The following is a 57,671-nucleotide window of genomic DNA, read 5'->3' on the forward strand; positions in this document are numbered from 1 at the left end:
ATTCGGACCACGCGCCGTTCCAGGTGACGCCATGAATGCGGCATTCGGACCACGCGCCGTTCCAGGTGACGCCATGAATGCGGCATTCGGACCACACACCACCCAAGGCAACGCCATAACTACAGCACCCGAACCACACACCACCCCAGGCAACGCCGTGAATGCAGCATTCGGATGCGGGGTAGCTCGGTGACGGGCGCGCGACCCGGAGATTGGCTGCGCCCCAGGCGCGCCGATATTGCGGCAGAACAGATTCTCGACGCCGCCGCACAGCTGTTCGTCGAGCGTGGTGTGGCGAATACCGGCATGGGCGATGTCGCGAAGGCCGCGGGCTGTTCGCGCGCCACCCTGTATCGCTACTTTCCGAACCGCCAAGCTCTGCGAATCGCGTTCGTGCACCGCGAGGCTCGTCGGGTCGCGGCCGCGGTCGCCGAGCAGGCTCGCGATATCACCGACCCGAGCGAGCGCATTGTCACCGTCATGCTCGCCGCACTGCGCGAGGTCCGCGCCGATCCGGCACTCATCGCCTGGTTCACCGCGGGCGATGCGGGCATCGCCAATGAGATCGGGCAATCCTCCGAGGTCATCGAGGCGATTGCCGCGGGTCTGCTGCCGCCGACCACCGATCCCGAGCGTTCCCGCCTGGCGCGCTGGCTGGCCCGCATCATCATGTCGCTGCTCACCGCCCCCGGTCGCGACGACGCCGATGAGCGTGCGATGCTCGAACAGTTCGTCGCCCCGGTCGTCACCGGCTCCTTCGCCAACTGAATTGTCTTGACTTGGAGGGCACTCCAGGTCGTAGCGTCGAGAACGTACGTCACTCGATCGTCGACCAAGGAGGAGAGCCAGCATGATTGCGACCAGGAAGCTCGGACAGCTGACCGTCGGTGCGCAGGGACTGGGCTGCATGGGTATGAGCCAGGCCTATGGCGTGCGCGATAGCGATGACGAATCCATCGCCACCATCCACCGTGCGCTGGATCTGGGCGTGACCATGCTGGACACCGCGAATGTCTATGGCCCCGAGACCAACGAGCGGTTGGTGGGCAAGGCCATTGCCGACCGCCGCGAACAGGTAGTACTGGCAACCAAATTCGGCATCGTCTGGGGCGAGGACGGATCCATGGGCGCCCGCGGCGATGCGGCGTATGTGCAGCAGAGCTGCGATGCGTCGCTGGCCCGGCTCGGTGTCGATCACATCGACCTGTACTACCAGCACCGGGTCGACCCGAATGTCCCGATCGAGGAGACCTGGGGCGCGCTGTCGGAGTTGGTACAAGCGGGCAAGGTGCGCTACCTCGGCATTTCGGAGGCCGCGGCGGCGACCATCCGCCGCGCGCACGCGGTCCACCCCGTGACCGCCCTGCAGAGCGAATGGTCGCTGTGGACACGGGATATCGAGGCCGAGGTGCTGCCGACCTGCCGGGAACTCGGCATCGGCATCGTGCCCTTCTCACCGCTCGGCCGCGGCTTCCTGACCGGCGCGATCACCTCCACCGCCGATCTGCCCGCCGACGATATGCGCCGCCGCCTGCCGCGATTCGCCGAGGAGAACTTGGACCGCAACCTCGCCATTGTCGCGGCATTGCGCGAGCTGGCCGCCGAAAAGGGCATCACCGCAGGACAGTTGGCCCTCGCCTGGGTGCAGAGCCGCGGCGACGATGTGGTCCCCATCCCGGGCACCAAGCGCCGCACCTACCTCGAGGAAAATGTCGCCGCCGTCGAGATCACACTGACCGCAGACGATCTCGCCCGCATCGACGCCGCTGCCCCCGCAACCGCATTCGCCGGGGCCCGCTATCCCGAACACCTCGCCAGGGCCGCCGGGCACTGACGCTGGTCACGGCGCTTTTCGGTGGGCGCCGGTCCGGGCCTGCGGCGAACGGATTACGATCTTCCCGCTTTTGCTAGTCGTTAGCTGCTCCATCAGGTCACAGCCGATCAACAGGAGAAGGTAATTACATGGCAATTTCCCGGAAGATCGCGACAGCATCGGTTGCTGCCGCCGCACTCGCCACCACGGCCTTCGGTGCAGCGCAGGCCACGGCCGATCCGATCGCCGGAGGCTGCTCCGACGGCCAATTCGATTTCACCACCAGCCCATTGAGCATGACGAGTGCGCCGACCACCGCGACGTGGAGCGGTAACCTCAACGGCTGCTCGGGCACCCCCGCCCCCACCGCCACAGTCAGCGGCACCTTCAACGGCACCGGCAGCTGCTTCGGCGTCACCGGAAATATCGACGGTTCGATCAACTGGTCGAATGGTCAGGTCAGTCGGATCCGGGGCCCCTGGCGCGTCCAGGGCGGTCTGGTTGCCGCGAACACCAACACCGTGGTCATCGTCGATGGCCCCGGCTCCGGCACGCAGATGGCCATCGACGATGGCGGCATCATCAACCCGACCGCAATGACCGGACCGTGTCTGTCCGGCAATGTCCGCGCCGCGTCAATCGGAATCACCGAAGTCCGCTTCGCCTGAATCTCCCTCGACCGAATGGGTGCCACGCCTTGCCCGGCACCCATTCTCTCGAGCGACCATCCCCCCACGACCCAGCAAATCCAACCCCGGACAAGCGATCACCATGCGCTCGTGCAGGCAAACGTCGAGAGCCCCTGCACTAGCGCATTCTCGCCTTTTTTGGGGGGTTAGTGGACGGGGCCGCTGGCGGAGAAGGAGGTCAGAAAGCAGACGAGGTCGGGGATTTGGGCGGTGCAGACCTTCCAGATGGGGGTGGCCTGGTCGATGGGGGTGGACTGGTCGATGGGGGTGGACTGGTCGGCGGAGGCGGCCGGTTCGAGGGGGATGGCTGAGGCCGGGATGGTGGCGGCCATGGGGGCCAGGAGCAAGGTGGCGATGAAGAGTCCGGCACGTAGGCGGGTGCGCATCATGTCGATCCTTTCCGAATGGTGAGGGGTCCGTTCGTTGGCACGTTATCGAGACGATGATCTTGGTGGAGAAGACCTGCCCCTGGAACCGGGGCCAGCACGCTGGATACCTGAAACACCATGTGGCGGTTCGTATTTCCGGCTACCGCAGGGCCCTCGAAGTACGCGGGCCGCGCCGAAGCTCACGCAATGGCTCGGGGTGCTTTCGGAGCTCGGCCGAAGGCAGTGATCAAAAGGGCCGCACCGGCCAGTGCCCCGCCGAGCCACAGCACCGCGGTGATGCCGAGGCGATCGGCGAGCAGACCGCCGAGTAGTGCGCCGAAGGCGATGGCGGCGTTGAAGACGGTGGTGAGCAGGGCGGATGCCGCCTCGCGGTGGCTGGGGGCCGAAGCGACGAACCAGGTCAGCGAGCTCACCGAGACACCGCCATAGGCCAGGCCCCAGACGACCATCAGCAGTGCGGCGACGATCAGCGACCCGCTGATGGCCAGTAGCGCGAGGACGGAGGCGCTGAGCACCGCGCTGATGATCAGCAGGGTGCCGCGCGGTGCGCGGACCACGTAGTTGCCCGCGACGAAATTGCCCAGGATGCCTGCGATTCCGTAGATCAGCAGCAATGCGCCGATCATGGCGGGATGGGCGTGGGCCAGGTCCTCCAAGATCGGACGGATATAGGTGTAGGCGGCGAAATGACCGGTTACCAGGAAGGCCACGATGAATAGGCCGGTCCGCACTCGGGGGTTGCCGGATAGCCGCAGGACACCGTGCAGCGAGACGGCACGGTCTGCGGGCAGGTTCGGTAGCAGTGCCGCCAACATGAGCAACACCAGCAGGGCGAGCAACCCGGCGGCGACGAAGGCAATGCGCCAACCGGCGAGTGCACCGAGGAAGGTGCCCGCCGGAATGCCGAGCACCGAGGCAATGGCGACGCCGCTGAAGACCACCGAGGTGGCGGTCCCCGCGGACTCGGGCGGCACCAGCCGGACCGCGACCGCCGCCGCCATCGCCCAGACGCCGCCCATTCCGATGCCTACGAGCACCCGGCCCACGACCAGCACCGCGAAGACCGGCGACCATGCGGCGGCCAGATTGCCGAGCACCAGCACGGCGAGCAGCGCGCATACCACCCAACGCCGATCGAAGCGGCCGAAACCGGAGGTCAGCAGCGGCGCGGCGACGGCAGCCACCAGGCCGGTGACCGTGAGCGCGAGTCCGGCCGTGCCCTCGGTGACCCGCAGTGCGGCACTGATCGGGGTGAGCAGGCCGACCGGCAGCATCTCCGCGGTGACCACCGTAAAGGTGCCCGCCGCCACCGCGCAGACGCCGAGCCAGCCACGCAGCGTCGAAAGCTCCGGCATTGAACTCGCCTGGGGCGATACCGTTTTCGCGACATCGTGCACTTGTGTCATGTCATCCACTCAAGAGATCGCACGGTGCGGAAACAACGGCGAAGTTCTCATCGTTCCATGAGCTGGGCTCATCGACCGACGTCAGCGGCCGATCCGGGTTCGCGGCGAAGGCGAAGGGACAGATATGGGCACCCTGGAAGTGCGTGAGCTGGAGGCATTTCTCGCACTGGCCGAGGAACTGCATTTCGGGCGCGCGGGTGCCCGGCTGTACCTGTCGCAGAGCCGAGTCAGCCAGCTCTTGCGAGCGCTGGAACAGCGGGTCGGTGCCAGGCTCGTCGAGCGCAACAGCCGTCGGGTGCGGCTCACGCCGTTGGGCGAGGATTTCCTCGCCGATCTGCGTCCCGCATACCAGGCGCTGCGGGCAACGGTGGACGGCGTGCGGGCCGCGGCGCGCGACGTGAAAGGACTGCTGCGCGTCGGTTTCCAGGGGTCCTACAACGATGATCTGCGCAATGGCATCGATTTGTTCCACCGTAGGCATCCCGACTGCGCAACCGAATTGGTAGAGATCCCGCTATCGGACCCGTTCGGATCGGTGTATCGCGACGAGGTCGACGCCGCCCTCGTCCTGCTCCCGATGGGAGAGGCGGATCTCGTTCTCGGGCAGGTCTTTTCCGAGAACCCGCAGACACTCGCGGTCGCCAGCGACCACCCGTTCGCACAACACGACAGCCTCGATGTGGAAGACCTCGGGCAGTTCCCATTGATCGGCGTGCGCGGGCCAGCACCGCAGTACTGGCAGCGGGCGCAGGCACTGGAGGTCACCCCGAGCGGACGTGCGGTAGCGGCCGGGCCGATGGTCGCCACGCTGGCCGAGGGCCTGGCACAGGTGGCGGCGGGGCGCGGAGCCATGCTGTTGTGCGCGTCGACCGCCGCGGACCATCGGCGCGGGTCCGTCACCTTTGTGCCGATCACCGGACTCGCGGCCTCCCGTCTCGGCCTGGTCTGGCATCGCAATCGGGAAACCGCCCGTATCCGCGCGTTTTCCCAGGCTATTGCGGCGGCGCTGGCCGACGGTACCGTGGAATGAGGCCGACCCGGCAGGTCTGGGCCGGTAGCCGCGGGGAGGCAGCGATGGTGCAGATCAAAGGTATGCAGACACCCGACGCGGATGCGCCGTGGGATGAGATCGTGCCGCAACTGTGGATGGGCGGACATCATTACGGGAACGGCGACGGAGTACGGGTGCCCGCGGTGGTCGGCATTGAATTCGATGTGGTGATAAGCCTTTTCCAGGCCGACGGGCACGGGCCGGGGCCCGGGGTCGAACACCATCACCTCGCGATACCGGATGCGCCGCTGCACGCCGAGCAGTTGGCGGCGGCGCGTGAGCTGGCCGCGATCGCCGCCGCGGCGGTCCGCGCGCAGCGCAGAGTCATGGTGCGCTGTCAGTACGGCTACAACCGGTCGGGGTTGGTGGTCGCACAGACCCTGCTCGACCTGGGCTATTCGGTCGGCGACGCGATCACCCTGATCCGGCGGCGGCGCTCGCCCTATGCGCTGAACAACGAATTCTTCGTCAACTATCTGACGACCGGCCTCGACACGGCGCAGGTCCTATCCGATCTCGAATAGCCGTCGGTGCGGCGGCGCGGCGACGGCGGGCCGCGGCGATAGGGTCCATCACATCGGCAATCGCATGTCACGGGCGTCGTTTCTGCGCGGCGCACTGGGAGCCGGGGCGGCGCTGGCCAGCTCCGGATTCCCGGCGTGGTCGGGCATTGCCACCGCACAACCCACGGACCGGCGCGGACTGCGCGGCCGTATGCTGCTGCCGGGCGACACCGGGTACGCCTCGGCGAAACAACTCTTCGATTCCCGGTTCGACACGAACACTCCGGCCGCCGTTGTCCAGGTGACCTCGGTCGAGGATGTGCGCGCGGCGGTCGCGCTCGCGGCGGAGTCCGGACTGCGGATCGCGCCGCGCGGTGGCGGACATTCCTATGTCGGGGCGTCCGCGGCGGACGAAACGCTGGTCATCGATCTGCGCGAGCTGCGCGATGTGCGCTACGACGGCGGCCGGGTCACCGTCGGGGCCGGAGCTTCGTTATCCGATGTGCAGAACGGTCTGCACCGATTCGGGCAGACCCTCCCCCTCGGCACCTGTGCGACGGTCGGCATCACCGGCCTGACCCTCGGCGGCGGTATCGGCATCGAGTCGCGGCGGCACGGATTGTCATGCGACCGGCTCGATTCGGCAAGCATCGTGCTTGCGAATGGCGAGCTGGCCGAAACCTCCGCGACCAGCGACCCGGACCTGTTCTGGGCGCTGCGCGGGGGCGGCGGGCAACTCGGCGTCGTCACCTCGCTGACCTTCCTGACCTGCCCCGCGATCCCCAAAGACATAGTGCGCCTGACCTTTTCAGCCGAGCGATTGGCACGGGTGATCACCGGCTGGGCCGACTGGCTGTCGACTGCGGACCGCAGCGCCTGGGCGAATATCGACGCATCCACCGACGGCCACGGCACCATGGAGTGCGCCGTCCTGCTGGTCTGTCCCGCGGACACCGGCGCGGAACACACCCGCACCTTGACCGCGGCCACCGGTACCGACCCGCTGACCGTCCAGCGACAGACCCTCGACCATCTCGAAGCGTTCGGTGCACTCGCCGGTGACAGCGACGCACCGCGCACCTGCTCGGTCGCGGGATCCGATGTCGTAGCGAATATTTCGACCGATCTGGCCGACCGAATCGTCGAAACCCTCACCACGCTCGCGGATGCGCCCGGCCGAGTACTCATCGACCCACTCGACGGCGCGGTGCGCGATCTCCCCAGCGAAGCAACGGTTTTCCCGTGGCGCGACCACGCGGCCGTCCTGCAGTGGATCATCGACGATCCCGTCGACACCGGGCACTGGATCGCCGATGCCCATCGAAATCTCGGTTCGCATTCGGCCGGCGCATACGTCAACTATCTCGAACCATCGGACTCCCCCCGCCGCTACTTCGCCGACAATCTCGACCGACTCCGGCGCATCCGCACCGCCGCTGATCCCGACAACCGGCTGCACCCGACACTCGCACTCTGAATCGGCACCGAAATGCCGAGTGCCCGGCCTCGGTACCCGCCGAGGCCGGGTCACTGAGCTCGGCGCGGATCAACGCGGGGCGTTGGCCGGATCGGCGACGGTCGGGTGGGTTCCCTCCCGGTGCGCCCGGCGCGCATCCTCGAAGAACTCCCGCGAGAACATCGCCGACAGCACCGCGATCCCCGCGCGGTGCACCCGGAATTCACTCCGGTTGCTGGTGCCGGTGAGGCGGATGACACGGCCCGCGACATCCTTGGGCCGCGCGAAGTCCTTGACCCGGCCGCGCCCGGTCCACCGCAGTTCGGTCTGGTCGATGACGGCGTCGTCGGGGACGAGCAGCTTGACCATGGCGTGGTCGAGGTCGGCGTGCACCACGATCTCGCCGTCGCCGGTGATCAGCGGCGAGCGCAGGTCGATGACGACGCTGCCGTAGCGAGCGGTGACGTCGAAGGCATCGGCGTCGGTCCAGTCACCGAGGCGCTTGGTGGTCTCGTGGTCGACGTGGATCCGGGTGGGGGTCTTGGCAGTCATTTCTCTGTTCCTTTCGGGCGGCTTCCGCTGATGAACTAATAGTGGCATATGAACTAGTTGCTTTGCAACTAGTTTTTGAGACCCTAGTTGTCCGGACACCACTAGAATGGTCGGTATGACGGCATCGACGCAGTTCAAGCGCTCGCCCCTGGCGATGGCGCTGCTCGGCATCCTGCATCTGGAACCGATGCACCCCTATGCGATCCAGCGGCGGATCAAGGAGTGGGGCAAGGACAAGGTCGTCAATGTCACCCAGCGCGCCGCGCTGTACAAGACGATCGGCAGACTGCAGGAGGCCGGGCTGGTCACCGTCCGCGAGACCGGACGCGATCAGCAATATCCGGAGCGCACGGTCTACGAGATCACCGATGCGGGCCGCGCGGCCTGCGCCAGCTGGTTGGCCGAGATGATCGGCGAACCGCGCAACGAATATCCGGACTTCCCTGCGGCACTGTCATTTCTGATGCTGCTCGGCCCCGACGGCGCCCGCATCGAACTGGAACGGCGCGCAAAGTCGGTGCGCACGAAGCTCGCCGACATGGATACCGATGCAGCGCAGGCCGCCGCGATGCAGCTGCCCCGGGTGGTGATGCTGGAGGACGAGTACCAGCGTGCAGTCACCGAAGCCGAATTGCGTTGGCTCGACAGCGTTATCGCCGATCTGGCCGCGGGCACGCTGACCTGGTCCAGGGAATCCTTGCTGCCGTACCGGGAGCCCTAGACCGGACCGGCCAACTTCGGTGCCCGACACGCACTTTGGCGCGTGCGGGGCCATGATGGATTGCGTGGCAGGAAAATTCGTCCCGGTGCCCGACTGGTTCGCCTGGGAGAACCAGGATTGCGGGATCGCGGTCGCGGATATCGATGGTGACGGCAACCCCGATGTCGTCGTGCTCATGGTGGACGATCCACAGGGCCAGAACACCGGGTCCTATCGGGTGGGCAAGGGTTTGGCCACCGATGGAACGACGCAGAGTTGGGGTCCGTGGCTGCCGGTGCCGGATTGGTACGGCTGGGAGAACCAGGGCGCTGGCATCGCCATCGGGGATCTGAATGGCAACGGTCGGCCCGATCTGGTGGTCTTCCTCGTCGACAATCCGCCCGGCCAGAACCAGGGTTTCTACCGGATCGGGCGCGATCTGGACGCCGACGGCACGGTGACCGGCGGGTGGACGCCGTGGATCGCCGTACCGGATTGGTACGGGTGGGAGAACCAAGGGGCCGATATCTGCCTCACCTCCATCGATGGCCGGACCACCCTGGTCCTGCTGACGGTCGACAATCCGCCGGGTCAGAACAGCGGACAGTTCCGACTGGCCAAGGGCCTGACCGCCGACGGTGCGGTCGGTGAATGGACGCCGTGGGTCGAGGTGCCCGACTGGTACGGGTGGGAGAACCAGGGCGCAGGCATCACGGCCACGGATCTGGACGGCGACGGCAGACCGGAGCTGATCGTCTTCGCGGTGGACGATCCCGACGGTGTGAATGCCGGTGTCTACACCATCGGCTGGGGTCTGGAGGGGTCGGGGCACGCGGTCGACGGCTGGAGCGGGTGGACCGGGACGGACTGGGGATTCGCCGAAAACCAAGGCGCGGCAGTGGCTTTGCTGCCACATGCGGATGCGGCACCGGAGCTGGTGGTATTCACCATCGACGCACCCGAGGGTCCCAATGCCGGCTATCTGCGCGTGCTCGAACTGGAGACCGATCTGACGCATGCGCCGCATCTGGGCCTGTGGCGAATTCTCGATTTCGGCACCGAGATCAATCCGGTGCACGCCGCCGTGCTGCACACCGGCGATGTGCTGTTCTTCGCCGGTTCCGGTAACGATCCGGACCGGCACGATGCCCACGAATTCCGCACGCGGGTATGGCATTACCCGCGGCCGCAGCTGAGCGCGCCCGCCACCCCGATCGATCTGTTCTGTGTCGGCCAGGCGTTCCTGCCGGATGGCAGGCTGCTCGCGGCGGGCGGCACCGAACGCTACGACCCGTTCTATGGACTCCAGGACGCGCTGATCTTCGACCCGGCGACATCGACCTGGAATGCCCAGCCGGATATGGCCTTCGGGCGCTGGTATCCGTCACTGGCACCGCTGCCGAACGGCGATATCGTCGCGGTATCGGGTCTCGGCACCGACAACTTCCTGTCCGTCATTCCGGAAGTGTTCGATGCCGGGACCGAAACCTGGTCCCAGCTGCCCTCGCCCGGCCCGATTCCGATGTACGGACATCTCGTCCTGCTGGCCGACGGCAGGCTGTTCTATACCGGCGGCCAGTACGGCGCGAACAACGGTATGCGACCGTCGATCTGGGATCCGGCGACCGGCGCCACCGTCGAGGTGCCCGGCCTCACCGATCCGGGATCGCGCAATCAGTCCACCAGTGTGCTGCTGCCACCCGCGCAGCAACAGCGGGTCATGATCCTCGGCGGCGGTGGCTTCGATATGCACAGTCCCGCACCGGCGCTGGCCGATACCAGAATCGTCGACCTGACCGCGGCGGCACCGGAATACCAACCGGCGCCGCCGATGGACCATCCGAGAATGCACCTCAGCGCGGTATTGCTGCCGGACCGAACGGTACTGGCCACCGGTGGTTCCGGAATGGAGGAGATGGCGCACGCCGCACCACCGCATGCCGAGATCTTCGATCCGGCCATGGGCACCTGGATGCACACCGCACCGTGTCGCGTCCCGCGGCTCTACCACTCGATCGCACTGCTCACCCCCGACGGCAAGGTGATCACCGCGGGCTCCAATCCGGCGCGCAAGACCGAGGAACTGCGCATCGAAACCTATTGGCCGCCTTATCTGTTCCAGGGCGAGCAACCCCAGCTCGCGCTGGCCAGCGATACCGCCGCCTACGGCGGGACCGTCACCGCGACCACCGCCGCCACCCTGCGCGAGGTGAATCTCGTCCGCCCGGGTGCCTGCACCCACTCCTGCGATAACGAGCAACGCCTGATCGATCTCGAATTCACCAGCACCACACCGGATTCGGTGACGATCACGCTGCCGACCAATCCGGCGCTGGCACCACCGGGCTGGTATCTGGTGTTCGTCGTGAACGACCAGGGCGTGCCATCGACCGGACAGTGGCTGCACCTGAGCTGAGTGCACCGGCGATTGTGCGCGAACACAGTTGGTGACCGACCCGACCGTGCGGTCCCCAGCACCCGGTCCGGTTGCCACGCCGCCCGCGCGCCCGGCCCGTAAGGTAGGCGAATATGGTGCCCACCGAGATATCCGAGCTGGTCGAGTCGATCGTGGAGTCGTATCTGCTCGACGGACCGCGCCGCTACACCCGGACCCAGGTCGCCGAGCAATCCGGGGCCACTACCAAGCTGACCAAGCGGCTGTGGATGGCGCTCGGCTTCCCGGCCGGAGTCGACGATGCCGCGGTCGACTACACCGACGCCGATATCGCCGCGGTCCGCAATTTCCGTGCACTCAATGTGCTCGCCTCCGCCGACTCCCGGCAGCAGGCCGCGACCGCGCGCACCCTCGGCCAGGGTATGGCCCGACTCGCGGAATGGCAGGTCGATATGGTGCTCGCCGAGATCGGCGAGCGCATGGCCGCGGCCGGGCCCGGCGCCGATCCGGCCGCAACCGCCCGCGCCGCCACCGAGGCTGCCATTTCGACGCTCGAACAGCTCAATACCTACGCCTGGCGCCGTCACCTCGCCGCCGCACTGGCGCGTTCGCTCGATCCGGGCACCACCGCGGGCGAGGCGGTGCGGGAGTTGGCGGTCGGCTTCGCCGATATGGTCGGCTACACCCGACTCACCAGGCATCTGCATCCGGATGAACTGTCGATGCTGTTGGAGGCGTTCGAATCCACCACCACCGCCGCGATCACCGAGAACGGCGGGTGGGTCATCAAGAACGTCGGCGACGAGGTCATGTTCGCGGCCGAGGATCCGGCCGACGCGGCCCGGATCGCACTGTCCATCCAGGAGAGCACGATGATGGTCGGCGGCACTCCCGACCTGCGGGTCGCGGTGGCATACGGCCCGGTGCTGCAGCGCTTCGGCGATCTGTACGGCTCGGTGGTCAATATCGCCTCTCGGCTCACCGGCGTCGCCCGCCCCGGCACCGTACTCGTCGATGACGACGCCGCCGCCGCGCTGGAGGGCAATCCGGAGTTCGATATCCGCAACCTGCGCAGTGTGCGCGTCCGCGGCTTCAATCGCCTGCGTCCACACACACTGCGGCGCTCTGTCTAATTTGCAGCGCCTGCGGCGCTGCGTGTTCGCGGCCCCGAAGATTCAGCATCGCGTAGCGATTCGATGAGGGGTGGTGGTCGGGCGACGGGTGGGCCTCGCGTCCGAGCCGTCGAGACTCGCGACTGCGTCGCATGCTCGGCTGAGCCTTCGGCTCGGACGGGAGACAGGCCGCGAACTGTCGCTTGTAAGACTCGCTCCATGGTGGCTGGGATGGGTGTCTGGACCACGTCCTAAGCTCGTCCGGTGGATTTCGAGTGGGCCGAACTGCGTGCGAGCTGCGTCATTGCCGAGGACGCCGCGGTGCTGGCATTGAACAAGCCCGCCGGGATTTCGGTGACCGGTGAGCGGCACGACAGCGATATCGTCGAGGCGGCGGCCGCGGCCGGGGAAACGCTGTATCCGGTGCACCGGATCGACAAGGTGACCTCTGGACTTGTGCTGCTGGCCAAGGAGCTGACCGCGCACGGGCAGCTGACCAGGCAGTTCAACAAGCAGACGGCCGAGAAGGCGTATCTGGCGATCGTCGAGTCGACCGGACTGCCCGATCGCGGCGTCATCGAACTGCCGCTCAGTGTCGGGCGCAAGAACCGGGTGCGCATCGCCGCGCCCCGCGAGCGCATTCGCGAGCAGGCGGGCCGCTGGTTCGTCGATGATGCCGACCTATTGGCCACCAAGAACTATCCATCGGTCACCCGGTTCGCGACGGTCCTGCGCACCGACGAACACACCCTGCTCGCGGTGCGCCCGATCACCGGCCGCCGCCACCAGATCCGGGTGCACCTGGCCTGGATCGGACATCCGATCCTCGGCGACCCACTGTTCGACAAGTCCGGGCAGTACGACCGGACCTACCTGCACTCCTGGCAGCTCGGCCTGGCCGCACCGTGGCGCACGCCCCCGGAACTCGCCGTGCGAGCGACGCCGAATCCCGACTTCTGGCAGCCGATCCAGCCCGCTCCTGATACCGAAGCGGTCCTCCAGCATGCCGACGACCTGCTGCACACCATCGAACACCCAAGCGAATAGCTCAGCGCTGCAAACCTTTTCGTGCGCCGCGCAAACGGACCACCGGGCAATCCCGTGCGCGGCAGGCTGATCGGCGCGGGCGGCCGCCGGATCCGGGGGCGCACAGCCCTATGCGGGCCAGTTCGGGGACCGGCCGAGGATGGCGACGATGTCGTCGAGGGTGGAGTCACCGGACCAGGCGATCACCGGGCCGAACGCGGCGCCGGGCGCCAGCCGAGCATTGCCGCCTGGGACGACCTCGGCCACCGGTAATGCGGCGGCGAGCAGGTCGTCATCGAAACTCACTGTCCGACCGAGGGCTCGGGCGACGTCCCAGGAGTGCACGACGTAGTCGATGAAGTGGAAGCTGACCGCTTCGGCTCCGGAGAATTCGAAGGCCCGGGTGAATTCCGGTAACGGGAAGGTCCGCTCGAGCACACCGTCCTCGGCGAAGGACGCCAGCACATGTTCGGCGGCGGCACGGTAGTCCGCGACCGGGTCCTCGGTCAGCGGACGCAGCCGCCACAGCGACAGGTCACCTTCGCCGCGTGAGGCGGCCGCGAAACCGTAGTGCTGGGTGATCATGTGCGCCAGCAACCCGTGCAGCGTCCAGCCCGCGCAGGGCGTCGGCTTGGCCAGATCGGCGGCCGTGACATGGGAAACAACATCGATGCTTGTGCGCACGGCCTGCGCATTGAGTGCGATGAGATCGACCCTCGCCCCCAGCTCATTGAGGGTGCGCAGTTCGGCGGCTACCGCACTGGTTTCGGAATCGGTGGTCATTTCAGTCCTCTCGATATGTCCAAATTAGTAAGCGCGAGCTTATCGTAAGCTCATGCTTATGACTTGCCAAGCAGTATTTTCTACTCATGCCGGAAGTGCAGCGCCCCGATCTCGCCGCGATGCTCGTGCCGCTCGGCCGTGCCCTCGCCGCCGCGGAGCTGCCGGTACTCGAGCGACACGGACTGACCATGTGGGGCTATGTTGTCCTGCTCGGCCTCGGCGACGAACCCGTCTACACCCAGGCCGCACTGGCCAAGAAGATCCGCGCGGATAAGACCCGCATCATCGGCGTGCTCGACGAACTCCAGCAGCGCGACCTCATCCGACGTGCTCCAGATCCGGCCGATCGGCGCGCGCGGCTGGTATCGCTCACCCCGACCGGGCGAACCACTCGCGATCGTGCGCAGCGCGATATCCAGGAGCAGGAGGACCGGCTGCTGGCTCCACTGCCCGCCGCCGAACGCAAGGCCTTCCTGCGGTCGATGCAAACGCTGTGGGCGTCGATCATCACGCAGCAGGGCTGACATCCGAAACCCACCGGTATCGCTGTGCGGGCCGCCACTACCGACCCTCCGGCTTTCTACCCGTGGTCAGCCTCATGGCGACGCGGAACCCGCAGGTCATCTAGCCTGATGGGGTGCCGCGTACGCGAGGTCGGCACACTCTGACGCAATGGAGCGATACCCCAGAGAAAGCGAACGCCGATGATCCTGGTGGCCCAGATCAGCGATACCCATTTCGATCTAGGTGCCCGCAACGCCGAACGCGCCGAGCGGGTGATGGCCTTTCTCGCCGATCTGCGCCGCAGGCCCGATGCCATCCTGGTGACCGGTGACATCACCGATTCCGGCAAATCCGACCAGTACGCCGAGGCCCGCATGGCGCTCGATGCCGATATCCCGGTCTACGCGCTGCCCGGCAATCACGACGACCGCGCCGCCTTCCGCGAGACGCTGCTCGGCGAACCCGCCTCGACGGCGCCGATCAACCACGCGCACCGGGTCGGCAATCTGACCGTGGCCCTGCTGGATTCGAGCATTCCCGGCGAACCCGGCGGCCGACTAACCGAGCAGACCTACGACTGGCTGCGCGGCGTACTGGCCGCGGCGCCCGCCGACGGGCCCATTCTGCTCGCACTGCACCATCCGCCCGCCCATCTGTTCAGCCCGGTGATCGATACGATCTCGCTGGCCGATCCGGAGAAATTCGCCGAGGTCGTCGCCGCCGACGAACGCATTGTCGGCGTGCTCACCGGACACGCGCATTCCGCGGCCGTCACCACCTTCGCGGGCCGCCCGCTGCTGGTCGCGCCGAGCACTGCATCGGTGCTGGGCGGCGAGTGGGAGCTCGAACTGCCCGACCGCGTCATGGACTACGCGCCGGATCCGGCCCTCGCCCTGCACGTGATCGACGAAAACCACCGCATGACAACACATTTCCGCAGCGTCGCAATGGGCGGCTGGATCAGCATCCCGCCGAACTAACGCCGCGTGACGCGCTCGCGCCGGTAGACGGCCGGTGTCGCGCCGGTCCAGCGTTTGAAGGCGTAGATGAAGGTGGAGGATTCGGCATAGCCGAGCCGGATGGCCACATCGCTCACCGAAAGCGGTGTGGCGGTGAGCATCTCCTCGGCGAGTGCCCGACGGACCTCATCCAGCAGCGCGCGATAGCTGGTGCCCGCCGCGTCGAGGTGGCGGCGCAGCGTGCGGGTGCTCATATTGAGATTCCGGGCGACGGCATCGATTCCGGGCGGTGCGGCGATTCCGTCGGCACCGCCGGGCACCAGCAGTTCGCGCACCTCGGCCGCGATGCCGGTACGGGCGCGGCGGCGGTCCACCAGATCCCGGCATTGGGCCAGGCACATGGCCCAGGTGTGCTCATTCGCCTGCGGCAGTGGCTGTTCCAGCACAGCAGGATCAATGGCGAACAGATTCTGTGGTCGCCCGAACCGCGGTTGCACCTGGGTGAACTCCATGATCCGATCGACGTAGGTCGGCTCGGGAAAGCGGAATTCGGCCCTGGTGAGCGGCAACTGTCTGCCGATCAGGTCGCTCATGACCTGATGCATGGCGGTGACATCACGTTCGACCAGGAACTGGCGCACATCGGCCGGAATGGATTCATCGTGCACCCAGGCGACGAATTCGCCATCGCCCCACTCCGCCACCGGCAGGCAGAAGGTGAAGCTCAGCTCCAGATAGCGCAGGGCGAACGAGATCGCCTCACCCAGCGTCGGGCTGCTGACACAGGCGAAGCCGAAGATGCCGAAGGTGGTGATCCGATAGCGGCGGCCGATTTCGACACCGAGTGCGGGCGTATCGGCGAGTTCGCGGACGAGATTGCGGATCACCGCCAGCTCGGTCCGCGCATCGATCTGCGCATCCGGATCGCGCAGCAGCGCCTCGGTCAGTCCGGTTCCGGCGAGCATGCGCGCGAGGGTCACGCCGCGCTCACCGGCGTAGCCGATCATCAGCGCCACGCTGGCAATGCCGCGCGGAAAGTTCCAGTCGCGGATGCCCGGATCCTGTACCCGCTCCACAGCCGACATTATGGCCGAAAATCTCGATCGGCTCCGTAGCGACTGCGTGCAGGTCGCTCGAAAGGGTCAGCCCCGATATGCCCGCCATGCTCGGTCGCGCGGTCCTAGAGTGGGATTCATACCGCATTGTGAGGAGTGTCACATGACAGCTGACGAGCGGCCGTCGGTCATTGTCATCGGTGCCGGTTTCGGCGGCATCGGAATGGCAATCGAGTTGCGGCGCAATGGTTTCGACAATATCGCCATTCTGGAGCGGAGCACCGATATCGGCGGGGTCTGGCGGGAGAACACCTATCCCGGCGCCGCCTGCGATGTGCCGTCGCCGCTGTACTCGTTCTCCTATGAGCCCAAGCCGGACTGGCCGCAGCGCTACTCGGGACAGGCCGCGATCCACGATTATCTGCGCAGTGTCGCGAAGCGCCACCGGCTGCTCGCGGACATTCATTTCGGTGCCGAGGTGACCGAGGCCGAATTCGACGACGCCGCCGGCCGCTGGACCGTGCGCACCCGGGACGGCGCCGCCCGCACCGCCGACGTGCTGATCTCCGCGGTCGGCCAGCTGTCCCGGCCCGCCATGCCCAACATTCCCGGCATCGATTCCTTCACCGGCCAGGCCTTCCACTCCGCCGAATGGGATCACGGCGTCGAACTGACCGGCAAACGCGTCGCCTGCATCGGGACCGGTGCCAGCGCCATTCAATACATCCCGGAGATCCAGCCGAAGGTCGAACACCTCACGCTTTTCCAGCGCACACCGGCCTGGGTGTTGCCCAAATTCGATACCGATTACACCCCGATCCAGCACAAACTCTTCGCGCGGCTGCCCGGCGCACTGCTCGCCGAACGCTTCGGCTGGTGGGCCATCACCGAATTCGTCGCGCTCGGCCTGGTCGAATACCCCTGGATCGCGCGGATGGTCGGCCGGGTCGCGACCAAACATCTGGAAGAGCAAGTGCCGGATCCGGGACTGCGCGCCAAACTCACCCCCGACTATCCGATCGGATGTAAGCGCGGCCTGTTCTCCAATGACTACTACCCCGCCCTGACCGAGCCGAATGTGCGGGTCGAGACCACCGCGATCACCGAGATCGTGCCCAACGGCGTGCGTACCGCCGACGGCACCGTGCACGAGGCGGATGTGATCATCTACGGCACCGGATTCAAGAGCACCGAATTTCTCTGGCCCATGCACATTTACGGCCGCGCGGGCCGCAAACTCGCCGATGCCTGGGCGGGCGGCGCGCACGCCTACTACGGCATCACCGTGCCCGACTTCCCGAATCTGTTCCTGGTCTACGGACCCAACACCAATCTCGGCGTCGGCTCGATCATCTACATGATCGAATCGCAGGCCCGCTATATCCGTCAGGCCGTACAACTGCTCGCCGCGCGCCCCGGCCATGTGCTCGAGGTGCGCCAGGAGGCGGAGGCGCAGTTCAATACCGCGGTTCAGCAGCGCCTCGCGCGTACGCCGTGGAACTTCTGCTCCAACTGGTATCGCACCAGCTCGGGCCGCATCACCAATAACTGGCCGGGGCGGCAACTGGCCTATCGTCGTCTCGTCCGCAAGCTCAGAGCCGACGATTACGAACTGACGCGGGTCGCGTGAGCGCAAGCACATAGTCTCCACAAAAAGACCACACGAACTCTGCACCGGAAGCTGGCAGACTTGTTTCGTGAGTGATCAGCCCGGCGCGAACCCCACCGAGCGAGCCATTGAGCGCGGACCGCTGCGCCCGATCGAGCTCGCCGCCGGTGCGGTGCTCGGTGGCGCCACCGTCGGACTGGTCACCGTCGGCGCGTTGATCCCGTTCGCCGCGGCCCTGCAGCTGGTCGCCGCGGTGCCACTGGCCATGATCGCGCACCGCTATCGGCTCCGTGCCCTGATCACCGCGACCGGTGCGGCCGCATTGGTCAGCTTTGTCGCGGCGGGCCTGGTACCCGCATTCGGCATCATCAGCTCCGCGACCATCGGGGGCATCATCGGCACGGTGAAACGGCGGCGCGGCGGATTGTCCGCGGTGGTCGGGTTGTCGGTGCTCGCCGGCCTCGGGTTCGCGGCCTTCGCCGTCGGAACCCTGCTGGTGCTGTCCAGGTCGCGGACGCTGTTGTTCAACACCATTCGCAGCACCGCCGACGGCCTGGAGCGGATCGCGGCACAGCAGGCACAGCTGGAGCCGCTCGGACGTGGCATCGCCGATGCCGCCGACGCCGCGATTCGCTGGTGGTGGGCCCTGGTCGGCGGCGGCGTGCTGATGGGCATCATCGTGACGGCGGTGTTCTCCTGGTTCGTCCTCGGCTCGGTACTGGACCGGTTGGCCTGGCTGCCCAGCCACGATCGGCTCGACGCACCACCCGACGACCGGCCCATCGCGCCGCTGCCGGTGCGGCTGCGCGATGCCGGATTCCGCTATCCGGGCATGTCGGTGGACGCGCTGTCCGGGATCGATCTCACGGTCGACGTGGGCGAGTTCGTCGCCGTTGTCGGCCACAACGGATCCGGGAAGTCGACGCTGACCCGGCTGCTCGCGGGCCGCCCGCCGACCACGGGCAGTGTGGACCGCCCCGGCGCCGCTGGCCTCGGCCACCTCGGCGGCACCGCGCTGGTGCTGCAGCGGCCGGAGAGTCAGACCCTCGGCGTACTGGTCGCCGACGATGTGGTCTGGGGTCTGTCCACCGAACTCGCCGGCGCGGTCGATATCGACGGTCTGTTGCGCGAGGTCGGCCTGGACGGCATGGGCGATCGGGAGACCGCGACCTTGTCCGGCGGCCAGCAGCAGCGACTCGCGGTGGCCGCGGCGCTGGCCCGCCGCCCCGTCCTGCTCATCGCCGATGAGGCCACCTCGATGATCGACCCGGACGGTCGCCGCGATCTGGTCGCACTGCTGGCCGAACTGCCGAAGCGCCACCGCATGGCGGTGGTGCTGGTAACCCATCACGAGGCCGATGCGGCCGCCGCCGATCGGGTGGTGCATCTGGCCGGTGGCCGGACCGTCGAACACCTGCCCGCCTGGCCGCAGCCGGTCTGCACGATCCGCCGCCGCCCGATGGGCGAGACCATTATGCGGCTGCGCGATGTCCGCCATACCTACAACCGCGGAACACCTTGGGCGGCACCGGCTTTGCACGGTGTCGACCTGACCGTGCGGCGCGGTGAGGCGCTGCTGGTGGTCGGCGGCAATGGATCCGGCAAGTCGACACTGGCCTGGATCATGGCCGGGTTGATCCAACCCAGTTCCGGCCGTTGCGAAGTCGATGGCAAGCCGATCGCCAGGCAGATCGGCCGGGTCGAATTGGCGTTCCAGCACTCCCGACTGCAGTTGCAGAAGCCGACCGTCGGCGCCGAGATCGCGGACTGGGGCGGGCGCGCCACCGGTTCCGGTGCGGTCGGACGCGCACTGGACGCGGTGGGTCTGGATCGCGCACTTGCCGCACGGTCCATCGAGGAACTCAGCGGCGGACAGGCCAAGCGGGTGGTGCTCGCGGCCATCGTGGCCAGTCACGCACCGGTCGTGGTGCTCGACGAGCCGCTGGCCGGATTGGACCCCGAGGGCCGGGCCGATGTCGTGGAACTGCTGGCCCACCTGCGTGATTCCGGCCTCACCCTGATCGTCATCTCGCATGACGTGCGCGATATGGCCGCGGTCTGCGACCGTACCGTCCATCTGGAAGCCGGGCGCATCCTGGAGACCGACCCGGTCGTCGATGCCGCCGCGGCCGCGAACATGCCTGCGCACCAGCTGGATTCCCACGTCGCGCTGCCCCGACCACGCCCGGGCGATCCGGCTTGGCGGCTCGGGAACGGAGGACACTGATGAGTACCGTCCTGTTCCGCGAGGTACCGGTTTCCAGTCCGGTGCACCGCCTGTGGGCCGGAACCAAAATGATCGGGGTGTTCCTGATCAGCCTGGTGCTGATGTTCCTGCCGTCCTGGTGGGTACTCGGCCTGATGGTGGTATTCCTGATCGCGATCGGCGCACTCGCCAAACTCCCGTTGAGCACGCTACCGCGGCTACCGTGGTGGTTCTGGGCGGCGATCGGCGTCGGCGCGCTGTTGAATGTGCCGATCGGGACCGAGGCCGTACTGCGCTACACCAATGTCCTGGTCTTCGGCCTGGTTCTGCTGGCCGCCTCGTTCCTGATCGCATGGACCACCCCCATGGGCGATATCGCCCCGGCACTGGCCGGACTCGGTGCTCCACTGCGCAGACTCCGGGTGCCCGTCGACGAATTCGCCGTGGTCATCGCGCTCACGCTGCGCGGACTGCCGCTGCTGATAGAGGAGATCCGGGTGCTGCGGGCGGCACGCCGGTTGCGCCCGCGCGACCGCGGGCTCTATCGCGCCGCCGATAATCCGCTCGTCGATATCCTCACCGCCGCCATGGCCGTATCCAGCCGCCGGGCAACCGAACTCGGCGAGGCCATTACCGCACGCGGCGGCACCGGACAGCTCACCGCCCGCCCCAACTCCCCCGGACGCAACGATGCGATAGCGCTGACCGTGGTCGTCGCGGTCTGCATCGGCGCGGTCCTACTCGATCTGCTCACCTGATCGGCGATACTGGCCCGGTGCCGGACCACAACGACAATGTGCCCGCGTGGCAGCGCAAGACGGACGGAGAGTCCCGGGTCGCGGTCACGCTGTCCGTGTTGGTGATCGTCGGGTTGCAGTTCGGGCCGCTGAAGAAGCTCTGGCCGCAGCCCATTTGGCTGCTGCTGCCCGCACTCGAAGCCCTGTTGCTCGGTGCACTGGTGGTGGTGAATCCGTTTCGGCTCAACCGGGAAGAGCGGTGGCTGCGCAATAGTGGCCTACTGCTGACCGGACTGCTGAGTCTGGCCACCGCGATCTCGGCCGCTCGTCTGGTGGCCGCACTGATCCGTTGGCCCCGGGGGTGGGCCTACGACCTCGAGAGCACCCTCAGCGATCCCGTGAACCTACTCGAGTTGGGCGGGGCGGTCTGGTTGACCAATGTGGTGGTATTCGGCCTCTGGTACTGGGAGTTCGATCGCGGCGGCCCCGCGGCCCGCGCCTATGCGCGAAAGCCGTTGCCGGACTTCCTGTTCGTCCAGATGCAGAACCCGGAGCTGACCGAAACCGAATGGGAGCCGGAGTTCTTCGACTATCTGTATCTGTCGTTCACCAATGCGACGGCGTTCAGCCCGACCGATGTGATGCCGATGTCGCGGTGGGCGAAGGCGATGATGATGGTGCAATCGGCGATTTCGCTGGTGCTGGTGATCTTGGTGATCGCCCGTGCCATCAACGTTCTGCAACCGCTCTGATGAGCGTATAGCCAAGAGCCATAGCAAGATTCGTCGCTACCGAGCAAAAATAAATGCCCCGAAAGGTATTCCTCGAAACCTTTCGTACACGGTACATTGTCATCGGAGCGCTGTTCTCTCGATCACATCGTGGCTCTGCCTAGCGCCGGGGGGAGGATTTTCCGCGTGCGGAGTGTTGCTACGGCTTGCAAGAACTGATGAAGATTGGACCACCGGAATGATTCTCCGCAAGATCACCGCGGCCGCCGTGCCGATCGTCGCCGCGGTCGCGGTCGGCGCGGGCACGGCCCATGCGCAGCCGAGTGCCGCGCCCCTGCCCGATATCGGTTACGAGGCAAAACTGGTGGGCGACAAGATCGTCACCACGCTGACCAACGGGTCGTTCCAGATGTCGGCGAACACAGTGGACATCAAGGACATCGCGGGCAATACGGTCGTCACACTGCCGCTGTCGTTCCGACAGGACGGCTACGAATTCGCGCTGCCGCATGAGGTCGAGGATGCGGGCCGGGTGCTGGAGTTGACCGCGGTCAAGGACTACACGCAGGCGCACCAGGTGGCGACGCCGATCGCGTCACCGCGGGAGAATATGCGTGCACAGGACAACTTCCTGACCCAGTTCGGCATTGCCACCGCGATCGGCGGTTTTCTCGGCACGGTGATCGGCGCCCTGGTCGGCCTCGCCGGCATCGTCGGCGGACCGACCGTGATCGCCAGCGTCATCGCCGGTGCCGGTATCGGCGGCGTCATCGGCACCATCGTGGTCGGCGGACCGGCACTGGTCATCGCGGGCATCGATCTGGTCAGCACCCTCGCCGCTGCGCCCGGCACCACCAAATGGCAGGACCCGCCGGTCAAATAGGGTCGCGAACAGGACTCCAGCCGCGGCGCGCGACGAATCCCCGTAGCGCGCCGCATCTTTCGTATTTATCGGTCGTGACAGCCGGGGGCCACCGGTATACCGGCGAAGCGATCGGCGAGGAAGCCCATCGCACCGGGCGCCTCACCGAGGGCGGTCGCATCGTGTCCCGGCAGTGCCGAGTACACCGAGCTGATATCGGCACCCTGCGCGCAATACCGGCCGAGCAGGTCGGTGAATCCCGCAACGGGGATCACATCATCAGTTGTGCTGTGGTACAGGTACATCGGCGCGACCGGCGCACTGCCACCCAACTCCTGTGAGTCGGTCGCCGCCCGGAAGTACGGGTGGAAGAACACATCCGGCACGGTGGCGAAATCATCGACGTGCGCGTTGACGTACTTGACAACGAAATCCGGACCGCAGGCCGCCGCATCCTCGACCACCGCCGCGCGACCGCGCTCGTTGAGCAGTTCGAACACACCGGAATCCGGCTCGTTCTTCATGATCGCACCCAGCACAAGCATGGCCAGCCCCGCCTGCGCGGTGCCGTCGACGCCACGGGCCATGGCCGGCCAATCTGCGGGCACCCCACCCGAGGTGATCCCCGCGAACTGGATATCGGGCGCGTATTCCGGTTGCAGCTGGGCCGCCCACAGGGTGGCGAAGGCACCGCCGGAGTAACCCCACGCGCCGATCGGACTCGCCGGTCCGACCCCGTCCGGCGCGAGCTCGCGAGCGGCACGGATCCCGTCGAGCACGGTGCGGCCGGAATCGACGCCGTCGAGGAATCGGGAGTCCGGGCCCTCGTGGTCGCTGGCCACCACCGCCCAACCGCGCCGCAATGCCTCGGCAATGAACAGCGTATCGATATAGGTATTCGCAGCACCGAGATCCCAGCCACCGCGCAGCGCATACGATGGCGCGCACCGGGCGCCGAGACTGTCCTCGGCGATCTGGTACGACAGCAGCGGCCGCTGGCCGGGACCGAACCAGGGCCAATTCGGGACCAGCACGGTGGCCATGCCCGGGATCGGCCAACCGTTCCCGTCATTGGTCCGGTACTGCACCTGCCAGGCCGAAACCGGAAGCGGCAGACCGTACAACGCGATCGAGCGGGCGCGCAACATGGCACCGGCGGGGTATTCGCCGACGTCGGCCGGGGCCGCATAGAACGGATCCTGGTCAGGGGTGGGCACCGCTCTAGCGACGGGTACGCAAGCGAACGCCACCATCGCGAGGATGATCGGTATCGCTGCGGGAGTTGATATCCGGTGACTTCCGACGAATGGTGCATGCAAGTTTTTCATCGGGGCCTCCAGTGTTCCGACGCGGCGCGACGCACAACACGCCGGGAACGCGTCTGCGCCGACTTCCGCCCGAGCTCGAGTGCCATAAACGGTACTGCCTGATCAGAGGCCCCGGCAACGGTCATTCGGGGGCATCGGCAACGCCGCGCATGTCCGATTTCCGACATGGTTACAGTTGGGACGAAGCGGGCTCCGGCACGCTTCGAAAGTGGCTATCGCGCAACCGAAGCACCGTCTGGCCGTACCCCGGCCGTGACCGGCATCGAATAGGAGTGAGCTGACCATGCGGCATGGCAACGGACTGGACATTCCCGAAGGACTCGCCGATGTGTGCGCGCCGCACCGCATGGCGGTGATCGTCTACGACATGCAGGTCGGCGTGCTCTCCCAATTGCCGGACGGCCCCGAGATCATCGAGCGGGTGGCGCGCATTGTCGAGGCGGCCCGGCGCGGCGGCTATCCGATCATCTTCCTGCGGCACTTCTTCCTGCCGCGCCGACTCAGCGGGACCTTCGCGCTGCGAATGGCAATGAGCTGGCAGCAGGTCGATTCCGTGGACGATGTGAAGTTCATCCTGCAGCGCGACACCCCGGCCTTCGAACTGGTCCCGGAGCTGCGGCCGACGGCGGACGAAGTAGTCTTCGACAAGACCTCGATGTCGGCATTCGAGGGCACCCCCTTGGCCGCGGTGCTGCGCGATCTCGGCATCGGCGCATACGCGATCACCGGCGTCGCACTGGAGATCGGCATCGCACCGACGGTCACCCATTCCACCGATCTCGGCTTTGTGCCGGTGATCATCAGCGATGCCGTCGGCGGCCGCGATAAGGAGGCGATGGCGCGGGCCTACGACGAATTCGAATTCCAGGGACACGCCATGGTCACCGACAGCGCGACCATCATTCCGCTGCTGGCCCGCGAACAGAGCTGACCGACCGCGTGCGGCTGGCGGATCGGCAGATCCGATCCGCCAGCGGCGAACTCAGCTGTCCTTGTGGATGGCCTTCTTCGCGGCGTCCTGCGCCGCGTCGACCTGGTTCGCGAACTTGCCGTCGGTCTGCTTGTCGACGAGATCGCCCACTTTATCGATGGCGGTATCCACCTTGTCCGCATGCTGCTGGGCCAGGTCCATGGCCTTATTCGCCAGATTCTTGAAATCCACCGCGCACTCCTCGTTTTCGAGCCGACACAACCGCGAACTCACGATACCCAGCGAATACCCGAATCAACCGGCAAACCATCAGCGACCACCGTCACACTCGGTTCGCCGACCGATCAGCCGACCCAGGCGGGATGCCAGAGGCGACCGGTCTCGGTCCAGTTCATGAAGCGCACGGTCCCACCGAGTTTCGGCGCCACCCACACCGCGTCCGCACGTTCCTCGGCGGTGAGGTCATTGTCGAACGGGGTGGTCTTGCGCCCCAACCTGCCGAGCCGCTCGGCCAGATCGCGCATGACCGGCTCGCTGAAACCGGTGCCGACCCGCCCCACGTAGTACAGCCTGCCGTCATGCGGTATGCCGACCAGCAGCGATTTGAAGTTGCGGGCGTCGCTGCGCCGCCAACCGCCGATCAGTACCTCCTGGGTGCGCCAGTTGCGCTGCTTCACCCACGAATGTCCGCGCTTGCCGGGCAGATACACCGAATCCCGGCGCTTGGCGACCACACCCTCCATCCGCTGCTCCTGACTCTGGCGCAGCGCATCGGCGCCGGAGCCGTCCAGTCGCGGCGGCACGATCAGCGAGGGCGCGTTCGCGGCGAGCGCCTCGAGCACCCGCCGACGGTCCGAATACCGTTTGCGGATCAGCGAGGTCCCGTCCAGATACAGCACATCGAAGGCGACGAACACGGCACGGGCCGCATCTGCCTGCAGCAGACCGAGATTGGCCACTCCGTGATCGTCGAACACCACGGCCTCGCCGTCGAGGACCACATCATGGTCGGCCAATTCGGTCGCGAGCACCGCAATCCCGGGATAGCGATCGGTCACCGTATTACCCCGTCGGCTGCGCAATGTCAGTGCGCCGGAGGAGATTTCGGCGATCAGCCGGAAGCCGTCCCATTTGGTTTCGAAGCACCACTCGGCATCGTCGAGCTCGCCGACCTCGCCCGCGGTCGCGAGCATCGGCGCGAGGCCACGTGGCAGCGGCACCGGCCCAGCGGGTTTCGGCACGGTGATCGCGGCGAGCGGTCCGACCGGACCGCTGGCGGGCCGCTGTGCACCATCGTCCGATCCGTCCTCCGGTGGCGACTGGTCGCGCATCAGATGCATCAGCCACTGGGTGCCATTGGTCCGGATCAGTGCGTAGCGACCCCGCAACCGCTCGCCGTGAAAGGTGACGATGACCTCGTCCGGGCGCCACTTCTCGGTCTCGTACGTGCCGGAATCCCAGATGGTCATCTCCCCCGCACCGTACTGTCCCTTGGGAATTGCACCGTGAAAGTCCAGGTACTCCAGCGGATGATCCTCGGTGTGCACGGCGAGCCGGTTCTGTTTCGGGGTGGTCGGCGGGCCCTTCGGAACCGCCCATGACACCAGCACACCATCACGTTCCAGCCGCACGTCCCAATGCAGCCGCCGCGCGTGGTGCTCCTGGACGACGAAGCGATTGTTCGCACCGGGCGTCGGCGCATCGGACGGCACCGGTTCCGGAGTCGCCGCCGCATCGCGCATCGACCGGTACTTCGTCAACGCGTCGGCCATCGGCGGATCCAGTTCGGCGAGCAGATCGCCGCCATCGCGCCAGCGGGCGAGCACCTCATCGAACCGCAAGTGCCGCAGCATCTTCCGGTTCTCGATCTCGGACCAGGCGCGCGGTGCGGCCGCATTCGGTTCGGCCCGGCCGCGCAGCGAATACGGTGCGATGGTGGTCTTGGACGGATTGTTCTGACTCCAGTCCAGGAAGACCTTCCCGCCGCGCGCCGATTTCGCCATCGTCGCGGTCACCAGATCCGGATGCAGCTTTTCCAGATTCGTCGCCACCTGCTTGGCCACGGTGGACGCGCCACCCGGACTCAACTCCCGGTCCAAGGGGACATAGATATGAATTCCCTTGCTACCACTGGTAACCGGGAACGCGTGCAGCCCGATGCCCTCGACCATATCGCGCACGGCCAGCGCGACCTGCGCGCATTCGGCAAGTCCGGCGCCGGGACCGGGATCGAGGTCGAAAACCAGCCGGGTGGCCGGGCCGACCCGGTCACCGTCGAAACGCCATTGCGGCACATGGACTTCCAGCGCCGCCTGCTGCCCGATCCAGGCCAGTCCGGCCTCGGAATCGATGACCGGATAGACGACTTTACGACCGGAATGCTCGATGCCGTGGCGCTCCAGCCACGACGGTGCGTGTTCGGCGAGATTCTTTTCGAAGAAGGGTGGTTCGTCGACCCCATTGGGCCAGCGCTTGCGGGTGACCGGCCGCCCCGCGATATGCGGCAGCATGGCGGGCGCGATGGCCGTGTAGTACGCGATGACCTCGCCCTTGGTGGTTCCGGTCGCCGGATACAGCACCTTGTCGAGGTTGCTCAATTCAACCTCTATGCCCGACCGGCCCGGGCCGCCACCGAATTCCCGGCGGGTCACCATAACTGAAGTTTAGGGGCGGGGACCGACAGAAACCGGTCCCCGCCACAGATCAGGCCGGTGGTTGTCCCGGTTCCTCGGGCGCGGCAGCGGGCGGCTCCGTCGGCTTGGCGACGGGCGGCTTCGCTGACTCGGCGGCAGGCGGCTCCTCCGACGCGGCGGCAGGCGATGCGGTTTGATCCGAGGGGACCGCCTTCTTGGCGGCCTCGGACACCTTGCCGATCTTGTCGGTGTATTTGTGGCCGGTCTTGTCGTCGATGAAGCTACCGGCTTTGTCGACCGCTTCGTTGATCTTGTCGGCGTTCTTGGCCGCCGCATCCTTACCCTTGCCGACCAGATCTTTCAGGGTGTCCACGAGACTCATGCCTGCATTCCTTCCTGTCGACGAACCGCAGAGATGTTCACCCCATATCCTCCCACCAGGAATCACCGGTGGGCAGGCCATTGGGATCGACGCGCTGTCCCGGCATGGGCACCGCGACCGCGGTACCGGCCGCCCTGGCCGCCTCGACCATCCGGCGTACCGGCTCCGACCACCCGTGGAAGGCCAGATTGAAGGTCGCCCAGTGGATGGGCACCAGTAGCCCGTGCCCGGGATCGCCGACACACAGATCGGCGTGCGCCCGAACCGCCTCCTCCGGGTTCATATGCACATCCGGCCATGCCTCGTCGTATGCCCCGATCGGCAAGAGCGTCAGATCGAATGGGCCGAGCGCGGCACCGGCCTCGGCGAAAGCCTTGGTATACCCGGTGTCACCGCCGAAGTACACCCGACGGGTCGGGCCGACAATGGACCAGGACGCCCACAGCGTGGTGTTGCGCACCAGTCCGCGACCGGAGAAGTGCCGCGCCTCGGTGCAGGTGAGCACCAGATCGGTGTCATCGCGCTCGCGCCCCAGCGATGCGAGGGAAATCGAACCGCCCCAATCCAATTCGACGATCCGATGCTCCGGCACACCCCAGTGCCGCAGATGCGCTCCGATGCCGATCGGCACCAGAAAGGGCGCCGCCTGGCCGAGTACCAGCTGGCGAATGGTGGCCTTGTCCAGATGGTCGTAGTGATCGTGCGAGATGAGCACCGCGTCCACCGGCGGCAGCTCCGCCAGCGGCGTCGGTACCGGGTGCAGCCGGGCCGGACCGACCAGCGCGGACGGCGAAACCCGTTCACTCCATACCGGATCGGCGAGGATCCGGTACCCGTCCACCTCGATCAGGGCCGACGCGTGCCCGTACCAGGTGACCGCGAGATCGGCGGCCTCGGTCGGCACCTCGGGGGTCGCCAGCGGGACCGCGCCGCGCGGACGACCGGCGTTGCGCCGGGTCAGCGCCGAAAACAGCAGAGACGGAGCCGCACCCGAGACGAACTGGGTGCTCGGCTCGGTGTTGTGGAACTGCCGATTGCGATAGCTCACCGCGCCGGCGGCATAGGGCTGGATGGCATTGATCGATGCGCCGATCGCGGAGGGGATATCCCAGACCGCGCGCACCACCCAGGTGATGCCGACCGCGCCCGCCGCCGCTGCGAGAAGTTTTCCCGGTTTCATTATCGCCCCACGAATTTCGCCGCACGCTTCTGTTGCCTGGCCAATCGTCCCTCCTGGGCGTCCTGACTGGTCCACGCCGCCTCCAGCGCCGCACGCTGCTGCGCATTGTCCGGGTCGCGGGTGCCGTCGTCGTTGAGTACCAGCTTCATATGACGTAGCGATAGCGGCGCCAGTTCGGCAATCGATTTGGCCCAGTCCTGCGCATCGGCCAGGGTGCCGAGCCGGTTGGCGAAGCCGAAGGTATAGGCGTCGGCCGCCGATACCGATTCCGCGCCGAGCAGTATGGTCCGGGCCGGACCGGCGCCGATCAGCGATACCAGCCGCCGCACGGTCCAGCGGTCGACGGTAATGCCCAGCTTGGCGGCCGGGATGGCGATATAGGCGTCGGGTTCGATGACCCGCAGATCCGAGGCCAGCGCGATCTGCAAGCCAGCGCCGATGGCGGCGCCATTGATCGCCGCAATCACCGGGACCGGTACCGATTCGATGGTGCGCAGCATGTCGAGCAGGACACCGAGGAAATCGTCCGAGTGGACGCCGGACAGGTCCGCGCCCGCACTGAAGACCGGTCCCTGGCCGGTGAGCACGATCACCCTGGCATCCTCGGCCGCGGTCGACACCGCATCTCGCAACCGCGAGACGAGTTCGATGTTGAGCGCATTACGCCGCGCCTCGCGCTGTAGTTCGATGGTGACAACACCATCGTCGCGGCTAACTCCGAGCATGCATACTCCCCAGCTGACCGGTTCTAGTGGTTACATCAACTCTGCCACAGGTGGCGGCACATACCGACCATGCCGATACGATCTCCGCTTGTGCCGACAGACTTCTCCATCCTGGTGATCGGTGCTGGTCAGGCCGGGCTGTCGACCGGTTACCACCTGCAGCGTCTCGGATTGCGCCCCGAACAGGACTTCCTCATCGTCGATCATGCGCCGGGACCCGGCGGCGCCTGGCAATTTCGCTGGCCATCGCTGACCCTGACCACCGTCAATCGGGTACACGACCTGCCGGGGATGTCGTTCGCCGAGACATTGCCGCCCGATTCCGATGCCGTACCCGCGGCGACCGCGGTGCCGCGCTATTACGAGCTCTACGAGAAGCGCTTCGATCTGCGGGTCCACCGCCCGGTTTCGGTGACCGTGGTCTGCGACCGCAATGCGGACGGAACCCCGTGCGCCGCAGGCACGGACCTGGCGGCCGGGCGCGGCACGACGCTGAATGTCGAGACCGATACCGCGGGCACCATCCGGGTGCGCGGCCTGATCAATGGCACCGGCACCTGGGAGCGTCCCTTCATCCCGCACTATCCGGGCGCGGAGACCTTCACCGGACGGCAGCTGCACACTCACGACTACCGCACCGCCGACGAATTCGCTGGTAAGCATGTCGTCGTGGTCGGCGGCGGAGTGTCGGCGGTCCAGCTGCTCGACGAGATCTCGCAGGTCACCACCACCACCTGGGTGACACGGCGGGAACCGGTATTCCGCGATGGGCCGTTCGCCGAGGCGGATGGCCGCGCCGCCGTCGCCATCGTGGAGGACCGGGTGCGGCGCGGGCTGCCGCCGGGTTCGGTGGTCTCGGTCACCGGACTGCGGCTCGACGATCGGGTGCGTGCCGCGCAGGCCCGTGGTGCGCTGACCCGGCGGCCGATGTTCGCGAGCATCGAACCGAATGGGGTGCGCTGGGCCGACGGCTCGTTCCAACCGGCCGATGTGATCCTGTGGGCGACCGGATTCCGCAGTTCACTGGACCATTTGGCGCCAATGCGCCTGCGTGGCCCCGGCGGCGGCATCACCATGACCGGCCGCCTCGCCACTCGGGTAGCGGTCGACCCGCGCATTCATCTGATCGGCTACGGCCCGTCGGCGAGCACCATCGGCGCCAACCGAGCCGGACGCGCAGCCGCCCAGGAACTCACCGAGTACCTGGGGTTGCGATAGCGCGAGGGGCTACATCCCGATCGTGAAAGTGGCCGGATCGGGACCGATCCGGGATCCGCTGTCCAGCGCGTTGATGGCGTCCATCTGTTCGCGGGTGAGTTCGAAGCCGAAGACATCGAAATTGGCGGCGATGCGCGACGGGGTGACCGACTTCGGGATGACGATGATGCCCAACTGCAGATGCCAGCGGATGATCACCTGGGCCGGAGTGCAGCCGACCTGACTGGCAATGGCGACGATGGTCGGATCATCGAGCAGCGTGCCCTGACCGAGCGGACTCCACGCCTCGGTGGCAATGGCGTTCGCATCGTGGAAGGCGCGCAGCTCGCGCTGGGCCAGCCGGGGATGCAGTTCGATCTGGTTGACCACCGGAATCTCACCGGTCTCGCCGATGAGTCGGTCGAGGTCGCCGACGGTGAAGTTCGAGACGCCGATCGAGCGGACCCGGCCGTGGGCCTTCAATGTCTGGAATGCCTTGAAGGTCTCTACATAGCGATCGGCCTGCGCCATCGGCCAGTGGATGAGGTAGAGATCGAGGTAGTCCAGACCGAGCCGGGCCATGCTGACGTCGAAGGCGCGCAGCGTGGAGTCGTAGCCCTGTTCGGAATTCCACAGTTTGGTGGTGACATAGATCTCATCGCGCGGCAGCCCGGATTCCCGGATGGCGCGACCGGTGCCCTCCTCATTGCCGTAGATCGCGGCGGTGTCGATGCTGCGATAGCCCGCCTCCAGTGCGGCGGTGACGACCGGGTAGACGTCATCGGGCGGAACTTGGAACACACCGAAGCCGAGCTGCGGGATCACGTTCCCGTCGTTCAGCACGATCGAAGGGATGGTGCAGGTCTCGCTTCTGAAGGTCACAGTCCGACCGTAGAAGTGCCGTGCCGAGTCGTCAACGAAAGCCCTCCGCGTGTTGGCCACCGGTTTGCCGGTTGCCACGCGATTTGCGCCGGTTGTCGGAGTCGCTCAGGATTCGGGCAGACCGAGGCGGCGGTAGCGGGTGTGCCGGGATGCGCGCAGGTCGTCCAGCGGTCGGGCGCGCAGACCGGTCAGCTCCTCGGCAATGGCGGCGACCATGCGGCGGGCGAAGTCGACCGGTTCGTCAGCGGCGTCGGGAAATTCGGGGACGATGCGATCGACCACACCGTCGGCGAGCAGATCGGCGGCCCGAATGCCCTGTGCCGCGGCCAACTCCGGGGCGTGGGCGGTGTCGCGGTAGACGATCGCGCTGGCGCCCTCCGGCGGCAGCGGCGCGAGCCAGCCGTGGGTGGCGGCCAGCACGCGGTCGGCCGGGAGCAGGGCCAGTGCACCGCCGCCGGTGCCCTGGCCGAGCAGGATCGAGATGGTCGGGGTGTCCAAGGTCACCAGATCCGCTATGCAGCGCGCGATTTCCGGTGCGAGTCCGCGTTCCTCGGCCTCCTTCGACAGCGCCGCGCCGACCGTATCGATCACCAGCACCAGCGGTAGCCGCAACTCCTCAGCAATCGCCATACTGCGGCGTGCCTCCCGCAGCGCGGCCGGTCCCATGGTGTGTTCGCCCTGCTGCCCGGAGCGGTCGTGGCCGAAGACCACGCACGGCTGGCCGCGGAAACGAGCCAGTGCGTGCACGATCGTGCGATCGGATTCGCCCTGGCCGGTGCCGCTGAGCGGCACCCGTTGCGTCACATGGCGCAAGAGGTCACGAATACCGGGCCTGCCGGGACGGCGCGAGATCCGCACCGAATCCCAGGCCGAGACAACGTCATTCGCCTCCGCACCGGTCGAGTCCACGCGATCCGGCGACGTACCGGAGCCGTGCACCGTTGCCGCCCAACCGGGTTCGGCCGCAACGGGATCCGGCACGCCGCTCAGAACGCTCAAGGCGCGGTGCGCGATCCGGCGGAATACCGGCACCGGCAGCACCCCATCGATCACACCGCTGTGGTACAGATTCTCCGCGACCTGCACGCCCTCCGGAAAATCCCGGCCGTACAACGCCTTATAGACGCGCGGGCCGAGAAACCCGATCAGCGCACCGGGTTCGGCGAAGGTGATATGCCCGAGCGAACCCCAGGACGCGAAGACGCCGCCCATGGTGGGATTGCGCAGATAGACCAGATACGGATATCCGGCCGCCTTGTGCGCCGCGACCGCACCCGCGATCTTCACCATCTGCACGAAAGCGACTGTGCCCTCCTGCATTCGGGTGCCACCGGAGGTCGGCGACGCGACCAGCGGCAAACCGAGTTCGGTCGCGCGCTCGACCGCCACGACGATCCGCTCCGCCGCGGCTACACCGATCGAACCCGCCAAAAAACCGAACTCGCAGGCGATTACGGCCACGCGACGGCCACGCAGCAGACCTTCACCGGTGAGTACAGACTCATCGGTCCCGGCCGTCAGCGCGGCCTTACGCAGATCCTCGCGGTACCGCGGGGACGCGGCCACCGTCACCGGTGGCCGGTCCCAGCTGATATACGAGCCCGAATCGAGCAGTTGCCCGAACAGCTCCCGCGCGGAAATCCTCACCGAGCGAGCTTAGCCACTCGCTCCGCAGGGGCTCAGTAGCCTTGCATGACCTTGCGTAGGGCGTATTCGGTGAGCGAAACCAGCGCCTGCTTGGCGGGCTCGCGACGGCGGGCGTCGATGGACAGGATCGGCACATCCGCAGGCACCGCGAGGGCCTGACGGATGTCCTCGATCGGATACCGCGGTGCGTCGTCGAATTCGTTGAGCGCAACCAGGAACGGCAGGTTGCGCGCCTCGAAGTAGTCGACTGCGGCGAAGCTGTCCTCGAGTCTGCGGGTGTCGACCAGCACCACCGCGCCGATGGCGCCGCGGATCAGGTCGTCCCACATGAACCAGAATCGGTACTGGCCCGGCGTACCGAACAGGTACAACACCAGATCGTCGGCGAGGCTGATCCGGCCGAAGTCCATCGCCACCGTGGTGGTCGACTTCATCGGAATGCCGGTCAGATTGTCGATTCCGGTGCTGGCATTGGTGACCAAAGCCTCGGTGCGCAGCGGAACGATCTCCGAAACTGCACCAACCAACGTGGTCTTGCCAACACCGAAGCCGCCTGCGACGACAATCTTCGCCGAAGTCGGCTTACTGGTACGGGTATCGACCTGCGCCGTCGAATCAAATACGCCGGAGTCCACTGAGAACCCTTTCGATCAGCTCGCGACGCTCATCGTCGCTGGAATCGTCTTTCAAAGTCGCCGACACTCGCACATGCCCGGCCTCGATGAGGTCGGCCACCAGCACGCGGGCCACCCCAATGGGGATACCCAAACGCGCTGCCACTTCGGCAACGGACGGCGATTCTCTGCACAACTCCACGATGGACGTCTCGATGTTGGTCAGTTCGAACTGCCGCTCCAAGGCGACCGGATGCGATGCGACGAGTGCCTCCAACGCCAACTCGACCGCGGGCCGGGTGCGACCCGCAGTCAAGGAGTACGGGCGAACGAGGCTGGGCTCGGCGCTCCCCATGCGGTGATCGTCTATGTCCATCCCACCATCAGGAACCCATCGTGACGCGTGGCGTGGCCTGCACCGTCTGACCCACACGTTCGACCAACAGGGCCATTTCGTAACCGACCTGGCCGATATCGCATGACGTATTTGTCAGCACCGCGAGATAGGAGCCGTCGCCGACTGCCATGAGTAGCAGATAACCGTGCTCCATCTCGACCACCGACTGCAGCACGGTGCCGCCTTCGAATAGGTTCGAGACGCCCACCGAGAGGCTGGCAAGTCCGGCGGTGACAGCCGAGAGCTGTTCGGCGCGGTCCACCGGCAGCTGCGCGCTCGCCGCCATGAGTAGGCCGTCAGCCGAGACCAGGACGGCATGAGCTACGCCAGGAACCTCGTTGGCGAAGTTCGAAACCAGCCAATCCAGCTGACGATTCGTACCACCTAGATCGGGGTTCATCGGTCTCCTTTATCTCCGGTTAGGTTCATTGCCTTCATTGCGCGGCCATCCCGGACGCCCTGCTGGTGACGACTCAAGCTGGACCTGATCGTTTCTGGATCGCGACGCGTCGCGCGATCGGCGTTGCCGTTGACACCACCGGGGACCAGCCTCCCGCCCGGATTGCGTTGCGGCAACCCGGCAGCCGTCTTTGTTTCGTTCTGGGCCTCACTCGCGCGGCGAGCGGCCTGCCATCCTTCGTCACCCGGCGATTCGAAGGATGCCGCCACCTGAGACCGGTCCGCATTCGGATCCGAGAGCCACGCCGACATCATCTCGGCGAAGATCGGGGTGCCGCCCATTACCGAATCAGAATCGACCGCCGGCTGCAACCTGGTCTGGAAGAAAGACGCCGCCTTCTCCGGATCAGGCTTGAAGCTGTGCCGCCCTGGATCGCGTGGTGCGGTTGAGGTTCCGCTCTCGGAGACCGCGGGCACCTCACCGCTCGCCGCGGGCTGGGTCAGACCGCGATCGCGCCGCGGCAGTGCGACACCCGGCGGGACTTCCTGACGCGGCAGTGCGGTCGCACCCGGCTCCCGCTGGGGCAGACCGGGGATACCCGGCTCCCGCTGCGGGAGAGCATCGCGAGACGGCAAGCCATCGCGAGACGGCAAGCCATCGCGAGACGGCAAGCCATCGCGAGACGGCAAGCCATCGCGAGACGGCAGGCTATCGCGAGACGGCAGGCCATCACGCTGGTGCAGACCGTTCGACGGCCGTTGCGGCAAGCCGTTCGGCGTCTCGCGCTGCGGCAGATTCGCCGCGGGCGACTGCCGCTGCGGCAGACCGCCCGACGCCGACTCACGCTGCGGCAGACCACCGGACGCCGACTCACGCTGCGGCAGACCGGTCGAACCCGCATCACGCTGCGGCAGACCACCACCCAAAGCCGACTCACGCAACGGCAGACCACCGGAAGCGGGATCGCGCTGCGGCAGACCCGAGCCGGTATCCCGCTGCGGCAGACCGCTCAGACCCGAATCCCGCTGCGGCAGACCGCCCGACGCCGACTCACGCTGCGGCAGACCGGTCGAACCCGCATCACGCTGCGGCAGACCACCACCCAAAGCCGACTCACGCAACGGCAGACCACCGGAAGCGGGATCGCGCTGCGGCAGACCCGAGCCGGTATCCCGCTGCGGCAGACCGCTCAGACCCGAATCCCGCTGCGGCAGACCATTCGCCCCGGCATCCCGCTGCGGCAGACCGCTGGCCCCGGCTTCACGCTGCGGCAAGCCGTTCGGCGTCTCGCGCTGCGGCAGATTCGCCGCGGGCGACTGCCGCTGCGGCAGACCGGTCGCACCCGGCTCACGCTGGGGCAGACCACCCGAAGCCGACTCACGCTGTGGCAGACCTGAACCGGCATCCCGCTGTGGCAGACCTGAACCGGCATCCCGCTCTGGCAGACCCGAACCGGCATCCCGCTGTGGCAGACCCGAGCCCGTGTCGCGGGCCGGCAGACCGGTCGCACCGGGCTCACGCTGCGGCAGACCGTTCGAACCCGACGAACGCTGTGGCAGACCACCAGCACCCTCGCGCGGCGGCACACCATTGGTACCCGGCTGACGCTGCGGCAGACCACCACCGACCGGACCACCCTCGGGCTGCGGCACCCCACTCGTGCCGGGCTGACGCTGTGGCAGACCACCACTACGTCCACCCGTCTCCCGACCGCCACCACCCAACGAATCGCTGCGCGATGCTGTATCCAGATTCCGCGGCGGCAGGCCGCCACCGGAGATGGTCGGCTCGGCGCCGGGCCGGTTCGGCGGCGGACCGCCGGGAGTGACATTGCGCTTGGGCAGGCTGGCCGCGGCTAGCTTGCCGCGCTGCGGACCGCTCGGCGCCGGTCCCGACGCGGGGCGCAGCGACGCACCCGACTGTGCCGAATCCTGGCGCAGTCCGGAAGATCCCGAGGCCATGGTCGAGCCGGGCGAACGCTGCGGCAGACCACCTGCGGCCGGAATCGGCCCACTCGTCGCGGACGGCGCCGGGCTGCTGACCGGAATCGGGCCGCTCACACCGGGATCGACGGTAACCATGACATTGCCGCCCGGCGTCCTGGTGATCGCACGCGTCTGCATCGCCGCCGGAGTCGACGGCCGCTGCGGACCACCGGCGGCAACCTGCGGCGCCGCCGCCTGCGGCATCGCGGTGGTCTGTCCCTGCCCGAGCACAATGAGCTTCATCGGAACATGCACGGTAACCGTGACACCGGGATCCCGCGCAGTATCGAAGGTCGGACGCAGCCGCACGGTGAGTCCATGCCGCTCGGCCAGTCGGCCGACCACGAAAAGACCCATGTGCCGGGCGGTATCCGGACCGGGTTCGGCGGTCTGCTCGAGCCGTCGGTTGATATCGGCCATCTCGGCAGGCGGCATACCGATGCCGCGGTCCGCGACCTCGATGAGCATGCCCTGATCGTGTCCCTGCGCGAAGGTGAACTTCACGTCGGTCTCCGGCGGCGAGGCGCGCAACGCGTTGTCCAGGAGTTCGGCGAACAGGTGCGCCATATCCGAGGCGGCGGGCTCGACCAGCGAACCACGCGGCGTGGCACCGAGCTTCACCCGTTCGTAGTCCTCGACCTCGGAGATCGCCGCACGCAGCACGTCCGCGATCTCGACCGGCGCGGACTTGCTGCGCCGTTGCCTGGTACCCGCGAGAATCAGCAGGTTATCGCCGTTCCGGCGCATACGAGCCGCGAGATGGTCCAGCCGGAACAGGTTTTCCAGCAGGCGGGGGTCCTTCTCGTCGTACTCCATCGCCTCGATCAAGCTGAGCTGATGGTCGACGAGCGACTTGGAACGCCGGGCCAGGGTTTCGAACATGTCATTGACCTGGGCACGCATCTGGGCCTGGTCACTGGCCAAACGCAGGGCCTGGCCGTGGATGTCGTCGACGGCCCTGGCCAGCTGACCGATCTCCTCGGCACTGCGGATCGGCATCGGTTCCAGCGGCACGTCCTCCGGGGACGCGCCGTTGCGCAGCTGGGCGACCTCATGCGGCAGATCGCTCTCGGCGACGCGCAGCGCCGCGAGGCGCAGCCGGTGTAGTGGCACGATCATCGAGCGCGCGACGAAGACCGCCAGCAACAGCGCGGCGAGAATGGTCGCGATGACGACCGCGGTGTAGGTCCACGCATCGGTATTGGCCGTGGACACCAGCGCACTCATCGCCGTGTCGATGTCCTTGGTCGACTTGTTGACCACGCGCTCGTAGACATCGAGGCTGCCGGTCAGCGAGTTCTTCAGATCACCGACCGGGATCTTGCCGGACTGTGCCTCCGGGCTGGTCAGCAGCGAGATCCGGTTATCGATACCGGCGCGCAGGTCGGCGATCGAGGAGTCGGCATCCGGGAAGCGGTGGGCGAGCACGTTGAGCATGGCCCGCTCGGTATTGGCCGCGGTGACCGCGCCCTGCACGCCCGCCGCCGAACCGCGCAGCACCTCGGGGAATGCGGCGACCTCACCGACCAGCGCGGCGCGGGTGTTCAGCGAGTCGACCAGCCGCAGCTTCGCCTGTTCGATGGCCTGGTCGCTGACCTGGCCGACCGTCGACTCGACGATGCGCACACTGTCGTTGCGGACCTTGTCGATCATGGCGATGATTTCGGCCGGTGTCTGCGTCGTAACGTTCTTGCCCTGCGCGCGCACGGCCTTGGCCTGGGTGATCATGCTGTCCAGCGACGCGCGAGCACCCGCGACACCGTCGACTTTGCCGACCGACTGCTCGGCATCGGCGATGGTCTTGTCGAGGTCCGCGAGGTTCTTATCGGACACGATCGACACGTTCGGCATGATCGAAATCATCTGCGAACCCGCCGTGGTCGCCGTCTGCGCACTCAGCGCGGTGACGGCCGGAATCGCCTCGATGTTCCCAGCGGCGGCGTCCAGTCGGTTCGCGTCGGCGAACTCGGTGGTAATCCTGGACACGCCGAGCCCAACTGCGACTGCCAGCGGAACGGCCAAGACCGCCGTAACCTTCCAGCGCAGGTCCCAGTTGCCGAGCGCCCAGCGTTTGCTGCCGGACCTTGCGGCGTCACGCATCTCCCACTCACTTTCCAAACTGGCCCCAACCACGTGCCATCAGCGAACCTAGACAATCGCATGCTGGCTCGACAGGCAGAGCTGGCCGAGGAACTGCGGCTGGCCGAGAAATTGCGTCTACGACGGCCCAAATAAGTGACATCAGATTCTAACGGATCAATAACAGCTTGGGTGACGTTGAGTATGGTTACGGGCCTTGACCTGCCGATAATTGGCAAAACCAAAGGTCGCGGCACCCACCCGGGCGTCGCGTGAAGTCTGCCACAATCGTGCTGATCTATCGAGGCGGGCATCGAGCGAGGCTAGGGAGCACGGTTTTGAGCACTGCATCGCGCAGCGATTCCATGGGGGGTGGTGGTCGGGAGACGGGCGGGCGCACTGCATCGCGCAGCGATTCCACGGGGGGTGGTGGTCGGGAGACGGGGCGGAATGAGTACCGGCCGGTGTATCAGACCTCGCTGGTCGATCCCGCCGAGTTCTGGGCCGAGGCGGCGGAGGCGATCGACTGGGAGGTCCCGCCAACCCAGATCGTCGACACCACGGCTCGCGCGATGGCCAGATGGTTTCCGGACGCTCGCCTGAATACCTCCTTCAACGCCCTCGACCGGCACGTGCACGGTGGTGCCGCGCCGAACGAAGTGAGCCGGGCCGATCAGCCCGCACTAATATACGACTCCGCTATGACCGGCACCAGTGGTGTTTTCACCTACGCCGAACTGCTCGCGGCGGTTGCCGAATTCGCCGGTGCGATGGTCCGTTTGGGCGTCTCGGCGGGTGACCGCGTCGTCATCTACCTGCCGATGATCCCCGAGGCCGTGATCGCCATGTTGGCCTGCGCCCGCATCGGCGCGGTGCATTCGGTGGTCTTCGGCGGCTTCGCCGCACCCGAACTCGCCGCCCGCATCGACGATGCCGAGCCTGTGCTCATCGTCACTGCCTCGGGCGGCTTGGAGCCGGGCCGGGCGGTCGACTATCCGCCGATCGTGCTGCGGGCGCTCGATCTCGCCGAGACCAGCGCGGCGCGCCACGTGATCGTGAAACAGCGCCCGCAGTTCCCGACGATCCACTTCCCCGCCCCACAGCCGGCCACCGAATCACTGCCGAGTTCGGCCCAGACCGTCGCGGCGCAATGGCTGGATTGGGACGATGCTGTCCGAGATGCGCCACCCGCCGATCCGGTGCCGGTCGCCGCGACCGATCCGCTCTACATCCTCTACACCTCGGGCACCACCGGGAAGCCGAAGGGCGTGGTCCGCGACAACGGCGGACATGCGGTCGCGCTGGCCTGGTCCATGCGCAATATCTATGACGTCGGTCCCGGCCAGGTGATGTGGGCTGCCTCCGATGTGGGCTGGGTGGTCGGCCACTCCTACATCGTCTACGCGCCGCTGCTGGTCGGCGCGACAACGCTGCTCTACGAAGGCAAGCCGGTCGGCACTCCGGACGCGGGTGCGTACTGGCGGGTGGTCGCAGAGCACAACGTCCGGGTGCTGTTCACCGCGCCGACCGCGCTGCGCGCCATCCGCAAGGCCGATCCCGATGCCGAGCTGGCGCACAGCTACGACCTGTCCGGCCTGCGCGCGCTGTTCTGCGCCGGGGAGCGCCTCGATCCGGCCACCTACGAGTGGGCCAGCGAAGTACTGCTCGCCGACCGGACGGACTGCCCCGTGGTCGACCACTGGTGGCAGACCGAGACCGGCTGGCCGATCTGCGCGAATCTGCTCGGCCTGCAACAGCTTCCGATCAAGGCGGGTTCGGCGTCGGTGCCGGTCCCCGGCTACCGGCTGCGGGTGCTCGACGCCGAGGGCAATCCGGTCGCGCCGGGTACCGAGGGCAATATCGTCATCGGGCTACCACTACCGCCCGGCACGCTGACCGGGCTATGGCGCGACGAAGATCGCTTCCAGCGTTCCTATATGTCGGCATTTCCCGGCCACTACCTCACCGGCGACTCCGGATACTTCGATGAGGACGGCTACCTCTACGTACTCGGTCGCAGCGACGACGTGATCAATATGGCCGGGCACCGGCTCTCCGCTGGCAGCATCGAGGCCGCCATCGCCGGACATGCCGCGGTCGCCGAATGCGCGGTGATCGGGCTGCCCGATGAACTCAAGGGCCAGCGGCCGATCGCATACGTGGTGCTCAAATCCGGCGTCGAAATCGATCCGGAGCGCCTCCGCGAGGAACTGGTCGCCCGGGTGCGCGAGCAGGTCGGCGCAATCGCCACCCTGCACGACGCCGTCATCGTCTCCGCACTGCCCAAGACCAGATCGGGCAAGATCCTGCGCAAGACCCTCCGCCAGATCACCGCGGGCGATACCTATGAGGTGCCGTCCACCATCGAAGATCCCTCGGTGCTTGCCGCACTGGAAGTGCAGATCCGGGCTAGCCGTCTGCAGGAGTCGGGACCCGAAGCCGTCGCCCCGAACGGCGATCCCATTGTGCCGTCATAACTTTGCGGCACCGCGGCGTTACACCCCTTAGGGAATCCTCAGGGATAGCTCACACCTGTGCCAGCGCTGGGCAATAGCGTCTGATGCGCTGGACCACAGCACTGATCGAAGACGTAGACCCGTAGATCTGGAGGCACAGATGAAACTCTTCCGCAGTCGCCCGGCCGTCGCCGCGCTCGCCGCAGGCGCAACCGCCAGTGTGGCCGTGTTGCTCTCCCCGGCCATCGCAGCCGCGGATCCGATGACACTGGCCGGGCCGCTGCTGAGTTCCGACTGCACCTTCGCGCAGGTCGATGCGGCACTGCACGCCAAAGCACCGCAACTGGCGGCGATGCTCGACGCCAATCCGACCCAGAAGGCCGAACTGCAGCGCAAGTTCGACCAACCGGTCGAGCAGCGCCGCGCTGAACTCCAGGCAATGATCAACGAGAACCCGGGCGCCGCGAAGGATGCGGAGAACGATCCGCGCGCCAACAGTCTGGCGGAAACCATCCGCACGGTGGCCGCGACCTGCCACAACTACTGACGGCCGTCCGACACGCCGAGCTGACTCCCCGGATACCGACCGGCCGACCGATCCGGCAAGCACATGGGTAACTCGCCGGGTACGCCCGACAATGCCGAGGCACCCACTGCGGGACCTACCCCAAAACATGGGAACACCTGCTGGTATGGCCGGAATATCCGGGGAGCTGGGGGAGCAGAATGAACGATGTGACCATCGAACGCAGCGTGAACCCGACCGTCCTTGTCGTCGACGATGACGAGGACGTACTCGCATCGGTCGAGCGCGGGCTGCGCCTGTCCGGCTTCCAGGTTCGGGTCGCCAGGGATGGCGCCGAGGCGCTGCGCAGCGTGACCGAGCAGGCGCCGGACGCGGTGGTGCTCGATATGAATATGCCGGTGCTCGACGGCGCGGGCGTGGTGACGGCATTGCGCGCACTCGGCAATGATGTCCCGATCTGTGTGCTCAGCGCCCGCGCCTCCGTCGACGACCGGATCTCCGGACTGGAATCCGGTGCCGACGACTATCTGACCAAGCCGTTCGTGCTGGCCGAATTGGTAGCGCGGATAAAGGCTTTGCTGCGCCGCCGCTCGGACGCCCCGGCCTCGGCCACCCCCGGCGCGATCGCGGTCGGACCGCTCGAGGTCGATGTCGCCGGATACCGCGCACTGCTGAACGGGCGCGAAATCGAGCTCACCAAACGCGAATTCGAACTGCTGTCCACCCTGGCGCGCAATGCGGGCGTGGTGCTGAGCCGCGAGCGGCTGCTGGAATTGGTGTGGGGCTACGACTTCGCCGCCGATACCAATGTCGTGGATGTCTTCGTCGGATATCTGCGGCGCAAGCTGGAGGTGGAGCGCACGCCCCGGCTCCTGCACACCGTCCGCGGCGTCGGGTTCGTGCTGCGAGCGCCCAAGTGAGTGCGCCATGACACCGGCGCCCCAGCTGACCTCCGGCCCAGCGACTCCCGCAAAACGGCGGCGGCGCACATTCTCGCTGCGCACCCGGGTGGCCGGAGCGGCCGCGGTCGGGGCGATCATCATTGTCACGATCATCGGTGTGCTCTCCTCACGGGCCATCGAGCGCAATAATCTGGCCCAGACCGATCAGCAGCTGACCATCGCATCGCGGCTGGTGCTGATCGATTCGGTGCTTGCTGTCGGCGTGCTCGGTCTGGTCGGTCCGACCTATGACATGGCGGTGACGGTCCGCGATAACAACACGATCGTGGCGAGCACACCCATTCGCCTGCCCGAACAGCCGATCGGATCGCATTCGGTCACCGTGAACGGCACGCCGTTCCGCGTGCTCACCACCACCGAGAACCAGCCAGCGGGACGGGTTGTCTCGCTGGGCATTCCGGCCACCGACGCGGCACGGGCAACCGCCGAGCAACAACGCTGGGTGCTGGCCGGAGCCGGATTGGCGATCGCCACCGCGGCCGCACTCGGCTGGCTGCTCGCGGGCCGTGCGGTGCGCCCGATCGTCGATCTGACCCGACAGGTCGGCGCGCGCAGCGGATATCGCGATCCGGACAATCCACAGGCACCGGTCGACGGGTCCGGAGTCAAGGAGGCGGAAAAACTCGCCGAGGCGGTGAACACCCTGCTACAGCGGGTGGATCAGGCGCAGAGCGAAACCGCCGCCGCACTGGAAACCGCAAGGGATTTCGCGGCCGTGTCCGCACATGAACTGCGCACACCCCTCACCGCGATGCGCACCGATCTCGAGGTGCTGCGCACCCTCGATCTGGACGAGGCGCAGCGCGCCGAAATCCTCGCCGACGTGCAGCGCAGCCAGGGCCGCGTCGAAACCACCTTGGCCGCACTGGAACGTCTGGCGTCCGGCGATCTGACACATGAGCGCGATCATGTAGCAACCGACGTCGGCGATCTGTGCGATCAAGCCGCGCACGATGCCATGCGGCACTTCCCGGGACTGAGCGTACGCATTGATACCGATGCCGAACTGATCACCCGCGGCCTGCCCGCCGGACTGCGGCTGGCGGTGGACAATGCCCTGGCCAACTCGGTCAAACACGGCAGTGCCACCGAGGCAGTGGTCTCCGCGCACCGAATCCCCAATGGCCACATACTGATCACCGTCGACGACAATGGCCGCGGCATTCCCGTCGAGGAGCGCACCGCTGTCTTCGAACGATTCTTCCGCGGCAGTCAGGCCAGTAAGGGCGGATCCGGACTCGGCCTCGCCCTCGTCGCCCAACAGGCCCAATTACACGGCGGCCGCGCCTATTTCGACGACAGCCCACTCGGCGGCGCACGTTTGGTGCTCGATCTGCCGGAACGCAGTACCGAGGCCTGACCGAGCCGAAAACGCGAACCGGCCCGGGATGCGGCCGACGACAATTGCCGCCGTTGCGCTGCCCGGGCCGGTTCGCCGAGTAAGAAGTCCTACTTCGGCGGCGCGGTGACCTTGACCGGCTTACCCCACGCCGACAGCGTCACCTTGATGGTGCCCGGATCCCGCTTGACCACTGCCTGAACCAGATTCGGGCCGGTGCCGGGCGAGGCGGCCTGCGACGGCAGCGCCGATGCCGAACCCGACGGCGGCGCGACATCCGCGATCCACAGGGTGATCGGGAACGTACCGGCCGGGTCACCCGACTTGGGCACGATGGGATCGATCACCGAGGAGTCGATGGTGCCGGACACCTTCACGGTGTCGGTGCCATCGAGCTTTTCCCGACCCTCCACCTTAGGGTTCTTCACCTGGGCAATGAGGTTGGCCAGACCCTTGTCCTTGTCCAGGATTACGCCCGGGTCGTAGATCTGTTCGGCCGAACCCACTTTGGCGTAGGCGGAGGAACCACCGGTCTGCGCGTACATCACCTTGTCGACGACCAGGAACTTGGCCTGGATGAAGTCGGCCTCGGGCTTGGTCCGCACCTTCGCCTCACCGATAGCCTGACCGGCGCCCTGCGGCTGGTTGGTCACATCCGCCGAAACGGTCTCGACCGGGAGGTTGGTGAGGTTGTCCACCTTCAGATTCAGGTGCACGGCCTGCAGAGTCTGGGTGGTTCTGGCGGACTCCTGCACGATCTGCGCCGCTTCGGGCAGCTGACCCGAAGGCGGTGCAGACGAAGTGGTGGACTTCGAGTCGGAGCTGGAGCTGCAACCCGTCACCAGTGCCGCGAACATCGACGCCGCGACCACGGCGGGCACGAGTCCCGGTCGGCGAAGCCGGATTCGGTGCGAGGTGCGTGCTCGCGCTGTCAGATCACTCAATGTTCTGCCCCCAGAAGAGTGCGAGGTCGATACGACCGGTTGGTATGACGGAGACAGCTGGTGCTGCCGCCCGATGTAGTGCAGCATTTCGCCCGCCAGATTAGCCTGTCCCGCAGGCCAACTCGACCCCGTTTGCAGGCGAAGTCGAGGCGAGCCACACACACTGCGGGTGACGACGTTACCCTTGGTGCGGTCTTCTCGCAGAGATCGGGGGGAATCCGACGCGAAAGTAACCGGGTTAAGGGATTGTTTGGTGAGATGTAAGGCACTGGAAGCACGATGCTGTCATGAACGTTCAGGCAGTGCGTGCGACTTTGGCGGGACATCCGGTTCACCGGATGACGCGACCCCGCGCCTGTCCGCGATACACGCCATAACCCCGGGGCCGACAACGGCCACCGAACCGCGGATCAGACACGGAGGAATGCGATGACGAACAGCCAACCAGAAGCGGAGGAGCGGGACTTCCGTAGACCGCCCGGGCCGCCTCCTGGTGGCCCTCAGGTCTCAAATGTGTGGGTATACAACGGAAAAGCCTACGATCTGAGCGACTGGATCTCCAAGCATCCCGGCGGCGAGTTCTTCATCGGGCGAACGAAAAATCGCGACATCACCTCCATCATCGGGTCCTACCATCGCGATCCGGAACGCATCGGACGAATGCTCGAGCGATATGCGCTCGGCCGCGACGCATTGCCCGAGGACATCCATCCGAAGAACAACGCACCGGATTTCTTGTTCAAAGAAGGCTTCGACAGCTGGCAGGACACCCCGAAGTACCGATTCGACAATAAGAATGATCTGCTCCACCAGGTAAAGGCGCGGTTGAAAGAACCGCAGCTGGCCGCGCGCCTGCGGCGCATGGATACGATCTTCAACATCGTGGTCGCGGTGCTGGCCGTCGCGTACTTCGCGGTCCAGGGGTTGCGCCTGTTCGAGCGCAGTTGGATGCCGTTGCCGGTCTTCGTGATCGCGATGGTGCTGCTGCGCAGTTCGCTGGCCGGATTCGGCCACTACGCGATCCACCGGGCGCAAAAGGGCCTCAACAAGATCTACACGAACACCTTCGATTTCAATTACGTGGCACTGGCTTTCGTCACGGCGGACGGCCACGCACTGCTGCACCACCCGCACACCCAGAGTGAAGTCGATATCAAGAAGAACGTCTTCACCATGATGATGCGGGTGCCGCGGCTATACCGTGTGCCAATTCACACCCTGCACAAATTCGGTCACACAGTGACCGGCATGACGATTCGACTGCTCGACGTCTGCCGACTCACCCGAAAAGTCGGCATCAAGGACATGTACGGAACGTGGGGCGGAGCACTGCCACACTTCATCGGATCGTTCGGGGTGCGCGCACTACTGCTCGGCGAGTTGGTGGTATTCACCCTCGCGGGCGATTTCTGGGCCTGGGCACTGCAATTCGTGGTGACGCTGTGGATCAGCACCTTCCTGGTTGTCGCGAGTCATGATTTCGAAGTGGAGACCGAGGAACTCCCCGCACCCGATACCGAGGACTGGGCCGTCAACCAAGTGGAGCAGGCCTACGACCTCACGGTGATCGGAAACCGTTATATCGACTGTTTTCTCGCAGCGGGTCTGAGTTCACACCGCGTACATCACGTGCTGCCATTCCAGCGCAGCGGATTCGCCAATATCGCCACCGAGGACGTATTGCGCGAAGAGGCAGCGAAATTCGGGGTCGAATGGCTGCCTGCCAAGAACTTCTTCACCGATCGGTTCCCGAAGCTCTGCCGCACCTACCTGCTGTCGCCCTCACGCGAGGCCGAGGAACGGAACTGGGGCTTCATCCGCGAGCACTTCGCGCCGGGGGCACTGAAGACATGCGCGGTCTACACAGCACAGGGGTTCACCGGAATCGGCACGGTCTGAACTGATTCCGCTGACCGATCGACCGATCGAGCCGCCCCCCGACGGCGGCGCCGATCACCATTTTCACAAGAAACGGGGAGAATTTCGTGTCTATCAGCATCGATGAGGGAACGTCGGCGGCTCGCCAGGGGAACGAGCACGGCCACAACCTCGCCGAATACGGGCTGCCACCGTCGCCGCCGACCACGGTCGGCGTGATCGAGAGCATTGCGACCGGAGCGCCGAGTCGGCATGTCGCTCAGGACGATGCCGCCGACCGGGTCGCCGAGCTGTTCACCGATCCGCAGCAGCGGGCGCGGATCTCGCGGGTCTACCAGAAGACCAAGATCGACACCCGGCGCATGGTCGTCGATCCGCTCGATCCCGAATTCCTGCCATTCAGTAGGGATCCCGGCACGATCCGGGACCGAATGAACCTGTACTACCGGCACGCGGTGCCGCTGGCCGTCGATGTCGCCGGGCGTGCACTCGCCGGAATCGAGGACGCGGCGGCGGAAATCGGATTGCTCGTCTTCGTGACCAGCACCGGTTTCATCGCCCCCGGCGTCGACGTCGCCGTGGTGAAGCAGCTCGGGCTATCGCCGTCGGTGGGTCGGGTCGTGGTGAACTTCATGGGGTGCGCGGCCGCAATGAACGGCATTCGCACTGCCGTGGATTATGTTCGGGCGCATCCAGATAAGAAGGCCATGGTGGTGTGCCTCGAGCTCAGCTCGGTGAATGCGGTCTTCGACGACAATGTCAACGATGTGATCATCCACAGCCTGTTCGGGGACGGGTGCGGGGCGGTCGTCATCGGCGCGGGTCGGGTCCAGCAGCCGCTGGCCCCCGGCAAGGTGGTGATCCGGGACAGCTTCAGCCAGCTGTTCGACGGCGCGGAGGACGGCATCGTGCTCGGCGTCAATCACAATGGCATCACCTGCGAGTTATCGGAGAATCTGCCCCGGTACATCTATTCCGGGGTCGATCCCGTGGTCACCGATGTCCTGCGCCGCAATGGTCTGCAGAAGTCCGATATCGATCTGTGGGCGATCCATCCGGGTGGGCCCAAGATCATCGAGGAGTCCGTGCATTCGCTGGGAATCGCACCGGAGCGCGCTGCGCTGAGCTGGGATGTGCTGGCGAAGTTCGGCAATATGCTGAGCGTGTCGCTGATCTTCGTGCTGGAACAAATGATTCAGCAGGAGACGGCGAAGCCGATCTCGACCGGTGTGGCGTTCTCCTTCGCCCCGGGGGTCACCCTCGAAGGCATGATCTTCGACATCATTCGCCGGTAGCGCACCGGCATCAGGAGCGCAGCAACCATGCAACTCGTCCGATTCCTCATCTCGATCTCCTGGATGCGGATCGCTTCCGTCATTGCCGCTGGCCTCATTTGCGGTGCGGCCAATACCTATCTGGTGACACTTATCCGGGGTGTCGTGTCACCGGAACCGCATCCGAATGTCAACCTGCAGAACTTCGCCCTGACCGGCCTGGTCATTCTGGTCAGTGGCGTCGCATCGCAAGTGCTGCTGATCCGCCTGGCCCAGGATGCGATCTACCGGCTGCGCGCGGATCTGAGTTCGGGGATCGTCGCGGCTCCGCTCGAGCATTTGGAACGCCTCGGCATGCATCGCCTGATGGCGACGCTCACCGAGGATGTGCGCTCGCTCTCGCAGGCGGTGACCGCCATCCCGAGCATCTGCATCGATGTGGCCACCATCATCGGCTGCTTCGTCTTCCTCCTGGTGGTCTCGGGTCCGCTCTTCGCGGTAACGGTGGCAGGCACGCTGCTCGGGATCGCCTGTGTAGAGCTGATTCTCGCGCGGGTGCGCAATATCTACCGCGAGGCGCGTGAGAACGAAGACGCGCTGCTGCGGTCGTACCAGGCCGTGACGCTCGGCATCAAAGAGTTGAAGCTGCATCGAGGGCGGCGCCGGGACTTCATGGATCGGCATCTGCTCGATTCGGCCGCGACACTGCGCGCGCAGAACGTGGATGCCGGATCCAAATTCTCAGTGGCACAGGGATTTGGGCAGGCGCTGCAACTGGGCACCATGGCGCTGATTCTGTTCGTACTGGTGGCGCCGCTGGATCTGTCGCGCGATGTCATGGTCGGCTACGTCCTGGTGACGACCTTCCTGGCGATGCCGATGCAGAACTTCATGCACCGCATCCCGGACCTGCTGCGCGGTGATGTGGCGCTGGCGAAGATCCGGGCCATGAACCTGTCCATGCGGACCATGCACAACGAGGAACAGCTGCCGTTCACGGAACGTCCCGCCGTCGACGAGGCACGGCTGGTGCTGACGAATGTGAGCTACAGCTATCGGATGGAACCGCCGCCGCCGTTTCCGCCCGGTCCGGGTGCGCCCGCTCCCGGTGCGCCCGCTCCCGGTGCACCGCCGCCTGGTCCGGGTGCACCGCCGCCGGGTCCCGGCGCACCCGGCCGTGGCGCGCATCCGCCCGGCCGTGGTCCACGCCCCGGCGGGCCGCGACCGGACGTCAACGGCCATCGGTTCGTCGACCACAGCGGACACGACAATCGGCCGCTACCACTCGGGCCGCCGCCGGAAACGGGCAACGGCGAGTCCGGATTCCGGCTCGGTCCGCTCGACCTGGTCTTCGAACCCGGGCAGATCACCTTCATCGTCGGTGGTAACGGCAGCGGCAAATCCACGCTGGCCAAGTTGATCACGGGCCTGTACGTGCCGCAGTCGGGCACGCTGTCGCTCAATGGCGAGCCGATCGACCACGAGAACATCGAGTGGTTCCGGCAAAACTCCTCGGCGATCTTCACCGACTTCCACCTGTTCGAGGAGTACCTCGGCTTCGATCGGCCGGGGCTCGACAGTGAAGTGCGCCGCTATCTCGAGGAATTGCAGATCGCGCACAAGGTGACCGTGCAGGACGGGCGGTTGTCCACCATCGATCTGTCCCAAGGCCAACGCAAACGGCTCGCGCTGTTGACCGTCCTGCTCGAGGACCGGCAGCTTTATGTCTTCGACGAATGGGCCGCCGATCAGGAGCCCAAGTTCCGCGACGTCTTCTATCGGGAGATCCTCGTCGACCTCAAAAAGCGCGGGAAGACCGTCATCGTGATCACCCACGACGACCGGTACTTCGATTGCGCCGACCAGTTGGTCAAGCTCGATTTCGGCCGAATGGTCGATGCGAAACCGGTCGAGGAGCACACCAGCATCGAGCTTTCGTGACCCGAATTCTCCTGCTGCCCTTACCGAACTCTCAGAGTTCGGCCACCGTTGAGGCCCTTGCAGACCTCTAGGGTCTGCTGTTGTGACTGAGCGCAGCGAAGGAACCGAAGACACAGCATCGCCGATCACGGCGGCGCCGAGCGTTAGCGAGGCGCTGTTGTGACTGAGCGCAGCGAAGGAACCAAAGACACAGCATCGCCGATCACGGCGGCGCCGAGCGTTAGCGAGGCGCTGTTGTGATCGGAAGGCGCGCCCACTGGGCCCTGCTCGCGGTTGCCGTTCTCACCGCCGGGGCGCTCGGAAGTGCCATCACCGCATGCACAAGATCGTCCAGCGCACCGAGCGGTATCGCCTTGGTGAACGCCGATACCGGACCGACCGGTGCCCGCATCGCACAGGGGCTGCAGCAGGAGGGCGGCGGTTACGAGTGGACCGTCGGCAAACCCGGTGAAATCAATGCCGACGACTACGCGGCGGTGATCACCCTGCCCGCCGATCTGACCGAATCCATGGGCACGCTGGCGAGCGGACAGCCGAAACGGGCCAGGGTCACGGTGGATACCCATAAGGGCGCCGATGCGAACCTGGTGAACGGTGCGGTGAATGCCGTGACGCACCGGGTCGGCGCGGCCGGAGTCGACGCCGCCCTCGCCGCGGTCGCGCAGGCGCGCACGCAGATGACCTCGGTGCAGTTCACCACCCAACTGCTCAATGCCGGGGTGAATGCCGCCGCGGCGGGCGCCGATCAGTTCAGCTCGGGCGCGGATCAGCTGCTCGGCTTCCTGAGTTTCGCCAAGGAGGGGTCGGCACAGCTGACTTCGGCCATCGCGCTGCTGAATTCGACCGTCTCCGGCGCGGCAGCACAGGCGAATCAGCTTGCCTCGGCTCTGGATTCGACCGGTGTCACGATCGGACAGGTCCAACAGACCGCGAATACGGTCAGCGGCGGACTCGATCAGATCCTGCCGCTGCTGCGCGCACTCCCCTTCGCCAGTGATCCGCAGGTGGCCGACATCATCGGGAAACTCGAAGGGCTACGCAATGTTTCGGGCCAGGCCGGATCCCAGCTGAGCGGTCTCGGCGAGCTGGTCGGCAGCGCCGTCGATCCGAGCACCGATCTCGGCACCCTGCTGCGCACCGTGGTCGACCGGTTGACCGGTGCCAGCGCACAATTGGCCGAGGGTGCCAAACTCGCCGAGGGCCTGCCCCAACTCGCCGATCAGGGCGGCGCCCAATTGGTCAGCGCCATCGGCCAACTCACCGGCGGTGTCACCCAGCTCCAGCAGATCGTGAGCAACCTCAGCACCCAAACCGATAAGGCCGTCGCAGCCCTGCCCCAGCGCAGCGGCGCCCAGCAGTCAGCACTAGCCCTCGCACTCACCGACCCGGTCGAGATCGTGCACAACTGATGCGTCCGGATTCGCCTGACCACCATCGAGAACCGGATTGTGGCCCGTGCTCCGTCAGTTGGAACATGGGCCACATAAGCGAGCCACCACGGAGCGAATCTTACGAGCGACGTTCGCGGCCCCACCAGGGGGCCGCGAACACGCAGCGCCGCAGGCGCTGCAATTAGACAGAGCCTAGTTCGCGTCCAGCAGGTCGATCACGAAGACCAGGGTCTTGCCCGAGAGGTGGTGGCCAGAACCGGCCGGGCCGTAGGCCAGCTCCGGCGGAATGGTCAGCTGGCGGCGGCCGCCAACCTTCATGCCCGGAATGCCGTCCTGCCAGCCCTGGATCAGGCCGCGCAGCGGGAAGCTGATGGACTCGCCGCGCTTCCAGGAAGAGTCGAACTCCTCGCCGCTGTCGAATTCCACACCGACGTAGTGCACCTCGACGACGCCACCCGGCACCGCTTCCTTACCCTCACCGATGGTGAGGTCCTTGATCACCAGCTCGGTGGGCGCGGGGCCCTCCTGGAATTCGATCTCCGGCTTGGTCATTCGGCTATCCCCTCTGATAGGTGACGGTGGATTGGACGGAAAAACTAACGCCCGCTGATCTCGTGGTAGTCACGGTGACCGTAACCGGTGTAGATCTGACGCGGGCGGCCGATCTTCAACGGCTCGCGGTGCATTTCGCGCCAGTGCGCGATCCAGCCCGGCAGTCGGCCCATCGCGAACAGCACGGTGAACATGCGGGTCGGGAAGCCCATGGCCTTGTAGATGACGCCGGTGTAGAAGTCGACGTTCGGGTACAGCTGACGCGAGATGAAGTACTCGTCGGTGAGCGCGGCCTCTTCGAGAGACTTTGCGATATCGAACAATTCGTCATCGCCGCCGAGCTTGGACAGGATGGTGTCGGCGTGCTTCTTGGCGATCGAGGCACGCGGGTCGTAGTTGCGGTAGACGCGGTGCCCGAAGCCCATGAGCTTCACGCCGTCTTCCTTGTTCTTGACCTTGCGGATGAATTCCTTGACATTGCCGCCCTCGGCCTTGATGCCGTCCAGCATCTCCAGCACGGCCTGGTTGGCGCCGCCGTGCAGCGGGCCCCACAGCGCGTTGATACCGCCGGAGACGGAGGTGAACAGGTTGGCGTCCGAGGAGCCGACCAGGCGCACGGTCGAGGTGGAGCAGTTCTGCTCGTGATCGGCGTGCAGGATGAGCAGCATGTCGAGGGCGGCGGCGATCTCCGGATCGACCTCGTAGGGTTCGGCCGGGAAGCCGAACGTCATCCGCAGGAAGTTCTCCACCAGGCTCAGCGAGTTGTCCGGGTAGAGGAAGGGCTGGCCGACCGACTTCTTGTACGAGTAGGCCGCAATGGTGGGCAACTTGGCCAATAGTCGGATGGTCGATAGCTCGACCTGTTCGGGATCGCGCGGGTCCAGCGAATCCTGGTAGTACGCCGAGAGCGCGTTCACCGCGGAGGACAGCACCGGCATCGGGTGCGCGTTGCGCGGGAAGCCGTCGAAGAACCGCTTGAGATCCTCGTGCAGCAGGGTGTGGCGGCGGATCCGGTCGGTGAACTCGTCCAACTGCGCCTGGGTCGGCAGCTCACCGTAGATCAGCAGGTAGCTGACCTCGATGAAGTTCGAGGACTCCGCGAGCTGGTCGATCGGATAGCCGCGGTAGCGCAGGATGCCCGCTTCGCCGTCGATGTAGGTGATCGCCGACTTGGTCGGCGCAGTGTTCATGAATCCGGGGTCGTACGTCACATACCCGGTGCTGGCCAGCATTTTGCCGAGGTCGATGCCGTCATTGCCTTCGTTGGCTTCGGCGATCGTCATGGCGTATTCGCCGCCGGGGTAACTCAGCACCGGCTTGGCGTCGTTGATGTGGTCTTTTTCGGGCACGGAAGGATCCCTCTCAGGCTAGGACCGTCGGCATCGGGGTGCGGTCGGCACGGCGGTGCTCTCACGTAGACGCTAGTCGCTGCTCGCACGGCCCGAGAACGAGGGTGCCCAGCGACCGACCTCACAAACACCCTCGCGTCACGTGAGGTTTATCGCGCTAACCCGACACCGGCACCGACGACGACCTGGCGATCCGATATCGCACGAATGCCGGAAATGCCAGTGCCGCCAGCACTACACCGATCACCACCAGCACACCGCCGCCCGCCGCGGCGACCGCGGTACCCAGGCCGGCCGCGGCAAAACCGTGGGCAACATCACCGATGCGCGGGCCGCCTGCGACGATCACGATGAACACGCCCTGCAACCGCCCGCGCATCTCATCGGTGGTGACGGTCTGCAACATGGCGACGCGCAGTGCGGCCGAGACCATATCGACCGCACCGCCGAAGGCCGAGCAGGCCAGCGCGATCCACAGCCCCGGCCCGATGCCGAGGCCGTGGCCGGTCAGTCCGACGGCCAGCCCGAAGCCGACCATGGCCAGACCCCACAGCGCGATACAGACCACCACCGCCAGGCCCTGGCGGCGCACATGCGCGATCCAGCCGGAGAACACCCCGCCGAGTACCGCGCCGACCGACATGGACGCGAACAGCAGGCCGAGCGCGACGCCGCCGGTGGCCGGGTCAGCGAAGGTCTCGCGCGCGATCTGCGGGAACAGCGCGCGCGGCATGCCGAAGACCATGGCGATCACATCGACGATGAAGGAGGCGAGCAGGATGCGCTGCGTCGCCAGATAGGCGAAACCGTCCAGAACCGTGTGGAATCCGGCCTTGCGCGCGGTTCCGGTTGGTGCGATGGCCGGCAGCTTCCACACCGCCCAGACGGTGGCGAGCAGCGCGATGGCGTCGATCAGATACAGGGTGGACAGCCCGAGGACAGGGATCAGCACACCCGCGAGCACCGGTCCGGCAATGGCGCCGATCTGCTGCACGGTCATGCTGAGCGCGCTGGCGGCAGCCAGGTGTTCGACGGGGAGCAGCCGCGGGATGGCGGCGCTGCGGGTCGGCTGATTCACCGCGAACAGCGCCTGCTGCGCGGCGAAAAGCCCCAGCACGATCCACACATTGTCGAATCCGGCCGCGGCTTGAGCCCAGAAGGCCAGCGCGGTCACGCCGGTGCCGCAGTTGGTGATGAGCATCAGCTTGCGCCGGTCCATCACGTCGGCGAGCGCACCGCCCCACAGACCGAACACGATCAGCGGTATCAGGCCGAACAGCCCGGCCAGCCCGACATAGCCCGAGCTGCCGGTGATCTGGAAGATCTGCTGCGGCACCGCCACCACGGACAGCTGCGAACCGATCACGGTGACGATATTGCTGGTCCACAACCGTCGGAAATCGGGATAGCGCAGCGGGGTGGTGTCGGCGAGCAGTTTCACCGATCGCAGCGTAATGAGTCGGTCAGCGGCCCAACAACGTTGGGGGCCCGCTGTTCCAGCATCGCGCAGCGATTCGTTGAGGGGTAGTGGCCGGGCGACGGTGGGCGCATCGCGCAGCAATTCGATGAGGGGCGGCGGCCGGGCGACGGGTCGGCCGCTGTCGCGCAGCGATCCGATGAGGGGCAGCGGCCGCGCGACGGGTCGGCCGCTGTCGCGCAGCGATCCGATGAGGGGCAGCGGCCGGGCGACGGGTCGGCCGCTGTCGCGCAGCGATCCGTTGCGGGGGTGGTGGCCGGGTGACGGTGGGCCTGGTCAGGGTTGTAGTCGGTCGACGATCATGGCGTCACCGCTGATGCGCACCCGGATCCGGTTGTGCAGCCGACCCCGGCGCCCTTGCCAGAACTCCACTTCGTCGGGCCGGATCAGGTAGCCGCCCCAATGCGGCGGCACCGGGATCTCGTCGACATCGGCGAAGCGGGCGATGGTCTCGGCCAGCGTGCGGTCGAGTTCGGCGCGCGAGGCGATCGGCCGGGACTGCCGCGAGGCCCAAGCGCTCAACTGCGAATCGCGCGGCCGGGAACGCCAGTAGACGGAGGTGGTCTCGGGCGAGACCAGCTCGACTGGCCCACGCACATGGACCTGGCGGCCGAGCGCGGGCCAGACGAAGGTCGCGGCGGCGAACGGAACACCCGCCAGTTGGTTGCCCTTGGCCGAGTCGTAATTCGTGTAAAAAGTCACACCCTCCGGCGAGAGGCCTTTACACAGCACCGTCCTGGCAACCGGGCGCGGACCGGCATCCGTCAGCGCGACGGTGGCGACGACCATGGCATTGGGCTCGGGGATGCCGACGGCGGTGGCCTGTTCGATCCAATGCCGCAACAGCGGCTCCCAGCCCCCGGCCAGCCAGGTTTCGTCCAGATCGGTGTCCTCGCCGCTGCCGAAGGGCATGCCGCCGTAGTCGACTCGCATGGCGGCCAGATCGGACGCCGGGAGCAGGGTCGGATCGGTCACGGTCGTCTCCTGATCGATGGATGAATTGTCCAGGTCACGCATGGGGCAGACGTTACTCTGCGGTAGCAAGGAGCTAAGGTTTTGTTGATCGGCATGTGCTCGGCGAGCCACACCCTCATCGACGAGAACAGGCCTTTTCGAGCGATCGGCGTGCCGGCGCTCGCGACCTTTTCGAGCGACCGGCAAGCAGTCGCTACGGAATGCGAACCGAAGTGCAAGGAGAGTCACAACATGACTACCAGCCCCGCGGTGCCCAGCGGGCACACCGCCGTACCCCCCGACTTCATCAGCGGCCTGGAAGGCGTGGTCGCCTTCACCACCGATATCGCCGAACCCGACAAAGACGGCGGCGCGCTGCGCTACCGCGGCGTCGATATCGAAGACCTGGTCGGCTCGCAGGTGACCTTCGGCGACGTGTGGGCGCTACTGGTGGACGGCGAATTCGGTCGCGGTCTACCACCAGCCGAACCGTTCCCGCTGCCGGTGCACACCGGTGACGTGCGCGTCGACGTACAGGCCGGACTGGCCATGCTCGCCCCGATCTGGGGCTATCAGCCGCTGCTCGATATCGATGACGAGACCGCGCGGGAGAATCTGGCGCGCGCCTCGGTGATGGCGCTGTCCTACGTCGCGCAGTCCGCGCGCGGCATCTACCAGCCCGCAGTGCCGCAGAAGAAGATCGACGAGTGCACCACGGTGACCGAGCGGTTCATGACCCGCTGGAAGGGCGATCCGGATCCACGGCACACCGAGGCCATCGACGCCTACTGGGTCTCCGCCGCCGAACACGGCATGAACGCCTCCACCTTCACCGCCCGCGTCATCGCCTCCACCGGTGCCGATGTGGCCGCATCCCTGTCCGGTGCGATCGGCGCGATGTCCGGCCCGCTGCACGGCGGCGCACCGGCGCGGGTGCTGCCGATGATCGAGGCCGTCGAAAAGTCCGGTGACGCACGCGCTTTGGTCAAGGGCATCCTGGACCGCAAGGAAAAGCTGATGGGCTTCGGCCACCGGGTCTACCGGGCCGAGGATCCGCGCGCCCGCGTGCTGCGGGCCACCGCCAAGCGCCTCGGTGCCCCGCGCTTCGAGGTCGCCAGCGCGCTGGAGCAGGCCGCACTGGCCGAACTGCGCGAGCGTCGCCCGGACCGCGCCATCGAAACCAATGTCGAGTTCTGGGCCGCGGTCATCCTGGACTTCGCCGAGGTCCCCGCGCATATGATGCCCGCGATGTTCACCTGCGGCCGCACCGCCGGTTGGTGTGCCCACATCCTCGAGCAGAAGCAGCTGGGCAAGCTGGTCCGCCCGGCCGCGATCTACACCGGCCCCGGCCCGCGCCGGCCGCAGGAAGTCGCCGGCTGGACCAGCATCGCGCACGTGTAGTACGCCCTAGCGGGTGGTAATCGGACACCGTGGTGGGATCTATTGCCCACCACGGTGTCCGGCTATTTGCACCGGTAGCATCCTGGGGTCGGTCGTGAGAGAGAGCTAACGGGGAATGCTGGATAGGAATATGTCGCGGCGGCGGCTGATCGGGTTCGGTACTGCGGCCGCGGCATTCGTCGCTGGATGTAGTACCGACAATGGCAAGACCACCGTCGCACAACCGAGAACCACGACCGCCGCGAACGCCGTTGATGTGCAGGCCATGCCGAAGGCCCAGCAGCAGGCGCCCGCCGCCAACTCGCCCGC

Annotated in this window: 51 protein-coding genes (1 of these 51 cut by a window edge); 29 read left to right on the plus strand and 22 right to left on the minus strand. The window is 66.5% G+C overall.

Translation table 11 applies throughout. The features are described from left to right. Positions 1–189 precede the first annotated feature (189 nt). From ABZ293_RS12315 to ABZ293_RS12325, 3 genes are all read left to right on the plus strand, one after another. Positions 190–768 carry a helix-turn-helix domain-containing protein gene (locus ABZ293_RS12315; protein ID WP_355179877.1) on the plus strand — a complete coding sequence of 193 codons (579 nt, stop codon included), beginning with the start codon at positions 190–192 and terminating at the stop codon, positions 766–768. A gap of 82 nt (positions 769–850) precedes the next feature. After that, positions 851–1,834: an aldo/keto reductase gene (locus tag ABZ293_RS12320; protein WP_355179879.1), complete on the plus strand. Its 984-nt coding sequence runs from the start codon at positions 851–853 to the stop codon at positions 1,832–1,834. A 128-nt stretch (positions 1,835–1,962) separates the two neighbouring features. After that, on the plus strand, positions 1,963–2,481 hold the full coding sequence (locus tag ABZ293_RS12325) for a hypothetical protein (protein ID WP_355179881.1): 519 nt from the start codon (positions 1,963–1,965) through the stop codon (positions 2,479–2,481). 167 nt (positions 2,482–2,648) lie between these two features. Here ABZ293_RS12325 and ABZ293_RS12330 read toward each other — a convergent pair whose 3' ends face one another. After that, positions 2,649–2,891, minus strand: coding sequence for a hypothetical protein (locus ABZ293_RS12330; RefSeq protein WP_355179883.1), 243 nt, complete (start codon positions 2,889–2,891; stop codon positions 2,649–2,651). Between the two features lie 179 nt (positions 2,892–3,070). Then, positions 3,071–4,297, minus strand: a complete 1,227-nt coding sequence (locus tag ABZ293_RS12335) for an MFS transporter (protein WP_355179885.1) — start codon at positions 4,295–4,297, stop codon at positions 3,071–3,073. 124 nt (positions 4,298–4,421) lie between these two features. On the opposite strand from ABZ293_RS12335, the gene ABZ293_RS12340 reads away from it, so the two are divergent. The 3 genes from ABZ293_RS12340 (at position 4,422) to ABZ293_RS12350 (ending at position 7,328) form a co-directional block, all read left to right on the plus strand. After that, positions 4,422–5,327 (plus strand): LysR family transcriptional regulator, encoded by a 906-nt coding sequence (locus tag ABZ293_RS12340; RefSeq protein ID WP_355179887.1) that lies wholly within the window; start codon positions 4,422–4,424, stop codon positions 5,325–5,327. Between the two features lie 44 nt (positions 5,328–5,371). Further along, complete coding sequence (locus ABZ293_RS12345; protein ID WP_355179889.1) at positions 5,372–5,872, plus strand: hypothetical protein; 501 nt, start codon at positions 5,372–5,374, stop codon at positions 5,870–5,872. 64 nt (positions 5,873–5,936) lie between these two features. Next, positions 5,937–7,328, plus strand: coding sequence for an FAD-binding oxidoreductase (locus ABZ293_RS12350; RefSeq protein WP_355179891.1), 1,392 nt, complete (start codon positions 5,937–5,939; stop codon positions 7,326–7,328). Between the two features lie 69 nt (positions 7,329–7,397). Here the strand turns inward: ABZ293_RS12350 and ABZ293_RS12355 are convergent, their stop codons facing one another. Then, the gene (locus ABZ293_RS12355; RefSeq protein WP_355179893.1) at positions 7,398–7,859 is read right to left on the minus strand and encodes a hypothetical protein; all 462 of its coding nucleotides are present in this window, start codon (positions 7,857–7,859) and stop codon (positions 7,398–7,400) included. 115 nt (positions 7,860–7,974) lie between these two features. On the opposite strand from ABZ293_RS12355, the gene ABZ293_RS12360 reads away from it, so the two are divergent. The 4 genes from ABZ293_RS12360 (at position 7,975) to ABZ293_RS12375 (ending at position 13,113) form a co-directional block, all read left to right on the plus strand. Then, a complete protein-coding gene (locus tag ABZ293_RS12360; protein WP_355179895.1) occupies positions 7,975–8,580 on the plus strand; it encodes a PadR family transcriptional regulator in 606 nt (201 codons plus the stop codon). A gap of 64 nt (positions 8,581–8,644) precedes the next feature. Next, on the plus strand, positions 8,645–10,975 hold the full coding sequence (locus tag ABZ293_RS12365) for a galactose oxidase-like domain-containing protein (RefSeq protein WP_355179897.1): 2,331 nt from the start codon (positions 8,645–8,647) through the stop codon (positions 10,973–10,975). Positions 10,976–11,088: 113 nt separating this feature from the next. Next, positions 11,089–12,087 (plus strand): adenylate/guanylate cyclase domain-containing protein, encoded by a 999-nt coding sequence (locus tag ABZ293_RS12370; RefSeq protein WP_355179899.1) that lies wholly within the window; start codon positions 11,089–11,091, stop codon positions 12,085–12,087. A gap of 243 nt (positions 12,088–12,330) precedes the next feature. Continuing rightward, positions 12,331–13,113, plus strand: coding sequence for an RNA pseudouridine synthase (locus ABZ293_RS12375; RefSeq protein ID WP_355179901.1), 783 nt, complete (start codon positions 12,331–12,333; stop codon positions 13,111–13,113). Between the two features lie 108 nt (positions 13,114–13,221). Here the strand turns inward: ABZ293_RS12375 and ABZ293_RS12380 are convergent, their stop codons facing one another. Next, complete coding sequence (locus ABZ293_RS12380; RefSeq protein ID WP_355179903.1) at positions 13,222–13,875, minus strand: TIGR03086 family metal-binding protein; 654 nt, start codon at positions 13,873–13,875, stop codon at positions 13,222–13,224. A gap of 86 nt (positions 13,876–13,961) precedes the next feature. Between ABZ293_RS12380 and ABZ293_RS12385 the strand changes: the two genes are divergently transcribed. After that, positions 13,962–14,399, plus strand: coding sequence for a MarR family transcriptional regulator (locus tag ABZ293_RS12385; RefSeq protein WP_355179905.1), 438 nt, complete (start codon positions 13,962–13,964; stop codon positions 14,397–14,399). A 180-nt stretch (positions 14,400–14,579) separates the two neighbouring features. Continuing rightward, positions 14,580–15,359 (plus strand): metallophosphoesterase, encoded by a 780-nt coding sequence (locus ABZ293_RS12390; RefSeq protein ID WP_355179907.1) that lies wholly within the window; start codon positions 14,580–14,582, stop codon positions 15,357–15,359. Here the strand turns inward: ABZ293_RS12390 and ABZ293_RS12395 are convergent. Beyond that, positions 15,356–16,414: an AraC family transcriptional regulator gene (locus tag ABZ293_RS12395; RefSeq protein ID WP_355179909.1), complete on the minus strand. Its 1,059-nt coding sequence runs from the start codon at positions 16,412–16,414 to the stop codon at positions 15,356–15,358. The two genes, ABZ293_RS12390 and ABZ293_RS12395, sit on opposite strands and share 4 nt — an antisense overlap. A gap of 142 nt (positions 16,415–16,556) precedes the next feature. Here ABZ293_RS12395 and ABZ293_RS12400 point away from each other — a divergent pair, with 142 nt between their 5' ends. The 5 genes from ABZ293_RS12400 to ABZ293_RS12420 all read left to right on the plus strand — a co-directional run bounded on the left by ABZ293_RS12400 (position 16,557) and on the right by ABZ293_RS12420 (position 22,559). Next, positions 16,557–18,023, plus strand: a complete 1,467-nt coding sequence (locus tag ABZ293_RS12400) for an NAD(P)/FAD-dependent oxidoreductase (protein WP_355179911.1) — start codon at positions 16,557–16,559, stop codon at positions 18,021–18,023. Between the two features lie 67 nt (positions 18,024–18,090). Beyond that, positions 18,091–20,229, plus strand: coding sequence for an ATP-binding cassette domain-containing protein (locus ABZ293_RS12405; RefSeq protein ID WP_355179913.1), 2,139 nt, complete (start codon positions 18,091–18,093; stop codon positions 20,227–20,229). Then, positions 20,229–20,966, plus strand: coding sequence for an energy-coupling factor transporter transmembrane protein EcfT (locus ABZ293_RS12410; RefSeq protein WP_355179915.1), 738 nt, complete (start codon positions 20,229–20,231; stop codon positions 20,964–20,966). Before ABZ293_RS12405 ends, ABZ293_RS12410 begins: the two co-directional genes overlap by 1 nt. Before the next feature lie 17 nt (positions 20,967–20,983). Continuing rightward, positions 20,984–21,697, plus strand: a complete 714-nt coding sequence (locus ABZ293_RS12415; protein WP_355179917.1) for a hypothetical protein — start codon at positions 20,984–20,986, stop codon at positions 21,695–21,697. 217 nt (positions 21,698–21,914) lie between these two features. After that, positions 21,915–22,559 (plus strand): ammonium transporter, encoded by a 645-nt coding sequence (locus ABZ293_RS12420; RefSeq protein ID WP_355179919.1) that lies wholly within the window; start codon positions 21,915–21,917, stop codon positions 22,557–22,559. A 65-nt stretch (positions 22,560–22,624) separates the two neighbouring features. Here the strand turns inward: ABZ293_RS12420 and ABZ293_RS12425 are convergent, their stop codons facing one another. Next, positions 22,625–23,755, minus strand: coding sequence for a lipase family protein (locus ABZ293_RS12425; protein WP_355179921.1), 1,131 nt, complete (start codon positions 23,753–23,755; stop codon positions 22,625–22,627). Positions 23,756–24,149: 394 nt separating this feature from the next. Here ABZ293_RS12425 and ABZ293_RS12430 point away from each other — a divergent pair, with 394 nt between their 5' ends. After that, positions 24,150–24,797 carry an isochorismatase family cysteine hydrolase gene (locus ABZ293_RS12430; protein ID WP_355179923.1) on the plus strand — a complete coding sequence of 216 codons (648 nt, stop codon included), beginning with the start codon at positions 24,150–24,152 and terminating at the stop codon, positions 24,795–24,797. 51 nt (positions 24,798–24,848) lie between these two features. On the opposite strand, the gene ABZ293_RS12435 is transcribed toward ABZ293_RS12430, so the two are convergent. From ABZ293_RS12435 to ABZ293_RS12455, 5 genes are all read right to left on the minus strand, one after another. Further along, positions 24,849–25,028: an antitoxin gene (locus tag ABZ293_RS12435; protein WP_354959176.1), complete on the minus strand. Its 180-nt coding sequence runs from the start codon at positions 25,026–25,028 to the stop codon at positions 24,849–24,851. 113 nt (positions 25,029–25,141) lie between these two features. Then, a complete protein-coding gene (locus ABZ293_RS12440) occupies positions 25,142–27,451 on the minus strand; it encodes an ATP-dependent DNA ligase (RefSeq protein ID WP_355179925.1) in 2,310 nt (769 codons plus the stop codon). Positions 27,452–27,500: 49 nt separating this feature from the next. Continuing rightward, on the minus strand, positions 27,501–27,812 hold the full coding sequence (locus ABZ293_RS12445; protein WP_355179927.1) for an antitoxin: 312 nt from the start codon (positions 27,810–27,812) through the stop codon (positions 27,501–27,503). 37 nt (positions 27,813–27,849) lie between these two features. Then, positions 27,850–28,992: an MBL fold metallo-hydrolase gene (locus tag ABZ293_RS12450; RefSeq protein ID WP_355179929.1), complete on the minus strand. Its 1,143-nt coding sequence runs from the start codon at positions 28,990–28,992 to the stop codon at positions 27,850–27,852. Beyond that, on the minus strand, positions 28,992–29,717 hold the full coding sequence (locus tag ABZ293_RS12455; RefSeq protein ID WP_355179931.1) for an enoyl-CoA hydratase: 726 nt from the start codon (positions 29,715–29,717) through the stop codon (positions 28,992–28,994). Before ABZ293_RS12455 ends, ABZ293_RS12450 begins: the two co-directional genes overlap by 1 nt. Before the next feature lie 90 nt (positions 29,718–29,807). On the opposite strand from ABZ293_RS12455, the gene ABZ293_RS12460 reads away from it, so the two are divergent. Next, positions 29,808–30,935, plus strand: coding sequence for an NAD(P)-binding domain-containing protein (locus tag ABZ293_RS12460; protein ID WP_355179933.1), 1,128 nt, complete (start codon positions 29,808–29,810; stop codon positions 30,933–30,935). Positions 30,936–30,944: 9 nt separating this feature from the next. Here the strand turns inward: ABZ293_RS12460 and ABZ293_RS12465 are convergent, their stop codons facing one another. The 6 genes from ABZ293_RS12465 to ABZ293_RS12490 form a co-directional block, all read right to left on the minus strand. Beyond that, entirely contained in the window at positions 30,945–31,796 is an 852-nt protein-coding gene (locus tag ABZ293_RS12465; protein ID WP_355179935.1) for an aldo/keto reductase, read from the minus strand. A gap of 105 nt (positions 31,797–31,901) precedes the next feature. Further along, positions 31,902–33,443 carry a carboxyl transferase domain-containing protein gene (locus tag ABZ293_RS12470; RefSeq protein ID WP_355179937.1) on the minus strand — a complete coding sequence of 514 codons (1,542 nt, stop codon included), beginning with the start codon at positions 33,441–33,443 and terminating at the stop codon, positions 31,902–31,904. A 32-nt stretch (positions 33,444–33,475) separates the two neighbouring features. Further along, positions 33,476–34,078, minus strand: coding sequence for an ATP/GTP-binding protein (locus ABZ293_RS12475; RefSeq protein ID WP_174414979.1), 603 nt, complete (start codon positions 34,076–34,078; stop codon positions 33,476–33,478). Beyond that, positions 34,059–34,433, minus strand: a complete 375-nt coding sequence (locus ABZ293_RS12480; protein WP_040686485.1) for a DUF742 domain-containing protein — start codon at positions 34,431–34,433, stop codon at positions 34,059–34,061. The genes ABZ293_RS12475 and ABZ293_RS12480 overlap by 20 nt, the downstream gene beginning before the upstream one ends. A 7-nt stretch (positions 34,434–34,440) precedes the next feature. Further along, positions 34,441–34,854: a roadblock/LC7 domain-containing protein gene (locus tag ABZ293_RS12485; protein ID WP_011207200.1), complete on the minus strand. Its 414-nt coding sequence runs from the start codon at positions 34,852–34,854 to the stop codon at positions 34,441–34,443. Beyond that, positions 34,851–38,939 carry an ATP-binding protein gene (locus tag ABZ293_RS12490; RefSeq protein ID WP_355179939.1) on the minus strand — a complete coding sequence of 1,363 codons (4,089 nt, stop codon included), beginning with the start codon at positions 38,937–38,939 and terminating at the stop codon, positions 34,851–34,853. Before ABZ293_RS12490 ends, ABZ293_RS12485 begins: the two co-directional genes overlap by 4 nt. 443 nt (positions 38,940–39,382) lie before the next feature. Between ABZ293_RS12490 and ABZ293_RS12495 the strand changes: the two genes are divergently transcribed. From ABZ293_RS12495 to ABZ293_RS12510, 4 genes are all read left to right on the plus strand, one after another. Next, positions 39,383–41,395 (plus strand): AMP-binding protein, encoded by a 2,013-nt coding sequence (locus ABZ293_RS12495; RefSeq protein ID WP_355179941.1) that lies wholly within the window; start codon positions 39,383–39,385, stop codon positions 41,393–41,395. Between the two features lie 139 nt (positions 41,396–41,534). Next, the gene (locus ABZ293_RS12500; RefSeq protein WP_355179943.1) at positions 41,535–41,921 is read left to right on the plus strand and encodes a hemophore-related protein; all 387 of its coding nucleotides are present in this window, start codon (positions 41,535–41,537) and stop codon (positions 41,919–41,921) included. Between the two features lie 179 nt (positions 41,922–42,100). Then, positions 42,101–42,820 (plus strand): response regulator transcription factor, encoded by a 720-nt coding sequence (locus ABZ293_RS12505; protein WP_355179945.1) that lies wholly within the window; start codon positions 42,101–42,103, stop codon positions 42,818–42,820. A gap of 7 nt (positions 42,821–42,827) precedes the next feature. Then, positions 42,828–44,222 carry a HAMP domain-containing sensor histidine kinase gene (locus ABZ293_RS12510; protein WP_355179947.1) on the plus strand — a complete coding sequence of 465 codons (1,395 nt, stop codon included), beginning with the start codon at positions 42,828–42,830 and terminating at the stop codon, positions 44,220–44,222. Positions 44,223–44,311: 89 nt separating this feature from the next. Here the strand turns inward: ABZ293_RS12510 and ABZ293_RS12515 are convergent, their stop codons facing one another. Then, on the minus strand, positions 44,312–45,145 hold the full coding sequence (locus ABZ293_RS12515; protein WP_355179949.1) for an LppX_LprAFG lipoprotein: 834 nt from the start codon (positions 45,143–45,145) through the stop codon (positions 44,312–44,314). A gap of 429 nt (positions 45,146–45,574) precedes the next feature. On the opposite strand from ABZ293_RS12515, the gene ABZ293_RS12520 reads away from it, so the two are divergent. The 4 genes from ABZ293_RS12520 to ABZ293_RS12535 all read left to right on the plus strand — a co-directional run bounded on the left by ABZ293_RS12520 (position 45,575) and on the right by ABZ293_RS12535 (position 51,647). Then, a complete protein-coding gene (locus ABZ293_RS12520; RefSeq protein ID WP_355179951.1) occupies positions 45,575–47,044 on the plus strand; it encodes a cytochrome b5 domain-containing protein in 1,470 nt (489 codons plus the stop codon). 92 nt (positions 47,045–47,136) lie between these two features. After that, a complete protein-coding gene (locus ABZ293_RS12525; protein WP_355180025.1) occupies positions 47,137–48,318 on the plus strand; it encodes a 3-oxoacyl-[acyl-carrier-protein] synthase III C-terminal domain-containing protein in 1,182 nt (393 codons plus the stop codon). Positions 48,319–48,345: 27 nt separating this feature from the next. Further along, positions 48,346–50,238: an ATP-binding cassette domain-containing protein gene (locus tag ABZ293_RS12530; protein ID WP_355179953.1), complete on the plus strand. Its 1,893-nt coding sequence runs from the start codon at positions 48,346–48,348 to the stop codon at positions 50,236–50,238. A gap of 236 nt (positions 50,239–50,474) precedes the next feature. After that, positions 50,475–51,647 (plus strand): hypothetical protein, encoded by a 1,173-nt coding sequence (locus ABZ293_RS12535; RefSeq protein WP_355179954.1) that lies wholly within the window; start codon positions 50,475–50,477, stop codon positions 51,645–51,647. Positions 51,648–51,821: 174 nt separating this feature from the next. Here the strand turns inward: ABZ293_RS12535 and ABZ293_RS12540 are convergent, their stop codons facing one another. From ABZ293_RS12540 to pdxH, 4 genes are all read right to left on the minus strand, one after another. Then, positions 51,822–52,181 (minus strand): FKBP-type peptidyl-prolyl cis-trans isomerase, encoded by a 360-nt coding sequence (locus ABZ293_RS12540; protein ID WP_355179955.1) that lies wholly within the window; start codon positions 52,179–52,181, stop codon positions 51,822–51,824. 44 nt (positions 52,182–52,225) lie between these two features. Further along, positions 52,226–53,530: a citrate synthase gene (locus ABZ293_RS12545; RefSeq protein ID WP_355179957.1), complete on the minus strand. Its 1,305-nt coding sequence runs from the start codon at positions 53,528–53,530 to the stop codon at positions 52,226–52,228. A 157-nt stretch (positions 53,531–53,687) separates the two neighbouring features. Then, the gene (locus ABZ293_RS12550; protein WP_355179959.1) at positions 53,688–54,971 is read right to left on the minus strand and encodes an MFS transporter; all 1,284 of its coding nucleotides are present in this window, start codon (positions 54,969–54,971) and stop codon (positions 53,688–53,690) included. A 312-nt stretch (positions 54,972–55,283) separates the two neighbouring features. Next, a complete protein-coding gene (pdxH, locus tag ABZ293_RS12555) occupies positions 55,284–56,024 on the minus strand; it encodes a pyridoxamine 5'-phosphate oxidase (RefSeq protein WP_355179961.1) in 741 nt (246 codons plus the stop codon). 189 nt (positions 56,025–56,213) lie between these two features. On the opposite strand from pdxH, the gene ABZ293_RS12560 reads away from it, so the two are divergent. Next, on the plus strand, positions 56,214–57,362 hold the full coding sequence (locus ABZ293_RS12560; RefSeq protein ID WP_355179963.1) for a citrate synthase 2: 1,149 nt from the start codon (positions 56,214–56,216) through the stop codon (positions 57,360–57,362). A 130-nt stretch (positions 57,363–57,492) separates the two neighbouring features. Beyond that, on the plus strand, positions 57,493–57,671 hold the 5' end (the start) of the coding sequence (locus ABZ293_RS12565; protein WP_355179965.1) for a polysaccharide deacetylase family protein. 679 nt of this gene lie beyond the right edge of the window; 179 of the gene's 858 nt are visible here — the first part of the coding sequence; its start codon is at positions 57,493–57,495; its stop codon lies off the right edge, out of view.

The sequence above is a fragment of the Nocardia sp. NPDC005998 genome (genome assembly GCF_040614395.1).
In the GTDB taxonomy this organism is placed as follows: Bacteria; Actinomycetota; Actinomycetes; order Mycobacteriales; family Mycobacteriaceae; genus Nocardia.

What these genes read in the sequence shown, in the direction of transcription:
- ABZ293_RS12450 (WP_355179929.1), bottom strand. Translation starts at nt 28,992, where the DNA reads ATGAAACCGGGAAAACTTCTCGCAGCGGCGGCGGGCGCGGTCGGCATC.
- ABZ293_RS12340 (WP_355179887.1), top strand. Translation starts at nt 4,422, where the DNA reads ATGGGCACCCTGGAAGTGCGTGAGCTGGAGGCATTTCTCGCACTGGCC.
- ABZ293_RS12530 (WP_355179953.1), top strand. Translation starts at nt 48,346, where the DNA reads ATGCAACTCGTCCGATTCCTCATCTCGATCTCCTGGATGCGGATCGCT.
- ABZ293_RS12400 (WP_355179911.1), top strand. Translation starts at nt 16,557, where the DNA reads ATGACAGCTGACGAGCGGCCGTCGGTCATTGTCATCGGTGCCGGTTTC.
- ABZ293_RS12330 (WP_355179883.1), bottom strand. Translation starts at nt 2,891, where the DNA reads ATGATGCGCACCCGCCTACGTGCCGGACTCTTCATCGCCACCTTGCTC.
- ABZ293_RS12325 (WP_355179881.1), top strand. Translation starts at nt 1,963, where the DNA reads ATGGCAATTTCCCGGAAGATCGCGACAGCATCGGTTGCTGCCGCCGCA.
- ABZ293_RS12455 (WP_355179931.1), bottom strand. Translation starts at nt 29,717, where the DNA reads ATGCTCGGAGTTAGCCGCGACGATGGTGTTGTCACCATCGAACTACAG.
- ABZ293_RS12370 (WP_355179899.1), top strand. Translation starts at nt 11,089, where the DNA reads ATGGTGCCCACCGAGATATCCGAGCTGGTCGAGTCGATCGTGGAGTCG.
- ABZ293_RS12505 (WP_355179945.1), top strand. Translation starts at nt 42,101, where the DNA reads ATGAACGATGTGACCATCGAACGCAGCGTGAACCCGACCGTCCTTGTC.
- ABZ293_RS12440 (WP_355179925.1), bottom strand. Translation starts at nt 27,451, where the DNA reads ATGGTGACCCGCCGGGAATTCGGTGGCGGCCCGGGCCGGTCGGGCATA.
- ABZ293_RS12390 (WP_355179907.1), top strand. Translation starts at nt 14,580, where the DNA reads ATGATCCTGGTGGCCCAGATCAGCGATACCCATTTCGATCTAGGTGCC.
- ABZ293_RS12480 (WP_040686485.1), bottom strand. Translation starts at nt 34,433, where the DNA reads ATGGACATAGACGATCACCGCATGGGGAGCGCCGAGCCCAGCCTCGTT.
- ABZ293_RS12510 (WP_355179947.1), top strand. Translation starts at nt 42,828, where the DNA reads ATGACACCGGCGCCCCAGCTGACCTCCGGCCCAGCGACTCCCGCAAAA.
- ABZ293_RS12360 (WP_355179895.1), top strand. Translation starts at nt 7,975, where the DNA reads ATGACGGCATCGACGCAGTTCAAGCGCTCGCCCCTGGCGATGGCGCTG.
- pdxH (WP_355179961.1), bottom strand. Translation starts at nt 56,024, where the DNA reads ATGCGTGACCTGGACAATTCATCCATCGATCAGGAGACGACCGTGACC.
- ABZ293_RS12345 (WP_355179889.1), top strand. Translation starts at nt 5,372, where the DNA reads ATGGTGCAGATCAAAGGTATGCAGACACCCGACGCGGATGCGCCGTGG.
- ABZ293_RS12520 (WP_355179951.1), top strand. Translation starts at nt 45,575, where the DNA reads ATGACGAACAGCCAACCAGAAGCGGAGGAGCGGGACTTCCGTAGACCG.
- ABZ293_RS12320 (WP_355179879.1), top strand. Translation starts at nt 851, where the DNA reads ATGATTGCGACCAGGAAGCTCGGACAGCTGACCGTCGGTGCGCAGGGA.
- ABZ293_RS12490 (WP_355179939.1), bottom strand. Translation starts at nt 38,939, where the DNA reads ATGCGTGACGCCGCAAGGTCCGGCAGCAAACGCTGGGCGCTCGGCAAC.
- ABZ293_RS12385 (WP_355179905.1), top strand. Translation starts at nt 13,962, where the DNA reads ATGCCGGAAGTGCAGCGCCCCGATCTCGCCGCGATGCTCGTGCCGCTC.
- ABZ293_RS12560 (WP_355179963.1), top strand. Translation starts at nt 56,214, where the DNA reads ATGACTACCAGCCCCGCGGTGCCCAGCGGGCACACCGCCGTACCCCCC.
- ABZ293_RS12355 (WP_355179893.1), bottom strand. Translation starts at nt 7,859, where the DNA reads ATGACTGCCAAGACCCCCACCCGGATCCACGTCGACCACGAGACCACC.
- ABZ293_RS12350 (WP_355179891.1), top strand. Translation starts at nt 5,937, where the DNA reads ATGTCACGGGCGTCGTTTCTGCGCGGCGCACTGGGAGCCGGGGCGGCG.
- ABZ293_RS12410 (WP_355179915.1), top strand. Translation starts at nt 20,229, where the DNA reads ATGAGTACCGTCCTGTTCCGCGAGGTACCGGTTTCCAGTCCGGTGCAC.
- ABZ293_RS12335 (WP_355179885.1), bottom strand. Translation starts at nt 4,297, where the DNA reads ATGACACAAGTGCACGATGTCGCGAAAACGGTATCGCCCCAGGCGAGT.
- ABZ293_RS12485 (WP_011207200.1), bottom strand. Translation starts at nt 34,854, where the DNA reads ATGAACCCCGATCTAGGTGGTACGAATCGTCAGCTGGATTGGCTGGTT.
- ABZ293_RS12380 (WP_355179903.1), bottom strand. Translation starts at nt 13,875, where the DNA reads ATGACCACCGATTCCGAAACCAGTGCGGTAGCCGCCGAACTGCGCACC.
- ABZ293_RS12445 (WP_355179927.1), bottom strand. Translation starts at nt 27,812, where the DNA reads ATGAGTCTCGTGGACACCCTGAAAGATCTGGTCGGCAAGGGTAAGGAT.
- ABZ293_RS12500 (WP_355179943.1), top strand. Translation starts at nt 41,535, where the DNA reads ATGAAACTCTTCCGCAGTCGCCCGGCCGTCGCCGCGCTCGCCGCAGGC.
- ABZ293_RS12540 (WP_355179955.1), bottom strand. Translation starts at nt 52,181, where the DNA reads ATGACCAAGCCGGAGATCGAATTCCAGGAGGGCCCCGCGCCCACCGAG.
- ABZ293_RS12430 (WP_355179923.1), top strand. Translation starts at nt 24,150, where the DNA reads ATGCGGCATGGCAACGGACTGGACATTCCCGAAGGACTCGCCGATGTG.
- ABZ293_RS12420 (WP_355179919.1), top strand. Translation starts at nt 21,915, where the DNA reads ATGATTCTCCGCAAGATCACCGCGGCCGCCGTGCCGATCGTCGCCGCG.